Genomic DNA, 57,323 nt, shown 5'->3' with positions numbered 1-57,323 from the left:
TCTATACTCATGGAAAACCTCCCATTTCCCGATGTCCAAGAAATGGGAGGCAGTTCACTGTCCCCTTTGTGGTGGTTTTGACCGGAAAGCTAGTTGGCGGGGCGGAAGAAGGCTACGGCTACGGCGCCGGGACCTACGTGGGTGCCGATGGTGGCGCCAATGGTGTGGATGGGCAGCTCATTCTCGACATGGCCGGCCCACAGCGCGGCGCTGTCCTCGATGTACTTCTTGAGCACGGCGTCCGAAAGGCCTGTATAGCCCAGCGCCAGCGGCATGGAGAAGTCGACGCCGCCCGCCTTTTCGACCTTCTGGTTGAGCAGGTTGCGGCCGTTCTTGGAGCCACGAGCCTTGCCCAGCTGCACGATCAGGCCGTCCTCGACGGCAACTACGGGCTTCACGTTGAGCAGCGTGCCCACTGCGCCCGCAGCAGCAGACAGGCGACCGCCGCGCACCAAGTACTCCAGCGTCTCGAGCAGGCCGATGACGACCACGCGGTCACGGACGGCCTCGACGGCCGCCGCGATCTGAGCCGCACTGCGGCCCTCGTCCACCAGGCGCAGCGCATACTCGACCAGGACACGCTCGCCCAGGGTGACGTTATTGCTGTCTACCACGAACACGTCGCCGCCCGGCGCCTCGGCAAGTGCGGTACGGGCACTCTGATTGGTGCCCGAAAGCTTAGCGCCCACGGTAATAATCACAGCCTCATCGCCGGCCTCACGTGCCTCGGCAATAGCCTGCGAAAACGCGTACGGGTTGACCTGGCCGGTCTTGGGCAGCTCATCGCGCTCCACGAGCATTTCGTAAAAGCGCTGATGATCGATGTCGACGCCATCCATGTACACATCGGTGCCAAAGGTGACGGACAGCGGCAGAACACGCAGAGCGGGGTGCTCAGCCGGCGACATATCGCTCGCGGAATCGGTAATAATACGAATGGACATAGCGAATCCTTTCTTTCGCGGACCTCTCGCGGGGAATTTTGACAGCAATGCCCCGGCACGGCATACGCACTCAAACGGGACTATGCAGTTGTTAATTGGAAGCAAATGCCTTGGCGGCCTTAGATCTCGCGCAGGGTGTTGAGAATCGTGCGCAGCGACGCATACATCTGCTCGCGCTGCTCCACACCCATAGCCTTACCGGTGGTATCGAGCACCTCGCGAATGATGCGGTCCGCCTCGCTCATGCTCTCGCCGCCCAGAGCGGTCAGGCGCACCGGAGCACGATACTTAACGGCGGCATCGCCCGAATCATCGACCTCGACGTAGCCACCCTCCTCCAGATGCGCCAGCGTACGCGAGACGGCGGCGCGGGTCACGCCTGCCATGCGGGCGAGGTCGGCGCCGGTCAGGCCGTCCTTGCTGCGCTCAAGATAGTACAGGCACATGACGTCGGAGCCCTTAAGGCCGAGCCTTGCGCCTTCGGACGTCTTGATGCGCTGAATCTCCTTGTAGAGCCCGCTGATCAGTCCGACAAAATCCTCAAAACGTGTCTCGTCGTTCTGCTGCATGGGAGACGACCGCCTTTCGCTTGCATGATGCTAACGGGTTAACATCTTAACCGTACCCAGCGGACGCCAGCCCTGCGTGCCTCATTTGTTGACCCATCAACATAAAAACCACCACAAAGGACAGGCGCCTTTGTGGTGGTTTTGGGCATCAATAGGTTCTAGGCGCCGCTACAGCTCCACACAGGGATTGTCGCGGGTCACAAGCGTCTTAACGACAACCGTCGCTCCCAGATAGCGCTCAAGCAGCTCGGCCAAGCGATCGATGGCAGCCTGGCAGTCCCCCATTCGCTCGGGCTCTACGCACTCAATCGCCAGGAATGCGTCGGCCGAATCGTCGGATAGAGCCGTTCGAACGCCATCGCGCCAGTTCCAGCAGCGGCACACGGCGCCCGCATCGTCAATGTAGGCGAGCTCGCCGGGCAGCGTCGGGTCATCCGCTTCCTCGCCAAGTGGCAAGAACGCATCGCCACCGTCGGTCACCTTCAAGCGAAGATCTCCCTCAATCGCATGCAGGTCCTCGCCGCCAACGGGCAGCGCGTAGGACAGCGACACCGTGTTATAGATGTCCACCGCCGGCGTGATGTGGCCCACCGGCTTCCCTTTGAGCACGCGTTTGAGCAGGTTCTCAACTGAGCAACGCGCGCCCTTCTTGGTCTTGAACAGCCGGTACGCGTCACGCCAAGCCTTAACCGGCGCATTCTCGCTGATGGTATCACTCGTCAGGTGGCGTTCCGCATCGATGTTGGCGCGATCGAGCAGCGCCGCAATCGCGTCCACGTCCTCTTGAGGAATCTGAGCCGCGGGCTTCATGCCCTTCACAACCACAACGCCGACCGCTGCCCGCGGAAACAGCTCCCAGAATGAATCCTCGGCAATAAAGCTCTTCATACGCTCTCCCTTCATTGTGCGCGCCCGAGCGAGGGCACCTAAAAAGCGCCCTTACGACGGCCACCTTCAAAGTCCTACGGTGCCGCCACAAGAGCGCTTACGCTGCCCCCATCCGGAGAAGGGGGCGATATGTCAGGCGTATTGTAACCTGAGTCATCCGCGCGAGCAAAACCACCACAAAGGTGCCTGTCCCCTTTGTGGTGGTTTTGGGTCTGAGGCGACGCTAGTGGCGGAGCCCCAGCAAGCCGCGGCCGCGATGGCGGGCGTCGGCGGACACCTGGGCGTGCGGACCGGCAGCCTTGACGGACTCGGGCAGGTGCGAGTACTTCTTCTCGAAGTTCTCCTCGAACATCACCGCCAGATTGTGCGCCGCCTCGTCGTAGCGCGCGGTGCTCTGCCAGTACTGGCGCGGCACCAGGATGCCATCGGGCACACCGTGGCACGTAGTGGGAATGTCGACATTAAAGATATCGTCGTGCACAAACTCGCTGTCCTCGATGGTGCCGTCGAGGGCGCGAGCGACCAGTGAGCGCGTGTAGGCCAGCTCGATGCGATGACCCACGCCGTAGCCGCCGCCAATCCAGCCGGTGTTGACCAGATAGACGCGCGTGCGGCCGTCGGCGATACGCTCACCGAGCATCTTGGCGTAGACCATAGGATCGAGCGGCATAAACGGCTCACCAAACAGCGAGGAGAACGTGGGCGTGGGCTCGGTGACGCCGACCTCGGTGCCAGGGATCTTGGCGGTGAAGCCCGTCACAAAGTGATACATGGCGGCGTCGGCCGTCAGGCGCGAGATGGGCGGCAGCACGCCAAAGGCATCGCAGGTCAAAAACAGCACGACGCTCGGGGTGGTGCCCATGCCCTTGGTCCACGCGTTGGGAATGTGCTCCACAGGGTAGGCCACGCGCGTATTGTGCGTGATCGAGACGTCGTCGTAGTTGGGCTTGCGATTCTCGTCGAGCACCACGTTTTCGCAGATGGCGCCAAAGCGGACGGCGTTGAAGATCTCGGGCTCGTGGAACACGTCCAGGCCCTCGCACTTGGCGTAGCAGCCGCCCTCGACGTTAAAGATGCCCATGTCGGACCAACCGTGCTCGTCGTCGCCGATCAGCAGGCGCGTGGGGTTGGCCGAAAGCGTGGTCTTGCCGGTGCCCGACAGGCCAAAGAAAATCGCGGTCTCGTGCGTGACGGGATCCATGCTGGCCGAGCAATGCATGGGCAGTACGTCATCCTCGACGGGCAGCAGGTAATTCATGACGCTGAAGATGGACTTTTTGATCTCACCGGAGTAGCCGGTGCCCGCGACCAGAATCACGCGCTCCTGGAAGTTGATGACCACCGCGGCGCTGGAGTTGAGGCCCTTGATGGCGGGGTCACACTGGTAACCTGGCGCGGCAAGGACGCAGAAGTCCGGCTCGCCGGTGCGCGCGATTTCGCGGGCAAGCGGGCGGGCGAGCATCTGCTTAATAAAGAGCGCCTGGCTGGCACGCTCGCAGGCGACAAGCAGGCGACGCGTATGGTTACGATCGGCGCCGGCCATACCGCGCGTGACGAACACATCGCGCTCGTTGAGATAGTCGACGATGCCGGCTTTGATGACCTCGTAGCTTTCGACGGACAGCGGGCGGTTGACGGCACCCCAGGCAATCTTGTCGTGCACGTCGGGCGTATCAACGATAAAGCGGTCGTTGGGCGAACGTCCGGTACGCTCCCCCGTCTCGATCACGAGTGCACCGTTGGAGGCCATACGGCCCTCTTCGCGGCGAATCGCATGCTCGACGAGCTCGGCTGCCGGCAGGTCGACCAGCAGGCGGGGCTGGTTCTCGGCGGGATCTTCGACCAGCGTGATGCCAAAGTTGGACAGAACTTCTGCGGGGGTAACACCTGGCATGGGGCCTCCTTTAAAAGCGCGACACGTGGACGCGGCGCGCACTTTACTCACGTTAAGCCCGTTGTACCCGATATGCAAAAACGTTTTTGCGGCAACGGCGAAGCGCCCGCCCAACGGTCAAAAATCGCACGCAAGCGGCCTAGTCATTGGGGACGTTCTTAAACGACTAGTCGTTGGGGACACTCTTGAACAGGCAACAGCCAAGGAGTGTCCCCAGATGCCGGCACTTAGGGACGTTCCCAAAGTGCCTGCACATAAGGAACGTCCCTAAGTGCCGACTACCGAATGGCGCCGCCGAAATTATCGAACAACCTGTTCAAAAACACGAGCGGACACCGCGGTGTCTATACTAGAGCGCAGCAATAGAAAGGACCCCGCTTTGAGCATCACGCCCCTCGATAGCATTCGCCGCGCCATCGCCCGCCGCAACGGCGTCTCCAACCCCGCTGCATCGAGAGACGGCGCCGCGAAGGCCCAGGGCGGCCGCATCGAGAACGGCCTCTTCCCTGCCTCGCACACTGCCGAGGAACTCGCACGCATCCAAGAGCTGAGTCAGCGCAACGCCGGCGGGCCCGATAGCAGCCAAGCCACACGTCGCCGGCGCGAACGCGATCGGGAGCCCGGCCCCGTCCGCCGCATGGTCAACGCTTGGTGGAACCGTCTGCTCGGCGCCGTCTACGGCGGCGGGTTCTCCACGCAAGAGGCTGAATACGAAGAGCACGCCACCAGCCGCGACTATCTTTGGAACACCCTCGGCACCGCCGTGTGGGGTCTGGCGTTTCCGTTGCTCACCATCGTGTCTACGCAGCTCGTGGGCGCCGAAGAAGCCGGCAAGTTCTCCATCGCCTTTGTCACCGGCACGCTCATCATGATCGCGTGCAACTACGGCGTGCGCAATTTCCAGGTCTCGGACATCGACGAAAAGACGTCCTTTGCCTCCTACCAGCTCAACCGCTGGCTTTGCGGAGCGCTCGCCCTAGGCTGCGGCCTCATGTACAGCAGCGCCCGCGGCTACGACACGCAGATGGCGACGATCGGCCTGGGCGTCTACCTGTATAAGGTCATCGACGGCGTCGCCGACGTGTACGAAGGCCGCCTGCAGCAGGCCGACAAGCTCTACTTGGCTGGAATGAGTCAAACGCTACGCTCCGTCGGCGTCATCGCGGTCTTCAGCGTGGCGCTGTTCTTCACGCGTAGCATGCCCATCGCGGCCATTGCCATGGGCATCGCCGCGATCGCCTCGCTCGTGCTGGTCACCGCGCCGCTCGCCCTGCTCGAGACCGAAAAATCGCGCCGCGTAAGCCTGCGCGAGGTCGGCCACCTGTTTGTCCAGTGCGCCCCACTCTTTGGCGCGCTATTCCTGTTCAATCTTATCGAGAGCATGCCCAAGTTTGTGATGGAAGGAACACTGGCCTACAAATACCAGTTGTACTTTAATGCCCTGTTTTTTCCAGCTCAGGCTATTCTGTTGAGCATTGGATTTGTCTATAAACCGCAGCTCCTGCGCTTGTCGAGCATTTGGGCTAATCCTCGCAAGCGTCGTCGCTTTGACCTGATTATTGTTGCCGTTATGGCGCTGATCGTGGTCATCACCGGCGTGTGCGCCGCATTTATGGCAGGTCCCGGTATTCCCCTCATGAGCTTTATGTACGGTCTCAGCTTTGAACGCTACCGTACGCTGGCGCTGCTGATGGTCGTCGCCGGCGGCGTCACCGCGGCCATCGACTTTATCTACGCCATCATCACGGTGCTGCGCCACGCTGGAGACGTCACCAAGATCTACCTGATCTGCTTTGCCATGAGCGTGGTGCTCCCGGTGATTCTGATCAATCTGCTCGGCCTGATGGGCGCCATCGTGAGCTACCTAGCCATCATGGCCCTACTGCTGGTACTGTTGATTATCGAGTACGCCCGCATCCGCCAACGCATAGAGAGGGACCGGAATCCGTACGGCGCCTAATTGCGGCGATGGGAGAAGCTAATTTGCGGTGGAATCACCCCGGCTGGAGTCTCGTTGCGGACACGCAAAACTAAGTGAGTAGACTTTTACCGAATCCCGGACCACACCGACAAAGCACAAGTCCGTGACCAGCGGTTTTATTGAGGCAAATATGTTGGGTGCTCGGCATTTCCAAATAAGTCTACTCATTTAGCCAGCGGGCAGCCAAATGATTATTTAATCCCCGTCCCTGAAAAATCAATTTGCGGGCAGAAGGGCAAAAGTAGTCAAAAAAGGCCCCGTCCAAAATTAGCTACCCCTTGCACCGATTATTCGCCCGGGTTGATGTTCGCGTAGAACTCCGCCCCATCATCGAGCCGCAGGATGCCCACGCGACCGAACTCGGAGCCGGTGGCGGCGGCGCAATCGATATCGATGCGATCGGGCACGCCGGCAGTGTCCTCGCCGCCCAAGCGCACGATCTGCCCTCGTCCCGATTCCTCATCGAGCCCCGCCAGACCACCGACCTCGCAATAGCGCCCAAGCGATACCGTGGGCGTGTGGCCGCTCACCACGACCGGGCCCTTGCCCTCGGCAGAAAGCAGCCCGGTCGGCACATCCCAATAGCCGTGACGAATCCATAGCAGGTCATCGGACGACTGCACCGCGAGCATCTGCTGCAGCAGCTCGCGATCGGCATCCACCGCTCCGACGCCATCGGCACAATCGACGCCATGCTCAAGCAAAAACGCGCGCGCCGCCTTCATCTCGATTCCAGCATGTACCAGCAGATACGGGCGCTCCTCGGTCTCGACCACCGCGTAGAGCGGCAGCGCGGCCATCCATCGCACGAGCTCCTCGTATGCCTCAAATTCCATGTCGTTGAGCTGCTCGCGCGTCGTCCAGCCACCGTTGATATCCCAGGTCTCGGCATCGAGCGGATCCTGACCAATGATGGCATCGAGCATGATCTGCTCGTGATTACCCTTGAGCACGTGGGCGTTGGGCAGCGAGCGCACGAGCTTAATAACGCCGACCGGATCGGGCCCGCGATCGATCATGTCGCCCAGCACGTACAGCGTGTCGTCGGACGTCAACGAGATCTTAGACAGGGCCTCGTCAAGCGCACGCACGTGCCCGTGAGCATCAGATGTCACATAGATCGCCATGGTACGCCTCTCCTTGCATTGCGGCCGAAGCCCGGTGCCGCAACTAAAACTTCAAGTTGAACTTAAACGTTACCCATTGTACTCCGTTGCAATAAAGCTGGAAAGGGTTTCCGAGCAGAGGCAAAGACGGCAGCCGTCTATGACGATATCGCGCACGCCCGCAATCCAACCCCATAAACCCACCATCTTTGGGTACAAATAACCACAGACAACTGACCGTGCCACGCCAACCACCCAGGAGCGGACACTATCCATGAACCAGATCCTTCTCTTTATCGGCCTCGTCATCATTTTGTGCCTGACCATCAAACCCGTCGGCAAAAAACTCCCCTTCCCCACCCTGCTCATCTTTATCGCGCTGGGCATGCTGTTGGGCGTCAACGGCCCGACGCATATCGACTTTAGCGACTACGCACTCACCGAAACCGTCTGCAGCACGGCGCTGCTGTTCATCATGTTCTACGGCGGCTTTAACACCAATATCGACCGCGCCAAGCCCGTCGCTGCGCCGGCGGTGCTGCTGAGCACGCTCGGCGTCGTCATCACTGCCGGCATCACCGGCGTGTTCGCCCACTTCGCGCTGGGGATCGACTGGATCGGCAGCCTGCTGCTGGGATCGGTCGTGGCATCCACCGACGCGGCGAGCGTCTTTAGCGTACTGCGTGAGCACAGCCTGTCGCTGAGAGGTGGCACCGACTCGCTGCTCGAGGTCGAATCGGGCTCCAACGACCCCGTCGCCTACATGCTCACCGCTGTGCTCGCTACACTCGCGGCCGGCGGCGACATCAACATTCCCGCACTGCTGGCCAAGCAGATTATCCTGGGCGTGGGCCTGGGCCTTGCCATCGGCTGGGCGGCGGGCCGCCTGATTGAACGCGCGCACGCAACGGCCAAGGACGCGCAGACCATCTTTTTGTTCGCCGTGGCCATCGTCGCCTACGCGCTGCCGAGCTACCTGGGCGGCAACGGCTTTTTGGCTGTATACCTGGCCGGCATTGTGCTGGGTGCCAGCGACATCACCGGCAAAGTCGAGATGGCGCACTTCTTTGACACCCTCACCGAGATGGCAGAGATGACCATCTTCTTTTTGCTGGGCCTGCTCGTTACACCCGCACGCCTGCCGCAAATGCTGCTACCGGGCCTGGCACTCATGGCGTTTATGCTCTTTGCGAGCCGCCCCATCGCCGTAGGCATGCTGCTGGCGCCGTTTAGGACGAACCCTCGCCAGGTTGCACTCGTAAGCTGGGCGGGCCTGCGCGGAGCAGCTTCGGTCGTCTTTAGTCTCTTTGCCGTGGTGGCCGGCGTTCCCGGCGGACACGACCTATTTGACCTGGTGTTTGTGATTGCCGTGTCGAGCATTGTGGTGCAGGGCTCGCTGCTGCCGGCGGTGGCAAAGAAGCTCGATATGTTCGATGCGACCGGCGACGTGCGCCGCACCTTTAACGACTACCGCGACGAGGACGGCATGTCGTTTGTAAAGCTCAAGGTGGGCGCTGGACATCCGTTTGCCGAACGCTCACTCGCGGACATCGGCAGCGCCACGGACATGCTCGTGGTCCTGGTGCTTCGCGACGGCGCGCACCCAGTGCTGCCCAACGGCGATACCGTGATCCAGGAAGGCGATCTGCTGGTGATGGCCGCGCCGACGTTTGAAGAGCGTACCGAGGTTACGCTGCGCGAGGTCACCGTAACCCCCCACGGTCGCCTGGCCGGCCAGCGTCTTCGCGATGTGCCGCAAGGCAAGCATCCCTTTATCGTCGTGATGCTCAAACGCGACGGCCAGACGATCATCCCCGACGGCAACACCCTCATATACGCCGGCGACGAAGCCGTCATCGCCACACTAGCGTCGTAGCCATCCCCACTCATAAGTTGCGGTGAAATAGGGACTGAATAGGCCTTCTACCGGCCTAAACGGTCCCTATTTCACCGCAACTTATTGAGGGGATGGGGTTGAAGTCCAATCGCGGCTACCAGTCCTCGTCTGCGTCGTAGTCATCGTCCGCGTCGTCGTCGACGGCAAAATCGCGGAGGTCGAGGCCTTCGCGTTCGGCTCGGGCTAGGAGCTCTTGGGGCGACTCGTCCTCGATATCTACTACGTCGAGCATGGCGGCCGGAAAGCCCACGCCCGCTGCACTCCCCGCGCGATCGAGCAGACTCTCGCGCAGCTGGTCTACATCAACTTCGATCTTCATGGTGCAACCTCCTATCGAGCCAAGCCCCTACTCACTAGCACCGAGCGCGTCCACAGCAGCAACAAAAGCCGCAACCTGCTTGTCGTCCATCTGTGCAGCCAAACGCCCCACGGGCTCATCGTAGGCGAACTGCACCTTATCGATAAAGCAATCCCAAGCACGCTCGTCCACACGCACGGCGGCCTCGCAATACTGACTGAGCTTTTTGAGTCCATACCAAAACGCATTCACATGGCGCGCAGGGTCCTCATCCAGCACGCCATCGTAACGCCGTCCGTTAAACTCCTGCATGCGTGCCACGGCAACCTTGAGCGAATCGCCGCCCTCAGTCGAAGCCTCATCCACAAGCTCGGGAATCGCAGCCTCGCGCCGAACATCATGCCTGGTAGCGCCGTCGTACTCGCCCACCAGCACGTCTTCGTCAAGCCGTGAATCGTAGTCTAAATAGCTCGAGCCCCGGCAAATCCCATGCGGTGAGCCAGAGCCAAACGCACAGAACAACCCACCGTCGGCAACAACGCGACGGTAGGTATCAAACGACTTCTTAACCTGAGCGAGCAACTCGGAAAGCTCCCTGGCATCGCACGCAGTCTCGATCGCAACGCACGCAAGCTCGGGCAACGATACCGGCTCAACCGTGCTCCCCGCAACGCGGGCGGCACGCTCGGCCCGGTACGCCTGCGCCGCCAAGCGCGCTCGCTGCGCAGCGCCGCGCACGTTGGTAAGTTCACGCTCCAACGCCACATCACCAGCAACATCGCCCGCAGACCCGGCGGCGCCCTGCAACCCCGTCGCACTCAGCTCGGACTCAAACGTCGCTGTGATCATGCCCGCAAGGTCCGTTGCGTCGGCGGCACAACGAAGTTGCTCCAGCTGCGTGCACAGCAGGTCGGCATCCAGGGGCACGGCATCCACGACGCGCACGTCACGCAGGCGTGCCACGTCCTGCAGCACCATAGCCCCCGCGGCATCATACGCCGTACGGACCCTGGCCGCCGTATTCGCACGTAACTTTACCTCGATAAACGCAAGTGTCTGTTCCAAACGGGCCAGCAGCTCGGCCTTGTCCTCCATGCGCAAAAAGGCAGCATAGCGACGCTCCATCCGCAGCGGGCCAACAATGCCCGCCTGCTTGCGAGCGCATGCAGGCGCAGCGCCCTCAACGCGGCGAACATACCCGTCAACAGCCCGCACGGCAGACTCGCGCGCAGTGTGCTCGGCAGCCTCGACGCCCCTAAGCACGCCCAGCAGCTCACGGGAGCGCGCCTTGCGCACCAGTTCCCCGCGATCGTACTGCTCAAGCGCCGCCTGACGCTTGGCTACCGATTCAAAGCCAAACAGCTCGTCGAGCAACTCGCCAACGCAACGCTCGTCCGCCATGGCAAGGCCTCCCTACTCGAACACGCCAACACGCCCGCGGACCTACGCGCACGCAAGCCCGCACGCCCGCACTCCTACAGATCTAGCGCCTTCTTCGCGGCATCAACCGGATCGCCATCCATGTAGAACACCGGGCTCAAGCCCGAGATAATCTCGGACGAAACGCTCTGCAGGCCCGCGATGGCACTCAGCGGCAAAATCACGCGCTTGGCGCCGGCGTTTTTGGCCACGCGCATAATGTCCTCGAGCCCGCGGATCTCGTCCATAGAGCCCGACATGCGCAAGATTCCCGGAATCGCCAGCGCAGGCATCACCGGGCGGTTGCACGCCGCAGAGCAAAGTCCCACAAACTCGGCGAGCGAAACTTCCTCGGACAGGCCCTTGCTCTGCAGGTCGTTGTAAAACAGCAGGTAGTCCTTGGAGCCAATGTGCATGCCCAGCGCCACGCGGTTCGCCAGGTTCACAAAGTTGTCGAACGCGGCTTCCAGCGTATCGCGCACTGGCTTGTTAAAGGCCACGCCCTCGTACTTAAACTTGCACTCGCCGGCAACGGCCTTGTTCTCCAGCTTGTATACGGCAACCTCGCCGCCCTGCGACCTGCCCACGCCAAATACGTGGCCGGACAGCAGCGGCCCGTCGGGAATCAGCGTGTCCTCGGTCTGCTCGGGCACGCGCACCACGTGCGCGTCCTGCGGGTTGTCGGCATCCATATAGCCCAGGTTGACGTCGATAAACTCGACGCCCGCCATAATCTTGAGCTGCTCCTTTACGCGGCGACGGCCCTCAATGGCGTAGTCTAGCAGCCAGCGCACTTCGTCCTTGTCCATGGCCTCGTCGGGGAACAGCAGTTTGGCAAGGCCGCTAAAGGTCTTGCGCACGGCGATCTCGTCGCGCTTGTTAAAGTCGCTGTTGAAGCGGAAATACCGGTCGATATGGTGCGTAAAGTCCTTGCGGCGCATCTCCTTGCAAAACTCCGACAGACAGTCGGTAATCAGACCGTAATGCCCGGTCAGCAGGCTCGAGCGCATCTTGGGAATCTCCCAGCCCGGCAGGTAATAGTGGATGCGGTCGAAGAAGGCCGAATCGTTGTTAAACTCCGGCGGGAACGGATCAAACAGGTGCGTGGTCTTAAGGACGTTTTGCACGGTGTCGTTGATGTTGCCCTCAAAGACCATGGAGGCATCGGCGTTAATCTGGTCGCGGCCGCGCGCGTAGCTGCCGCTCGCCATGTAGTCCTTCATGATCTGCACGGCGTTGGTGTCCTTAAACCGCATGCCGGCGACCTCGTCAAACGTCACGCAGTCCCAGTGACCTACCAAGCCCACGCGGTCGGCGCGCATGGAGTTCATACGGCCGAACAGGTTGGCCGTGGTGGTCTGGCCGCCCGAAAGCAAAATGGCGTAGGGCGAGACCTCTTTGTAGATGTGGCTCTTACCTGTACCGCGGGGACACAGCTCGCACAGGTTGTAATTGCGCTCGATGAGCGGCACCATACGCTCGATAAAGTGCAGACGTTCTTTCTCGGAAATCTCGCTGGGCTCATAGCCAGCGGAGCGCAGCAGCATGTTGAGCCACTCGTCGCGCGAGAAATACTGGCGCTCTTCGACCATGGCATCCAGGTCCAGGTTGGGCATCTGGATGGGCGTGAGCGACGCCACACTAAACGGAGAGTCCTCGGGCCCGCGCTTTTTGCGCTTGGCCTTGGCGCGGCGCGGCGCATCGTCGCCAAAGACCTCCATGCCAAACTCGTCTTCCTCATCCACGGGGTGACGATACTCGATGCTCATGATGCACCAAATACCACCCTGCAGAATCTTGGAATAGTCGCGCACGTACTCGGCCGGCATCACAAACGGCTCGATGGTCAGATTGGCAAACGATGCCACGTAGATGTCTTTGTACTCGTCGAGCTTGGCCGTCACCTTGTCGATGATGGTAAAGCGGCCCAGTTCGCGAATCTTGGACTTAATGCGCTCGGACTCGTCGGGACGCACGTAGTTATCGGTGAGAATCCTGCGGATGCGATCCAGGCCCTCTGCCACGGCTTCCTCGTCATCGGTCGAGCAGTACATGCCCAGCAGGTACTCCAGCACAAAGGTGGGCACGTTGGCGCCGCGCTTCATAAAGGCCGTCAGGTCCTTGCGCACGATCTTGCCGCCAAAGTGCTCGAGCAGCTTGCCGTCCAACCCGTCCATGTCGTAGCCCTCATCCTCGGGAGCCTCGGCCGCAGCCTGATCATAGCCATCGGTCGAGGACTCGTCCTCGGCGGCCACCGCAGCCTCAGCGGGCGCGGCAGCAGTCGCCGGCTCCGGGGCAGACGCAGCGGTCTCGGCCTCCGGGGCCTTCGCGGGCGCGACCTCAGGCACCGCAGCCTCCGCAGGCACATCCACGTCAATCGAGGGGACTTCCCACAGATCGTCGTCATGGCTATCAAACATAGGGCACACTCCTAAAAACCAAAGTCAGCAACAGGGGCAAACGAAACAGCGATGGTATACGTCTCGCGCCAAACGATCTTGCCCGTTTCGCGCTCGCGGCAGACCAGATAGTACGGACCCTTGGCCGAGAATCCATCCGCTGCACGCAGCGCAAACTTGGCATGCACGACGCGCTCCTGCGAGTTAGCAGAAGTCTTGTTGGCATGCGCCTTGACTGTATCGCTCACCTCGTTGCCGCTTGCGTCGGTAAACACCAGCTCATACTCGCACGGCAAAACCTTGCCTTGGGCGGGTTCTTCCTGGATCAAGTTGACCGAGAAGAGCGAGTTGGTCACTCGGCGTCCCTCGCTTAGCACGCGCAGCGTCGCCACGCGCGTATCGACAAAGTCCTTGGAACCCGAGCGCGCACGCCAAAATCCGATAACGGGCACGCAGAGCTCCTGCAGGCTCATGCCGCCGTGGACGTAGTTGTTAGTGCCGCCGGGACGCTTGAAGTGCACGTTCTCGCGCGGGGCAAATCCCTCAAAACCGGCACCTAAACGTCCCATGCCAACATTAACAAACACCTCGCATGCCTCTTCCGAAAGCTTGGCCACGGCCTCGTTGGGCACCACCAGATGACGCTTGCCGTGCATGACAGGAGCGTCAAGGAAGGGAAGGTCTGGCTTGCCGAGCATCTGGCACTCGTTGAGCTCACGACGCGTGTAGATGAAGCCGTGATCCGCCGTCATAACAACACGCGCGCCCGGGGCGTCGGTGCACACGCGGCGCGCCAACGCGGCAAGTTCCTCCACGGTGTCCGCGCAGGCATCGAAAACGTCATCCTGCGTAGCTGCCTTCTCGCCCGTGGCATCGATCTTGTTGTGGTAGAGATAAACGAGCCTGGAGTCTTTGAGCAGCGCTTTGCGCTCGGTTCCCGCCATGTTGAGGTATGCGCTCGAGCGCAAAGCGCGGGCCGTGGGCTCAACGTGGGTAAGTACGGCCTCGCGCTGCGGAGTCGTCGCAGTGGGCATGCCGTCAGCCAACACAAACGCGCCATCCTCTGCAAGCTCAAGCACCTGGTGCGGCAGCAGCGCAGGCATGCCCACCTCGGTAATGGAGGGAAAGACCGCCTGCATGCTAGAAACCTTGACGTTGCCGCCGCGTTCGCGCTCGAGCAGCGCCGCAACGTCGCGGGCAACCTCATAGCGCAGCGCATCGCTCACGATAACGACCGTTGTTTTGGCAGAACCCACAAAGGCGGGCAGCACATGCCAGTAAAACTCATCCTGCCGTGCGGGACCATCGATGTAGCCGCAATCGGCCCACTCCCCTTGCGCAGCAGCCGCCCAGCAGACATTGGCATCCGCCAAGAACCAGTTGCTGTAGAGATTCTCCGCCCAGTCCGCCACGGCGCGGGCAGGTTCCTCGAGCGCATCGCACTCGACGGAGCGTGCCCGCAGATACGCAGTGCACATATGGCGATAGGCAGCATCCATGGCATACCAATCGGACGAATAGGCATCCCACACCTGCTGGGGCTGCGCCAGATGGAAGCCGCCCGCGTGCGACTGCCTAAACGCGCACATATCGGCCACAGCGGCAAGCAGGTCAAAGTAGCTCTCGACACGACGGTACCAGCTTAGGTCGCAGCGACGCGCCGCAAAGGCGCGTGCGTCCTCAACACGGTCTGCACCCTGGGCAAACGAGCTGAACAACTGCGAGAGCACAGCCTCATTGACGCACGGGAACACATCAAGCGAGGCCAGCACATCGATCGGCAGAGCCTCAAACCGCGCAAAGAGCCCGCGGACATCCTCCACCAAACGACAGATCTCAAATAGGTCCTCGCTCGATGCCTGGGTACCGGCGGCCTGGTCCCACGTGCGCACCGCCTCAAGGCAATAGGGACCGTAGGCGGGAGCCACATAGCTTTCGAGCCCCTTGAGCGCTCCCTCGGGAAGCGCGGTTGATGCCGCCGTAAGGAGCACATGGGATGCAAGCATAAGCAATGAGTCACGCTCGTAAAGCGGCCCATCAAACCCATAGCAACGCACAATGAAGGCAGAGAGGGCATCGCGCACGCAGTACTTGCCCGCCAACTCAGCCAGCGCCTCGGGACCCTCGTGCAGCAGCATGGTCATACAGCCACGCAGTACAAACGCGGGACGCGCGTCACCAGGCTCTTTACCGCCAAAAATCACCGTAAGGATGCCGAGTTCGATATCGGATGCGCCCGAGGCATGCGGAACACACGCGGCAAACTTAGCGCAACGGGTCTTGGCATCAAAGAACGCCTTGTGCGCTCGCAAGCTCTCGCGCACGGCATCGATATTCTCGATACCCAGCTGATCGGCCAAAAGCGAAAGATAATCAGCTTGAAACCGGTCAGCATACAGCTCAACATCGGCAAGCCAATCGCCCTCAAGCCTGCCGCGCGGGCAACGGCGATACAGCAAGATATCGCTCACAAGGTCATCGCGGTTGACGAGCTTCTTGACGGCAAACATGCGGCCCTCGCAGGCCTCAACAAACCGCACTGGGCGCTCAAAGTCACCGTAAGCGGGCATAACGCCGTCATCAGTCCCCGCACCGTCGAAGCCCTCGGCGGCCAAACGTTCAAACTCAGGAGCAAACTCGCCGTCTGCATCGTGCCAAACCACCACACGACGCGGCACGCATGCGGGCAACGGTTGCAAAAACCGCAGCTTGAGCTGTTCTTCTACATCGATCTTGGGCATGAATATCCTTACCGTATCTGCAGTTACTTAATCTTTGCTAGCACATCCTGAAACTTGGCGTAGTTGACCTTGACGCCGTCATCCAGGTCGATCTTAATCATCTGGTCTGCCAAGTGGTGCAGCTTCTCCTCGAAGGCAATAGTCTCTTTGAGCTGGTCGTTAAGCTTTTTGACGCGCTTGTCCAAGCGCACGCGCTCGCCGCGCTCGGCGGTGGCAAGGGAATCGTTGGCATAGCCGATCTGGGCACGGTAGCGCTCCTGCTGCCCATGCACATAGTCGGTGCGGATGCGAGCCAACAGGTCGGGCTGATAGCGATGCATGTAGACAAGGCACTTAAAGCCATTTTTCTTGCCGCTGTCGAACAGCCAGTAGATGGGGCGCTTCTTATAGGTCTGGCAGTGGTCCCTAAAGAAGTCCTTCAAAAAGTAGGCGCGGATGACCTCGCGCGAGGCGCCCTTGCCGCCGAGTGCCTCGGCAATAAAGGCCAGGTTCTGCTCAAGCGTCTCCTCACCATACACGGTGCGCACAAAGTCGATAAAGTAGCGCACGATGTCGTCGTCAAAGTACTCGTCATCGGTAATGGGCAGCACGTTGTCGCTATCGGGCATAAAGGTCACATGCGCGGGATCGGGCATCTTGGCCAGATAGTCATCGACTGTGGCGCCTTGGTCGGCCAGAACCAGCCCGTCCACATCCAGCGAATAGCGGCCAAACATGCAGCCCACGGCATAGCTTATAAGCGAGGCGATCTCGTCGCGCTTGGTGCGCACGTACTTGTTGCCCTTGTAGCTCTCCGGAATCTCTTCTGCCGTATCGAAGATGCGCGCCACCGAGACGTACTTGTCCTCGACCTCGATGGGCACCTCTCCCTCCATGTTGTAGATCTTGGCAAAAATCCGGTTGAGTTCCCCCTCGTTGGCGCGAAGCTGCTCAAAGCGAGCGTTGACCTCGGCCTTGCGAGCCTCGTATTTTTCTTGAAGTAAAGTGGCCATATTTGACCGCCCTCTCATTTAAAAACGCCGACTAATATTCATTTAAAAGGTCACTTTCGAGAGACAGCGAGTCTCTTTGCGATAAAAAACGTTGGAAGCTCATTCGACACGCCGTTCTTTGCAATCAAAGATGAAGCATCTCTTACTCACGGATTTGCGTCACCAGTAAGTTCCCATTTTCGATTAGAACGTGAATAAGCAATAAGCCCTTGGGCCTTCAGCTCGCCAAGCAATTTATCTAAATTACGCTTAGATAGCTCACAGTCCTTCCCGAGTTCATCTTTATTTGAGCAGGACCCACTCGAGATTCGAGACAAAACCAATTGACGTTTGTTTTCCCACTCCCGTTCTGAGGTCTCTTTCTTTCGGGCAATTTCTTCCGCCTCATATACAGCCTCTGACTTAACCACAGCAATCCAATCAATGAGAGTGCTGCATTTAAGAAATAAACGAGAACTCACCTCAAATGAATCCGCTCCAATGAGATCTTTTCCTGGCATACCGTTTTCAAAAGCAATGAAATCTACACCGTTCTTTTCGACCAATTGAAAGCGACAATGTGCCAACGAATTTCTAATAATCCGAAATAAATCAAGCACAAAATTGCTGTTGATGAGCGCCACAACGCGATTTGAGGTACAAGTTGAAGCAAAATTGCCAGGCATATCAGCATCAACAAACCTATTTTTCATCTCTTCTTTTCGTGTGGCCGTAAATAGCGTCGACCCATCGCAGAGATTGGCCACTTCCAATAATCTTCGGTGAAGGTACCCGGATTTAGGAGGAACACTATCGGCCCATCCATAATCGAGAAGCGATATCCCTCTGCTACTCACACCTTTACAAGGAGATTCAACCAGAAAAAACTGAATAATAGAACCCATGACGTCATTAGGGTCATTAACCTTAACAGCCTTTATCCAGCTTGGCTTAGGTTCGACATATTCAATTTTAGTCTTATCGACAGGCTTGTGCCTCTTCTTTTCAGCCATGACGATCACCTAGACAAGAGGATTACGTTTAAAATCCCAGGAGGTTTCAAACGAATCGTAGTCCGCCTTTGAAATTGAGCGAGAGTCTTCAACGAGTGAGCAGACAGTCGGTTCGGCATCCTCATCTTGGATAATCGGCAACTGACCGATTTGGCCTACCTCAAAGTTTAGAGTCGGCGACATAAACGCCAAATCAATTTCGGCAATGGAACAGTTGCAGAAAGCCTGGATGTATCGAAGCTCGTTCGGCTCCGCAAAAAGACATGCACCAGCTACCTCAAATAGCATCCCTCGAGGCGCAAACCTAAAGGAAGCAAGGCTGGAAGAAATTTTAGACCAGGAAACCGCAGGCTTGAAGTAGTCGCCCTGGTTCTTGATTACAAAATCAGGTGTAGAGAGATAAGTATACTTGGCCAGAATCGCTTCCTTCATCTCCCGACCGTCATCAAACCAATTAACCACCTCGTCGTAGTCACCCCACCACTTTCGATAGGAGCCGCCCCGAATAATCGGGAACCAGCGGGAACCACTCTGCTTTGCCTCGGACCTGCCGCCGCAATCTCGCGATGTGTTGGAAGGCGCCACTTCCCACCATTTCCTCAAAAAGCGGCCATTATCACTCGTCGCCAAGCCCTGACGCGGAGTAGCAATAGCATCGAGCCTTTTTCCTTTTGAGAATGATTCAACAAGGGCATCACTGGCCCAGTAGGCAATGGGGGTGCCGGGAATCTGTTTGAAGGTCTCGGCGTCGCGGCGGTAGAACCAGCCGCAGTCGGGGTTTCGGATCGCTTCGAGGGCCTTCGGAGCCTGAACGGCAGCACCAACGAAGTCCGAAAGGCGCACGTAGCCGCCCTTGTAGCCCTTGATGAACGAGTTGTGGAACGTATAGGTGCAGATGGGCACGGTCGCGCCGGCGAAGCCCGAGTACTCGAGCTGAATGAGCGAAGTCAGCGTTCTGTTGTCGATAATCTCGTTGCGGAGCTTCTCATAGCTTCCGATGAACATCCAGACGAAAGGCGACATGACGCCGCACTCGCCGTGGTCCTTGGCGAGATTGAACATGCGAACGACAAAGCTGGAGAACAGGTCGCTCTTCACGTCGGGGTAGTTCTTCTTGACCCACTTGGACATGAAGGGGTTAAAGCTGCTGCTGCCCATATACGGAGGATTCGCAACGGTGCAGATAAAACGACGGGACAGCTTCTCGCAGATGGCGGCAGCGCTTTCGAGCTTAGTTTTGGCCGTAGCGGCAAAAAGGTCATCGGAACAACTCGCGACGGCAGCCTTGAGCTCGTCGATCTCGTCCTCTGAGGGATTGAGCAGCGAACCGATCTCGCCCAAATGACTCAGCTCCTCGGCGAGCTTCTTGTTACCCGGCAGCTCGTCCTCCCCTAGCGGGATGCTCGAGAGCACGGTAACGTCGGCGCGAACGCCACGCCTAAAGAAGCGACGGTCGTGCTCGCGGGCGCACATGGCAAGCGCCAGCTCCGCGATCTGTGCCGCGCGGGAATCGATTTCCATACCTGCAAGGTTTTTAGTAAGAATGAGCTCGGGAATCTCGCGCTCACGATAGCCGCGCTCCTCGTACATATGGAAGAGCAGCTCAAACGCATAGACCAAGATATGGCCCGAGCCGCATGCGGGGTCGCAGAGGGTTATCTCCTCGGGACTCGAAATGCGGATGAAGTCCTCGTGCTCAGCATCGGGCTCGATGTAATACTCCATGCGCTCGCGTAGCGAACTCCCCGGATTGTTGAGCATCCACAGACGGCCGAGCGAGTTCTCGACCATATAGCGCACGATCCACTCGGGGGTGAAGAGCTGCGTGGCGGGCGCGATGTCCTCCGCCGCTGCCTTGCGCTTGGACTTGAAGAACTCGTCTTTAACGTCAGCGTTGTAGTACTGATACATCCAACCCAGAACGGTCACGCCCTCGCGCCAGTCCTCGTCAGCGAGGACGGCGTTGAGCTTGCCCACCACGCCATCGGACATCATGAGGCCCTGGGGCAGCAGCAGTTCCATGGCTCCGCCCACGCGTTCAAAGACGCCTGGCAGGCAATCGGCAAGCTCCTCGCACTGAGCCACAAACAGGTAACGCCACAGCGGTTCATCCAAGCCCGCCATCTTGAGTTCGGCTATGCGATCGGTATCGACCGTCGTTATTTCCACGTCCAGTGCGTTCTCCACGGCCTCGCTGCCATGGCTGCCGTCCGCACGACTTAGCATGCGCATACGGCTGGGAAGCCATCCGCGTGCATCCATGAAGCGAATGGCCACGATGCGGTTGAACCAGGTGTAGGCAGCACGGTCGCGCAGCGCCTCGTGACCCACCCCTGCCTGCATGCGCAGCAGTTCGTCGCGTTGCTCGACCTCAGCCGGACTTAGGGGCAGGCCGTTGACGGTCTCGGATCCAGTGGGCGCAGGTGCAGGTTCGGTGATGCCGTAGCGCACCATCTGCGCCTCCACGCCTTTGATGAGCTCCGTGCGGGCCCAAGTGCAGAAGCTCTTAAGAGCAGAATCGTTCATGGTTGATGAGCCTTTCTAAACGCCATAAGCCACCGGTGCGCGCTTTGGCGCCAGTGGCTCTGCGGGCTAGTTGATACGAATCTCGTCGTTTGCAGCGAGTGCTTGCATAAGGCGGGAGCGCAAGTCGTCCACATAGCGCTCCACGTCCTCTGTGGACAAGAGACGACTCGGCTTGACCAGATCGGCTCGGCGCACGGTCTTGATCTTGCGCTGGGGCACGGGCGCAGGCGTGGGCGCTGACGACGCAACGCCCTTGTTGGAGATTTTCTTGACCACCTCACCCGTACTCGTGACTTCGGTGGTGCGGCGCTCGTTGTCCATACGTATGCGGGCCGCATCCACAGCGTCGTACATCCCGTTGGTTGCTGCGCTGAGCCAATTGCCCCAGTTAGTCGCGGCAACGCTCAGCTCATTGAGGCTTTGAGCGCTGTGGGCACGGTTTTTGAACGACTCGTATTTGGTGCCGGCGTCTGCTATGGCATCCTTGGCTTGTTTGACAAAGCCCTTTTGGCTCTCTGCTTGTGCCTGCAAGTCTTGCAGATCGCTCTCGATGCGATGCAAAAGCTCATTGCGGCGGATGCCCAGCAGCTTTTTAATGTCGTCCTCGACGGGATCCATAAGCGGTTGAAGGTCTTTAATGCGGCCGTAGGGCTTGGGATCTTTGAGGATCTCGCGCACCTTTGCCACGTTCTCCACCGCGCTGGGAATGTCATCGGAGGCATACTCGATACCCTCGGTGCGGCTCAAGAAATCCTTGGCGTGGTCAAATGCCGTTCGTTGGTTGGACTCGAAGAACTCAACCACCTTGTCAAAATCGTCCTTGGCATCGAGCAAACGGTCCTCGTGCTTGGTAAACGTGGTCAAGAACGCCTCGGACTCGCTCTGGTCCTTAAGAACGTCGACGACCTCAGAGCGCATCTTCTCGCACTCACTCTCGCCAGGATACGGATAGAGCGGTTTGATGCCCGTATAGAAGCCGTGCGCCATATCGAGGCAGGCTTGACGAAGGCTCTCAAGGCGCTCTTTAAGCTCGGCCACGAGCTTATCCTCATCGGAGGGCACGGTATCAAGGTCAAACAGGTCACGCATAAGATCGCCCGTATCGCGCAGCAAACGGTCACTCATACGCACGCGTAGACGCACCTGCACCTTATCGGCATCCTTGCGCAAGAACGCCACCATTCGATTGTCGTTGGCTTGGATCGTCTGACCGCCAAACAGCACTTGCGCGCGTTGCTCAACCACAAGCTGCGCCACCACATTTGCGATATTGACCTCGCGCCAGCCATAGGGCTTTTGCTGGTACTTGCGCTGAATATCACCCATAGCGGTATCCAAATGACGCTGATGCTGCACTCTGAGGTAATCCTCGACATCCTTGAGGGCGCGCGCATTCCCAGCGTCCATGCCATCAAGCCCAGCTTGAATATTGCCCGCCAGCGTGGAGCGGATATCGGAATCGCCCTCGACCGGCGCGCCGATATAGCCAGCCTTACCAAAGATTACGTCGCACAACTGCGCGAGCACCTGGTCGAAGACCTGCGCAGGCTTGGTGGCACGGACCTCAACCATGCGCCCGTTGACGGCGCATCGTGCATGAAGCACCGCCTCGGTCAAAAGGGTGTCAGCCTCTTTCTCGTTAGAGTCCTTCTCACGCATTTTGGCCTCGACAATCTGGCGGGTGCTCGGCGGTAACTCCTGCAGGTTGCGCGTCTGGGCGTACATGCAAATCTTGGCGGCGTTGACGAGTGGGGTCCAATAATCCACCTCGTCGCTCAAGGCCACGATGGCTTTATCCACAGATTTCAATGCTAACTCGGCATCGTCGGCGCAGCCCAAGTCACTGGCCATGGTCACCACGGAAAGTTCCATACCGCCCATGCTGGATCCATGAATCGAGCCATCCACGTAGCGGTCAAAGGGGAAGTCGTTGGCCTCGCGGGTGAGCTTGCGCGCAGTGTAGATGCTCTCGAACAGGCGCTTCTTGATAGACTCGATCACCTTTGCGTTGTCGATCGGGGTCTGCGCGATCTCCTGTGCAATTTCCTGCTCCTCATCGGTAAGGAAGCTGTAGGTATCACCCTGGCGCGCAACGTAGTTCTCGCGCTCCAAGCGGGCGAGGGATTCCTTGACGCGGTCCTTAAGGGCGCGCTTGTCCACGTCAAGGCTATCAATCATGAAGATGGAGATGTTCTCGACCGAGGCCTTAACGTAGCCGATGTAGCGGATCAAGTACAGGAGCTTAAGCACCCGAACATCGTAGCTCTCAAGACCTTCTGCGTTTTCAGCTGCGCGCTCCGCGCAGACGACGACCTGAATGATGCCGTGCTCCAGGTCTTTAGAGATTGTGTCGAAGAAGCGCCAGAAGGGCACGAGAGCGCCGGTCTGCTCATGCTGGATAGCCTGAGCACTCTCCTGGAAAGCGCTCAGCATGGAGCGCTCGCCCGTGGACATGTGTTTGGCCTTGACGCCGTGCTTGCGCACCTCGGTCATGACGTCGGGCAGCAGCTTGAACTGATAGCCTACAAACGGGTAGCTGGCGACAAACTCCTTGGCGTTGGCATAGCCCGCAAGATCGGCGCGCGAGCCTTCAAATGTGAAGTTGTTTTTGAGGACCGCGGAGTCCTGCTTATAGAGTTGGGCAAGCGCATCGGCCGCCGGTGCGGTCTTCTCCAAAATACGGCGCTGAATGACCTCGTCAGCGCTGGAGCTGGAAAGCGAAAGGCGAGTATCAAATCGACCCAAGATCTTAGAGAACATGCTCGTATCCAGCCCGCCCGGTAAACCGAGATTGTAGATGTCTTCTTGACTCGAAACCATCACCCAAACACGGCCACCACAAACTGATCCAAGTTCCTCGACTACCGTCTGGAGACTCAACAGACGATCCGAATTGCCGCCGTTAGCAATAAACTGGCCAACCTCATCAACCATGAAGACCAAGCGAAAATCGCCACCATTGGCAGCCGCCTGAGCGTCAATGTACTCCTTAACCTTTTGAGCAAATTCATCAGGCTGAAGAAGCTCGTCATCAGGAGCAGAGACCCATGCACTAATTTCATCGTCGCTCATGCCCAGAACAGATTTAAGAAGCTTACGAAAAGCCTTGTTATACCTATAGGTCTTGCGATTTTCAAGCCATGTATTTCTTGTTAGACGCTCAAATTCGTCGCGAAACTCTTGAGTTTTACCTATCTCATCGATGTACTCCTCAAGCTGAGCAAGCTTGGGCTTAACGCCGTAAAACCCTCGCGCCTCATAAAACACGCGCTGGAATCCATAGAGAACAGCAACAGATGCCTTATCGCCCTTCCACGACCCCGCCTTGGTGTCGATATTGAACAGTAAGGTTTGCGTAGGAACGGAACAGGCGTGCTCCATAGAAGCAAACACCAACGGATCGGCAATCTTGCCATCAAAAAAAGAGATAGCGCGCTTCCCATCAACATTGAGATTCCCAAGCAAATAGCTCAAGATTTTAAGAAAGTGTGACTTACCGGACCCATAAAAACCGCTGACCCATACGCCCATTTTGTTGGTAGGGTTATACAGAGAATCGCCGTAGGCTTTAAATAAAGTTGCGAAGTGACCTTGCAGCTCGCGCGTCACCACATACTCGCTAAGCTCTTGCCTAATTGACTCGTCTTTCTCATCGTCAGCGACAACAACACCATTAATGGAACGGTTGATGTCCTTCGCGAAGAGATTGCGAACAGTTGTGTTATCCATTGTAAACTCCTTAAAGCTGGAGAACGGCAGTCAACAAAGCGGGCGGAAAGTCGCACTTAAGAGATATCGATTGCGCGATAGTAATTCTCTGCTGCAAGCCTGTTAAACAAGGTGACAGATGAACCGTTAAAGGTGCCGGGGTAAGCCGCAATAACGGGGACATCAGAAAAGTCAGACTGCATTGAATCGAACAGGTTATGGACTCTCAAAAAGGGGTAAACCTCGCCAACCCCAACGAGCAAAATCGCATCGCCCGGTACATGTGGTTGCGTCAGGTCCAAAACCACATCGGAGACAACATCAGGCTGGCAATAATCAACCACGTCATCGAGCACTGCCTTTGAGCCAAAATCAGTTTCTTGCTCTTGCATGGCTTCAAGAACATCGAGGTCATCAAGAATCGCCAGCACAACGTCATAGAGGTTTACGACCTTGAGCGCACAGGGGAGCTTGCCAGCCGCGGAGTCATGCGCCAGGGTGTCAAATAACGCGCGGGCCTCAAACTCGAGCGCCGGGTCGTAGCAGAAGGTATGAAATCCAATCTCGTTGCCGATGCCTTTGTTGGAGAGAAAATCCTCGTTGCTCAGACATGCGCGGAGGAGCTGAGAGCGCCGCTCGAACTCCTGGCGGGCGCGTTTGGCATGGGAATGGGCTGCCACGACGCGGTCGCGGGAGCGGATACCGATGTTGGCGGTGATGTCGGTCGCCGGAGTTATCGCGGGACCGTCGGCGGTGCTGATGTGCGCCATGCTAGATTACCGCCCTTCCTGTAAGGGCAACGACAAGCGACTGTTCGCCAAGCCGCAGAAGGGCATGCTCAATATCGGGGTCAAGGAAGAGCGCAGACAGGCGCTCGGACTCCGGGCCCTGGCCCTCGCTGATAAGGCCGGCATGGCGGAGCGTCTGGCGGAGCGAGCCCTTAATGCGCTTGACCGTGGCCTCAGTCCAGCGGGCCGCGTCCGGATACTCCGTGGTAAAGCGTGTCATAAAGGCGTTGAGGTCAACCGCCGTAAAGGCATAATCGAAGTTTTGTAGGCGCTCCCCTACCTCGATGAGCACGAGCTCGCGCACGATATCGTAGCGGCAGATCATGCTGTAGAAGATGGCCTGGTCCGCCTGCGTGGGAGTGCCGGATGCCATGAGCCTGGTTAGGGATGACGCAGCCTCGACGGCGGTTTTGGGGTCGATGCCGCGCGCGGCGCATACGGCGTCCGTGGGCACCATGGCGTCAAGGCGGCGAAGGCACACGGTTGCGCGGTTGGCGACCATGCGCTCCGTGGGATATTGAAAGAGGTTCTCGCTCTTTACGCGTACAATGACCTGCTCGTCGCTTGCGCCCTGCATACGAAGGGCAGCAACGATGCGCATCTCATGCGGGAGGAATTGCTCGCGGGTGAGCACCCCCCCCCGAACGCTTTTTGTGGTTACATCCACAGTACACGCTCCAAGGGTGTCAAAGGCTGTCACAAGTGCGCCGCAACCCGGCAGGCAGGCGCGGCGCACATGACAATAATCATACCTGTTGGTAAAAAAGTTACCACGCCCAGAGTGTCAAATGTTGAGCAACAAAATTTAATCCGGTTAACGGTCATTTTCGCAGCTTAGAAACTTTAACGAGGTCGCCCCAAATCACACTTGCCAGACAACCGCGCTTACGAATGCAGGCACGCATACGCACAACGCCACCCTCCGCTACACTCAACATAGAGTTCTACATATGATTCTATGTAAGGAGTTTCATATGCCTGTCGTAAAGCCTATTTCTGATCTGCAGCGCAACTCTGGCGCTATTGCAGAGAGCTACCACAAGACCAAAGAGCCCGTCTACCTAACCAAAAACGGGTCCGCATCGCTTGTCGTCATGGATGCCGAGGCCTATGACGAGCAGACGCGCGCACTAACCGCCATTCAGGAGCGCGAAGATCGCATTCAGCGCTCCATCGCTCATGGTTACGACGACCTCACCAACGGTCGTGTGCGCCCCTGGAAACAAGCGAAGGCCGAGGCGGATCGGATGCTAGCCCCGAGCCAAGCCCCTCCCCCATGTAACCATCCTGTAAATCATAGCGGCGCAGTCGAGTTTTACCGTGATACGGTCGCGCCTGGCGCTCCACTGTGCTAAAGTATCCCGAACGTTCAAACGACTACGAGGGGGAACTAGAAGATGGCACGTGTGCACAACTTCTCAGCTGGCCCGGCCGCGCTGCCCGCAAGCGTGCTCGCCGAGATTGCCGACGAGATGATGGACTACCGCGGTTGCGGCATGTCCGTGCTCGAGATGAGCCATCGATCTAGCATGTACCAGCAGATCATCGACGACGCCGAGGCAACCCTGCGCCGCCTGTTGAGCATTCCCGACAACTACCGTATCCTGTTTTTGCAGGGCGGCGCCACGCTGCAGTTTGCGGGTATCCCCATGAACCTCATGCACCGCGGCCGCGCCGGCTACGTCGTGACGGGCAACTTTGCCAACAAGGCGTACAAGGAGGCCGCCAAGTACGGCGAGGCCGTGCTGCTCGCGAGCTCCGAGGACACCAACTTCGACCGCATTCCCAGTATGGCCGATGTCAACGCGCGCATTGCCGCCGAGGCCGAGGGCGATGGGCTCGACTACGTCTACATCTGCCAGAACAACACCATCTTTGGCACCATGTACCACGAGCTGCCCGATTGCGGCGACGTACCGCTGGTAGCCGATGTCTCGAGCTGCTTTCTGTCGCAGCCGCTCGACGTTGAGCGCTACGGGCTCATTTACGCTGGCGCACAGAAAAACGCCGGCGCCGCGGGCGTGACCGTGGTCATCGTGCGCGACGACCTCATCACAGATGGCCCCGCCTTTGCGCAGACGCCGCAGTACCTGGACCTTAAGACCCAGGCCGCCAAGGGCTCCATGCTCAACACGCCCAACACCTTTGGCATCTACGTGTGCGGCAAGGTGTTCCGGTGGGTCGAGGAGACCGGCGGACTTGCCGCCATGGCCGAACGCAACTGGGCCAAGGCCAACCTGCTCTACGACCTGCTCGAGCACAGCGAGCTGTTCCATGGCACCGCGCAGGCCGACAGCCGCTCCATCGCCAACGTCACCTTCCGCACCGACGACGCCGAACTCGACGCGGCCTTTGTCGCAGGCGCGGCCGAGCACCAGATTCAAAACGTCAAGGGCCATCGCCTGGTGGGCGGCATGCGCGCGAGCGTCTACAACGCCGTGACCATGGAAGACACGCAGGCACTGGCCTCGTACATGAAGGACTTCGAAGCGCAGCATAGTTTGAGTCCGCGATCTAACTAGCCCGCAACGCGCGGGCCGACCAGCCACTTCAAACCACTTGTTTTAGACAAACCTGCTAAGGAGTTTTTCATGCGCAAAATTAAAACCATCGACGACATTACCAAAGACGGCAAGGTCGAGTTTGGCGAGGGCTACGAGTTTGTGGGCACCGCCGAGGAGGCCGACGCCATCCTGATGCGCTCCACCGACCTGCACGGCTACGAGCTGCCCGAGGGCATCCGCGCCATCGCCCGCTGCGGCGCAGGCGTCAACAACATCCCCGTTGAGGAGTACGCCAAGAAGGGCGTCGTCGTCTTTAACTCCCCCGGCGCCAACAGCAACGCCGTCAAGGAGCTCGTCCTGGGCATGCTAGTGCTCTCGAGCCGCGGCGTGGTGCAGTCGATGAACTGGGTGCGAGACAACGCCGACGACCCCGAGATCCAGGTCGATGCCGAGAAGGCCAAGAAGGCCTTTGTGGGCCGCGAGCTCAAGGGTAAGCGCATCGGCGTCATCGGTCTGGGCAACGTGGGCTCCAAGGTCGCTAACGCCTGCGTCGACCTGGGCATGGACGTCTACGGCTACGATCCGTTCATTTCCGTCGAGCACGCGTGGGTGCTGAGCCGCGAGGTGCAGCGCGTGGGCACGCTCGAGGATCTCTGCCGCGGCTGCGATTACCTCACGGTGCACGTGCCCAGCAAGGCCGACACCATCGGCATGATCAGCACCGAGCAGATTAACCTGCTGGCACCCGACGCCGTGCTCATCAACTACGCACGCGAAACCATCATTGACGAGGACGCCGTCGACGCCGCCCTGCGCGAGGGCAAGCTCAGCTGGTTTAGCTGCGACTTCGCCACGCCCAAGACGGTCAAGATGCCCAATACGTTTATCACCACGCACTCGGGCGCCGGCACCGGCGAAGCCGAGGCCAACTGCGCCGACATGGCCATCAGCGAGCTCAAGGATTACCTGGAGAACGGCAATATCGCGCACAGCGTCAACTATCCTGCCTGCAGCATGGGCAAGGCGCGCGCCGCAAGCCGCATCGCCTGCCTGCACGCCAACGTGCCCAACATGATCGGCCAGATCACGGCAATCCTGGCCAAAGACAACGCCAACGTGCAGCGTATGACCAACGAGTCCGCCGGCGAGAACGCCTACACCATGTTCGACACCGACGAGCACCTGGACAGCAGCACCATCGAGGCGCTCAAGCAGATTCCGTCGATGTATCGCGTGCGCGTGATCAAATAGCGCCGGCTGACCTGACGGGCAGCTCCCCATGTGGCCTGCCCGTCACTGACATTGAATGCCCGCGGGGGTGCCTTTCGCACGAGAGGCGCCCCCGTTTTTGTGAGCGCTCCATTAAATGCACCGAGCCGCTTCTTGGCATACAATCTGTATGTTGACCTAACTATCTGTGAGGTGCCTATGGTTGATACAGATTTTGCCTGGCGGCTTACGCAAGGGCTCGTGCGGATCGACAGTTCCGACCCAGGTGCGTATGAGGGCGAGATTGAACGCTATATCAAAGCGTTGGTTGAGGAACGGTTGGCGCAGCTGAGCCATCCGGTACTCGATGCCGTGCAGGTTGAGGAACTCGAGGTGCTGCCCGGGCGCCGCAACCTTATGGTCACCGTGCCGGGACTGAGCGACGAGCCACGGCTCGTCTATATCTGCCATATGGATACCGTTACACTGGGCGATGGCTGGGACGCGGACATTCCGCCGCTCGGAGCGATCGTGCGCAACGATAAACTCTATGGCCGCGGTGCCTGCGATATGAAGGGTGGCCTGGCCTGCGCCATTGCCGCACTGGTCCATACGCTCGAGCGCGTGGCGGCAGAAGGCAAGCTGCCCCGCCGTGGCTTCTCACTCATTTGCTCGGTCGACGAGGAGGACTTTATGCGCGGCTCAGAGGCCACGATCGATGCTGGCTGGGTCGGCTCGCGTGAATGGGTGCTGGACACCGAGCCCACCGACGGACAGATCCAGGTGGCGCACAAGGGGCGTACGTGGTTCGAGATTGAAATGACTGGCGTGACGGCGCATGCGAGCCAGCCCTGGAAGGGCGCGGATGCCGTCGCCGCCATGGCCGAGGTCGTGTGTTCGCTCCGTCGCGCGTTTATGGCGCTGCCCGCGCACGATGAGCTGGGGCCTTCGACCATCACGTTTGGCCAAATCGAGGGCGGATATCGCCCCTACGTCGTACCCGACCGCGCCAAAGTCTGGGTCGACATGCGTCTGACGCCTCCGACCGATACGGCCGCCGCGACGCGCATGGTAGAGCAGGCCATCGCCGTCGCCGAAGCCGCCGTTCCCGGTTGCCATGGCAGCTACACCGTGACGGGCGACCGCCCCGCCATCGAGCGCGACCCGAACTCTCCCCTTCTAGCAGCGCTCAAGCGTGCCGCCGATGACGTGACGGACGCGGACACGACCGTCGGCTTCTTTACCGGCTACACCGACACCGCCGTCATTGCCGGCAAGACAGGTAACCGCAATTGCATGAGCTACGGTCCCGGGTCGCTCGCGCTCGCGCACAAGCCCAACGAATATGTGCCCCACGCCGATATCGTTCGTTGTCAGCAGGTGCTAATCGCGCTCGCCGATAACGTGCTCTGGGACGCGAGCGGCCAAGTTGGGGCATAATAAGCCGCGAACAAACCGACTCGTGCGTTAGGACCGCCCATGAAAGCACTTCCGTTTCCCTGCATCCGCCCGGCTCAGGACCGCGTGCTCGAGGCGCTGCCTGCAATGGGCAGCATCCTGAGCGGCAACGATGCTCTGCGCGGAGCCATTGCCGATGGTCTGATGCTCAAGGACCCGGGTGCGGCGTATTACGTGTACGAATGCTCGGGCGAGCCGGGACGTGTGACGGGTGTCGTGGCGATCTGCCCGGTTGGTGCGCTGGCGGGCGGCGACGCGGTTGCCGCCGATACGACCGCCGCTGCGCGCGCAATCGCCGACCTCAAGGTACAGCCCCGTCCCGTAACGCTTGTCTACGAAGCCTCTCCCGTCATGGATATCATCCTCGGCGCCGCAAAAGAGGGCGCTTCACTCTATGCCGTCACCGACCCCGCCGGCATTACGCACCGCGTGTGGGAGGTCAAGCGCGAGGACGCCGTCGGGGCCATCCGCGCCATGCTCGACCAGGCGCCGGAGCCGGCACTGGCCGACGACCCTGCCTACGCTGTCGCACTAGTCGAGGCATCACAGCTCCTGACCGACGATGCACGTGCCGCCGGCACCTACACGGGCAAAGAGCCGTTCAACTTTGCCGTAGCTGCGCTCTTCCCCGCCGCGCAGGTCAGCGGCGGCGCGGCGCAGGTTCCGACGGGTCTGCTCACGCACCAGGTCGCGCGGTTCTAGCAAGACCAGACCGTCCAGCATAAAAATCGGCAGCCCAACAAACAGGGGGCGGAGATGCAGCAGGTACATGCATCTCCGCCCCTTTTGCGTCGAGAAGTTATGCCGACGACCCGTGCCGCCGCGCTCGCGTTATCCGCGCTGCGGACCCGCAGTAGCCACGAGCGGTTCAAGCCCCAGCTCGCGCGCGTAGTCTTCCTGCGTAAAGACTTCGACCAGTTCAAACGTATCGGCCGCATCGTCAAACGCAAAATGCAGCACTGAGCAGTTGCCCGGCACGCGTTCGCGCTCGTCGGCCGCCGCGCCCCGCACGTGGTCCAAAAACTCCTTGATAGCCGAACCGTGGCTCACCGCGAGCACGCACTCGTGGTCCGGACGTCGCATAAGATCGGTTATCGTCGCCGCCATGCGCTCGCGCACCTGCATCTGGCCCTCGCCGCCAAACTGACGATAGAAATCTCGCCACGGGCGCTCGGGCATAAGCATCACGCGCTCGGCCTCAAAGTCGCCAAAGAACCACTCACGCAGACCGTCCAGGCGCTCGTACGCCAAGCCCGGCCACAGGTTGGCGATAGTCTGCTCGGTGCGATGAAGTGTGGAGGTGTAGGCATGATCGGGTTCAATGCCGCGCGCACGCAAGAACATGCCGGCACGCGCCGCCTGGTCGCATCCCAGCTGCGTGAGCGGCGAGTCACTCCAACCCTGAATAATGCGCTTAAGGTTGAATATTGTCTGCCCATGACGAACCAGATACAGGTCTTTATTCATAGGGGTCCTTTCGTTCGTTACCAATCAAGGAGCGAAAACGCACCGTCGCAATAGCCAAAATGAAGCACGGCACCGTTGTCGGGTAGCTCTCCCCTGCCAGTCACATACTCAAGAAACTCCTGGCAGGAAGAGCCGTGGGAGACTGCCAGCACACAGTCGTGCTGCGGCCTGGCCATGATGTGGGACAGCGCCGCGACCATGCGCGACTGGAGCTCGCCTTCAGACTCGCCACCAAAGGCCACCGGATAATCACCCCAGGGCTGCGGCGGCATCTCGCGATTTGATGTACCCTCCAGCGAGCCCAAATGCCACTCGCGCAGGTCATCGACCAGCTCTATCGAGCGGCCCTCACCAGCAATTAGCTCAGCCGTACGCCGCGCCCGGCCCAACGGGGAGGAATACACACGGTCAAAGGTCACGCCACGCGCCTCAAACGCCGCGCGCGTCGCCAGCGCCTGCTCGCGCCCGCGCGCCGTAAGCGGCGAATCGTGCCCACCCTGCAAAATGTTCTGCACATTGAGCTCAGTCTGCCCATGCCGCACCAAATACAAATCTGCCACACGTCCTCCCCTCGCACCACCGCAAAGGGGACAGGTACCTTTGTGGTGGTTTACCGCCGGATCACACCGCGGTGACGCTCAACTACACCAGTACGTCGACAAGCGAGCGCTTGGGTACGTGGTGCACCTGCGCCTCGTCGCGCCAATAATTGATGGAGCCGTCGGGGTTGGAATCGATCGCATCGATCACCTGTGTCTCGGCCGGAACGCCAAACGCCATGATCAGCTTGAGCTCATACTTGTCGTTATCGAGCCCCATGGCATCGATCGCGTGGGGCGTAAAGGCCTTGAACATGCAGGCTGCCACCTCGGGCGTGGCGCTGCGGGCGGCGAGCATCATCGTCTGCGCGGCAATGCCCGTGTCGACCTCGGTAATGGGAGCGGCTGGCTTGCCCGGAACGGCGCGCTCAGCAAGAATCGCGATGTAGCCGGTCGGGCGCTCGCCCTCATCGGGACCCGGCCAATCCTTGAGCGCACCGGCCCATGCAAGCTCGTCAAATACACGCGCGCAGTCCTCTGCACCGCTTACCACATGAAAACGCAGACGCTGAGCATTGGCACCACAGGGAGTCAGGTGCGCCAGCTCCGCCAGCTCAAGCAAAAGCTCACGCGGCACGCGCATGGACTCGTCAAAGCGACGGCACGTGCGGGCGCAGCGAACCAACGCATCAAACGCGTCCAAGCCGAGCTTTTCGCAACCCTGCTTTGCCATCGACTCAGCGCTTACCGGCGCTGCGGGAACTGCTTCGTTCATAGGGACCCCCAATTTCGGGCAATTGTTCTTAGGAAAATCTAACCTAAAACGTAGGCAATAACGAACAGGGCTGCAATGTTCTACACCTGTTGAATAGAAAATCGCGACGTGGGGAACAACGGAAACAATTCGGGGCCTTTGGGTTACGTTTCGCCCTCCCCGACCCATACGCCAGCGCCTTTAGGCGATACTGGTTGTAATGATCAAGGCTTACGCCGCACGGAAAGGAGACATTATGGGCATCTTTAAGAACGATGACCAAAAATCGAGCCAGTTTGGATTTGACGAGAAAAGCATGGCGGGCAAAGCCGTCAAGGCCGTACGCTGGATTTACGCCATCACGGGCGTCTTGGCGCTCGTCGCCGGCATCGCACTGCTGTTTGCGCCCGCCAAGTCCCTCGTCTTCCTAACGACCGTCTTGGGCTTCTACTTTGTGATCACGGCCGCGATCAGGCTGTTTACCGCTGTTTTCGAGCCACTGCTGCCCACCGGCTGGCGCGTGACGAGCATCATCTCCAACCTACTCATTATCTTGGGCGGCGTCATAATCCTGCGCAACCAGGCCTTCTCGACCGCGACGCTCACCACGATGGTGGTTATCGTGGCCGGCTTTGGCTGGATCGTCGAAGGTGTCATGTCCATTCTGGAGTCCGAGCTTTCGTCCAACCGTGCCCTCGCCATCCTGAGCGGCGCGCTCTCCATCATCGCCGGCATGTTCGTGTTTATCTATCCGCTGTGGTCGGCCAAGATGCTCGTCATCTTTAGCGGCGCCGCACTGCTGGTGTTTGGCGTAACGCTGATTGTTCGCGCTATTCAATTTGGCAAACTGGTGCACTAGATGCCGCGAACGCTCTTTATTGATGCAGACGCCTGCCCGGTCACGCGCGAGTCGATTGACTGCGCGCGGCGGGCGGGCGTCGCCGTCGTTATCGCCGGCAACAGCACACAGAACCTGGAACGCCACATTCGCCGCGACGATCCGCGCGACGTCGAGCATGCGCGACGCGGATTTTGGGTCACGACGCTCGATGTGAGCGTGGGCGCCGACAGCGCCGACTTTGCCATTGTCGAACGCCTGCAGGCGGGCGACGTAGTCGTGACGCAGGACATTGGCTTGGCGAGCATGGTGCTCGGGCGCGATGCCGCCGCCATCGGCGTGCGCGGGCGCGTCTACGATAAGGCGACCATCGACATGCAACTGTTTATTCGCCACGAGGAAAAGAAGGTGCGCCGCGCCGGCGGTCGCACTCGCGGTCCGGCGGCATTTACCAGCGAAGACCGGGCCCGCTTTAAGCGCAACCTCACCGAGCTGCTGCGCTAACCAAGGTAGATTTTCGGGACATGCCCGGAAATCTACCTTTTTGTTTTGAGCGGTGTGAGCGCTCGGAATCCATGGCTCAACAAAAAACGGGCTTCAAAATGCCATGCGTCGCCGCATTGCGCAGGCGCCGAGCATGGCTATTTGAAGCCCATTTTTTAGGCCTACTTAGAGGCCGAAGGCGGATAGGATAAGGCCCCAGCCGGCGCCGATGACGTACATCATGACCAGGAACACGGCGTTTTCACGAGCGCTGCGGTTGGTGCGGAACAGGACAAGATAGCCCACGCCGGCGGAAATGAGCGTGCCGGCGAGCATCGGCGCCAGCTGTAGCGCGCCCTCCAGGTACAGCTGCGTAATGACCACGCTGGCCGAGCAGTTGGGGATCAGGCCGACGAGTGCCGAGCCCAAGACGGCGAGCGTCTCGTTGCCACGCAGGAACTGCTCGATCGCGGACTCTCCGAAGGTCTCGAGCACGGCAACTAGAATCAGCGTCACCAGGAAAATAAAAACCGAAACCTGCACGGTGTGCGAGATCGCGCTGCGGATAATCGACAGGACGGGCGCACCTTCGTGGGAGTGACCGTGGTCGTGCCCATGGCCGTGGTGGTGCTCATGCTCGCCTGCGTGACCGTGGTCATGGCTGTGTCCGTGGTCGCGCTCGTGTTCATCTTCATCATCATCGCAACCGCAATGGTCGCGCTCGCACAACTCGTGGATGTGGTCGGCGCTCACGCCCGCCTCGGCCACTTCATCAATGATGTCGCCCCCGGTATGGTCGTCGTGCGCGCAGTTCACATGAGCCGGATTGGCAGCGGTCCCCAGCACGGTACGGCGAATCGCCGCATGCGCGCGGGCATTACGACGAAGGCCGCGGATAGCCGCATCCACGATAAAGCCCGTGACCAGCGCGATCAGCGCCTTCGAGGCGAGCAACATCGCCATGGTCTGCACGGGAACTTGCTCGGCGAGCAACAGCGGCAGCATCTCATCGGAGGTCGAAAGGAACACCGCCACCAACGTGCCCAAGGTCACGACACGACCGGCGTACAGCGTTGCCGCCATTGCCGAAAAGCCGCACTGCGGCACCATGCCCAGCACCGAGCCAACCACGGGACCCGCGGCGCCGGCGCGCTTGATGGCCCCGTTAACGCGGTCGCCCGCGACGTGCTCCAAGGTCTCGAGGGCCAGATACGTCACCAACAAAAACGGCACCAGCGACAGCGTGTCCTTGCCGGCGTCGAACATAATATCAATCAGCAAATCCATGAAGGATGGAACCTTTCGTGTCTTTCGGCAGCATTGTAAAAGTCCTAGCGGTCAACTAGGGTATTGTAGTTGACCTAGGCGTGGTGCCAATAGTTGCCCATGGTAAACTATCATCTCGCCATAACTCAATGCCACCGAGCCGCGCGACGCGGCCCGTCCAAGGAGCAGTTATATGAACGTTTCACAAGCACTCGAATACGAGCGCCAGCCGTTTATTCCCATGTTTATCTATGGCGATCACGGCGCCATGGAGTCCGAGCGCCAGAAGGGCGAGGAGGCCCTTAAGGTGCTCGAGACCGAGTACTTTACCGCCGAGGGCGACCCCGGCTTCGACTTTGCAACCGTGCGTGACCTGGCCGACCGCAACCGCGACCTGTGCGACCAGATCGGCGAGGCGCGTCTACGCAACGTAACGCCCGCGACGCTTTCGCGCGGCCTGTCCGACGCCGACACCTGTGCCGCCATCGGCAAGATGCAAAAGCGCACCGCCGCGTCCGTTATGCGCGAAATCCGCGGCGACCGCGACGCGCTCGGCGTGGCCTACGCCCGCAAGCCCATCCAGGGCACCGTGCTCGGTATCGACATCGAGACCACCGGCCGTGCACCCGAGCGCGGTTATATCATCAATGTGGGTTGGGAAATCATGGAGCTCACCAGCGACGCCGTCCCGCACGACGCCGAGGCACACTACTGCGGCCTGCCCGATATCTACCGCGGCGAGGATGTGCCGTTGTCGAATATCCACCACATCACCTGGGACGACATCGACGGCAAAAAGCCGTTCCGCGAGAACAAGGAACTGCAGAAGCAGCTGCTCAAGCTTATGAAGAAGTACCCGTACATGGCGCACAACGCCGCCTTTGAGGACAGTTGGTTCAAGATCCACCTGGACGGTTACGCCGAGGCACGCCGCGCCGGCAAGATCATCGTCATCGACTCGCGCCAGATCTGCCGCAGCCTGGATGCCGACGTCCGCTCGCTCCCCCGCGAATCCGCGCCCGCCGCGCTCGAGAACTGGGCGCGCCGCCGTGGAACCCTCGCCGCCGACGCCAACGAGCAGCATCTGGGCCTCGACGACACCGACCTCATGCTCCGCACGGTTCAGGCCGAGTTCAACCTCAAGAACCTATTCGCGAAATAACCGATCCATCTGCGGGAGCGCCTGCCAGGCACAGCGCAATCCGTCTGGGCACACCGACACGCAGTAAACTAGGGCGCAGCCTTATGGCTGCACCCTAGTTTTCATCAAAACGAGCAAATACGCGTGCTTCACATAGTCGGCAGGTTGGCCCACCTACATTTTTCGAGTTGTTCGGCCAGCTGAACCACTAGTCAAGGCCCCTTGAACCGCAATCGAAGCTAAAATCGCCTTAATTTCGCAACCAAGCCCCATAAATCTACCTGAATCAATTCGAATAGGACGTTGCGATCGCACCATTTGTATAGGATAAGGCCGAATAACTCAAATTATGTTGGTGAGGCATCTGAGCGGTCGGCAAAAACGCTTAGAAGCTACGAATCCGCAACTAAAGTTCATCAAAAAGGGGCAGCCGGCAGAAACCTCCCCAGCCAAAGCTGCTCCCTCAATACGACAGCTCAAAAACCCACCGTTCGCAGAAGATAAGCCGCGCCCCAATACCGTTGCCCGAAGTTTCGGGCGTATGCGGCGTCCGCTATGCCATCATGCGCGTATGGGAATCATTCTGTCACATACCACGGCACGCGCTGTATACCAAACAGCCAACTCGCTCGCAAGCTACGCGACCGGTCCCATACCTATGGAAAAGATCAGGGTGTCTGCGCCGACCACGTCCGACCTGGAAGCGGCACGAGCATGGCTCAACAGAAAGAATGTCGATTCTGAACGTATCCATGTGCTGACGTTTTCCAATAATGCCAAAAGGCACCGCAAGGGCTGCATCTGCCACTGCACGCGCTATACGTTTGATGCAGAAAGCTACCTAGAACTCGAGCCGAACGTCTACATCGTCGACATCAAGCTGTGCGCGTTAGAAGCAACAGCCGACCTCAACCTTTCGGAGCTCGTTGAGTATTACTTTGAAATCTGCGGCTCCTACGCGCTTGGAACGTCCGACGAAACTCAATATCGCGAGCGCCCAGCCCTAACCAGCGTTGAAGAGCTCAGAGCCTTCTTTTCAGAGGCACCGGGGTATCGTGGATCTAATAAAGCACTTAAGGCACTTTCTTATGTACACGAAGGCTGTCGCTCCCCACTCGAAACGGCGTTTGTCATGATGCTGACAATGCCCAAGTCAATGGGTGGCTTAGCCATACGCGCTATCAAAACGGATTATCCGATCCCAGTCCCCAAAAGATACGCCGCCCTAACGCGACGGACGGTTTTCTACCTCGACGCGCTGCTCGAAAATTCGATGACCGATATCGAATACAACGGCTTTTACCACGACGAACCCGAGCAGCAATCAATTGACGAGGAGCGCCGAAACACGCTGCGAAACATGGGATATGCCGTTATCACAGTTAATCGTCATTCGTTTTTCAAGCAGTCCGCTTTTAAACGGGTCATGGAAGCGATTCGCATTCGCGAGAAGATATGGCCCGGTCGACTCCCGGATAACTTCGCCATCCTGCAAGAAACTCTTCGTCAATTTGTCTTGCGGCGCTACTTCGAATACGGTCGCCGCGTCCTGGAGTCACTCAAAGAAGAAGAGGCCGCCAAGCGCGAAATTGCAAGCCAATATCCGCAAGCTGATGACCCGAGCATCAACGATGTGCCCGAACCCGACGACATGCAACACGTCGGGGCCCTTGCTGAGGAAATCAATGGGGCTTGGGAATGCGACATGTTCGCAAAAATCGATGAAAACCGCACGGAAGACGACACGATTATTGATCTAATTGAGAATTCGCTCTTCTAAAGGCGATCTCTGCGGATGTCCACCTACATTTTTCGACTTATTCGGCCACCGATGTGCCAGATTGGCTGCAGCAATGCTCAATATAACTTTAGATAAAACTGATTCTGCAGGAACTCCCGTAGAGGAAGAACTGATTCTCGCGGTATTTGACACGATAAAGTACAAATATGAACAGTTCTAATGCTTCTCAAGGTGGCTTTCTTAGCATGCTAGCCGAACATCTCGAAATATGTTGGCGAGCATTGCGTCGATGTCTCCCAACCCACAGAAAATCGCAGAGGCGGCAAGCAGTCATCGAAATTAACGCAAATTGTATTGACATATGAACATACACTCATATAATCGAAAGCAAGTTATATGAGCGCATGTTCATATGAAAGGATATTGCAATGAGCATCCGCGTTGATGAAACGAAACCCGACATCGAGGCCACCGAACCCGCGATCCCCACCACCTGCTCGCCCGAGGACCTTCCCGACGAGGAGCTTCTCTACGACCTCGCCGACCTGTTCAAGGTCTTCAGCGACACCACGCGCATCAAGATCCTTTACGCCCTCATGGGCCGCGAGCTCTGCGTGGCAGACATCGCCGAAGCGACCGAAACCTCGCAGTCCGCGGTGTCGCACCAGCTGCGCACACTCAAGCAGTCGCACCTGGTTAAATTCCGGCGCGACGGGCGCAATATCCTATACTCGCTCGCCGACGACCACGTCTACACCATGCTCAACCAGGGCATGAGCCACATCTGCGAATAGCGACCAACCACGGTACCAGCGCGGCCTGCACCCAAGCCGCAAATACGGGGAAAGGAATCCACCATGAAAAAGCAGTTCAAGCTCGACGAGATCGACTGCGCCAACTGCGCGCGTAAGCTTCAGGACGAGCTGGCCAAGCTCGAGGGCGTCAAGTCCGTTTCGGTCAACTTTATGACCCAGAAGCTAACGCTCGAGGCCGATGAAGCCGAGTTCGACGAGGTCCTCGACCGCGTTGTGGAGTTCACCGCCGACGCCGAGCCGGACTGCGAGATCATTCTCTAGCTCAGGTTTACGCCAACCCGCAAGGCCGCGCTTGCCGCGGCCTTTGCTCGCGAAATTGTATGAGCGAGTGTTCATACATTCAAATGGGAGGATACGAGTCATGGCCACCGCCGACCCCAAGAAGAAAAAGAAGAAGCGTAGGAAAAAAGAGTCGCTCGAGCATAAGCGCAACCGCATCCTGGTAGCGCTGGGCATTTTTGCCGTGGTGTACGCCCTCGATGAGCTCGGCACCCTCACCGCCGCATTCGGTACCCCGGGCGACATCTACGCCAGCTTTATGCTGTTCCTCATACCGTTTTTGATTGCCGGCTACGACGTGCTGCAAAAGGCATTCAATAACATCCGCCGCGGCAAGGCCTTCGATGAGAGCTTCCTTATGGCAGTCGCGACCATCGGCGCGTTTGCCATGGTGCTCTTCCCCGACACAGACCCGCACATGGCCGAAGGCGCCGCCGTCATGCTGTTCTACCAGGTCGGCGAGCTGTTCCAGGCATACGCCGTGGGCAAGAGCCGCAAGTCGATCAGCGCCATGATGGACATCGCGCCCGACTACGCTAACGTCGAGCAAGCCGACGGCTCACTCGAACAGGTCTTCCCCGATGACATCGCGGTCGGCACCGTGATCGTGGTCAAGCCCGGCGAGCGCGTGCCTATCGACGGCGTCATCGTCGAGGGCGAAACCCAGCTCGACACCGCCGCACTCACGGGCGAGTCAGCTCCCCGCCCCGCCAAGTCCGGCGACGATATCATCAGCGGCTGCATCAACATGACGGGGCTCATCCACGTGCGCACCACCAAGCCATTTGGCGAATCCACCGTCGCGCGCGTCCTGGAGCTCGTAGAAAACGCCAGCGAAAAGAAGGCGCGCACCGAGAACTTCATCACGCGCTTTGCCCGCATCTACACGCCCGCCGTCACCGGCGCTGCCGCGGTGCTCGCGCTCGGCGGCGGCTTGGTCACCGGCGCCTGGTCCGACTGGATCCTGCGCGGCCTGACCTTCCTGGTCGTCAGCTGCCCGTGCGCGCTCGTGATCAGCGTGCCGCTGAGCTTCTTTGGCGGCATCGGCGGCGCGTCCAAGCTGGGCGTTCTCATCAAGGGTTCTAACTACCTCGAGACGCTCGCCGACGTGGACACCGTCGTCTTTGACAAGACGGGCACCCTCACCAACGGCACGTTCTCGGTGGTCGCGGTACACCCCGAGGCCGGCTATACCGAGCAGTCGTTGCTCGAAGTCGCAGCCCTTGCTGAGTCGTTCTCCGATCACCCCATCGCGCAGTCCGTACGTGTCGCCTACCAGGGCGAGGTCGACCCCAAGCGCGTTAGCAACTCCGCCAACGACGCGGGCCACGGCGTGACGGCAACCATCGACGGCAAGCACGTCGTCGTTGGCAACGCAAAGATGCTCGCCGCGGCCGGAGTCGAAGCGCCCGATTGCGAGGTCGTCGGCACCATCCTCCACGTGCTAGTCGATGGCATCTATGCCGGCCACATTGTAATTGCCGACACCATAAAGGCCGATGCAGAGCAGACGATCCGCGACCTGCACGCCGCCGGCGTCAAGCGCACCGTCATGCTCACGGGCGACCGCGAGGAAGTGGCTGCTGCGGTGGCCAAGCGGCTGGGGCTCGACGAGTTCCACGCGCAGCTGCTGCCGGGCGACAAGGTCGAGCGTGTTGAAGCGCTGCTGGCAGCCGAATCGGGCAAGGGCAAGCTCGCCTTTGTCGGCGACGGCATCAACGATGCGCCCGTGCTCACCCGCGCAGACGTTGGCATTGCCATGGGCGCTATGGGTTCCGACGCCGCGATTGAGGCCGCCGACGTGGTGCTCATGGACGACAAACCGTCCAACATCTCCCGCGCGATCCGCGTGGCGCGCAAGACCATGTCGATTGTTTGGCAGAACATCATCTTTGCGCTGGGCATTAAGTTGCTGATTCTGGCGCTTGCGGCACTGGGCATCGCCAACATGTGGCTTGCCGTGTTCGGCGACGTAGGCGTGGCGATCATCGCCATCCTGAACGCCATGCGCGCGATGGGTGTCAAGAACCTGTAGCGTTTGTGGTCTGTCCGGTCGGGGCCGGGCTTGGTTTTGAAAACGTCCTCGCGCATGAGGCCCGTCTTTCCTGCTCCTGCGGAGCAACGGAAAGACGGGCCTCGCACTGCGGAGTGTTTTCAAAACCAAGCCCGGCCCCGACCTGCGTTGACACAGCTGGCGGTTCTTGGGCATCGCTTGCTGGTGGGGTTCCTTGTCTGAGTTGGACTTGGTTGGCGGGACTACTGGTCCCGGTCGCTGGTTCGCGCTTTGCGCGAACTCCGCGCCACTGTAAGTCAGTTAGGCTTCCGTTGTTGGGCCCGCCACATCTTCCCGTCCCAGCATCGCCCTCAGCTTCTCAAAGCTCTCCTCGCTCAGGCAGTGCTCCATGTGGCAGCCCTCTTGCGACGCGACCTCAGCCGAAACACCCGCATCCTCCAGCAGCCCCACGAAAAAGCAGTGACGCTCCCACATTTGGCGAGCGACCTCCAGACCACACTCCGTCAGATGAACGTCGCGCTTGCCCATTTCGACATAGCCGTTGCTTTCCAGCGTCGCCATGGCCTTGGAAACGCTCGCCTTGGTTACGCCGAGGTACTCCGCGACGTCGATCGAGCGCACGATGCCCTGACGTTCCGACAGAACGTAGATCGATTCGAGATAGTCTTCTCCGGATTCACGTAGGGCCATGGGCCACCTTTCGCGATGATTGCTAGTTAGCCTTTGGATACTTTCCACGGCTAACTTTACCGCAAAAGTTGCCCATGTCTTACTACTTTGTCTAAAAGTTAGCCGTGTTTCACAAAACGTGCGGGACGAAAACAAAATGGGGACGCCCCGCAAGGAGTGTCCCCCAGCTGCCGGCAGAAAAGGAGCATCCCTAAGTGCCGAGCCGCAGTTATAACAGTCCAAAGTGCTTCGCGGCGTTGCAGATGCCGTCGTCGTCCACGGCGGTCGTCACATAGGTCGCTGCAGCTTTCACCGTGTCCTGCGCGTTGCCCATGGCCACACTTGTGCCCACGGCCGAGAACATCGACAGGTCGTTCTCGCCGTCGCCAAAGGCAATCGCCTCGCTCGCGTCGATACCAAGCCGCTCGAGCGTCGCCGCCACGCCCAGGTCCTTGCCGCCGTTAGCGGGAATAATGTCGCAGAACAGGTCGCACCAGCGCGTGGTGAGCGAATGCGACACGGCGTCGGTCACGATATGTTCGTCGGCCGGGTCCACAAAGGCGCAGAACTGGTAGACCGGTGCGTCAAAGGCGTGCTCAAACGGCTCCTCGTGGTAGACGATTCCCGCGTTGCTGCCAGCCGTCACCACGCGCTCGGACAGGCGGTTCACAAACGAGTTCTCGCCCTGCATGCACAGCGAGTCGTAGCGCCCCTGCGCCACCTGGTCCACAATCACCGCAACGTCGTCCGGATCGATCGGGCAGCTGCGGTAGACGCCCTTGGCATCAAAACAGTGCTGGCCCGAAAGCGTAATGTACGCATCCCAACCCAAGTCGAACAGCCAATCCGGCATCTGGTAGGTCGGGCGACCCGTGGCGATTACGCACGCAATCCCCTGTTCGTGAAAGCTATCGAGCACCCGCTGCGCCGACGCCGGAATCCGATGGGTCTTAAAGCTCAGCAACGTGCCGTCGATATCGAAAAACGCAGCCTTAATCATCCTCGCCTACTCCTCGCCCTCGAGCTTCTCGCTCGCCTCGAGCCACGCCATCTCCAACTCGTCCATGGCAGCGTGGGCCTCGTCGATCTTTGCCTGCTGCTCGCCCAGCGCCGTGTAATTGGTGGGGTCGACCTGGGTCATCGCGGCCTCGGCCTCCTCCACGCGTGCGCGCTGCGTCTCCATTTTGCGCTCGAGCGAGCTCACCTCGCGGCGGAGCTTCTGGCGTTCGGCGTTGGAAAGGCCATTGGGCTGGCCGCTCGACTTGGGCTTTTCGGCCGCAGCCGCCGCGGCACCGGTGTCAAACGTGCCGGTCTTGGCACTCGGCGCACCCACGGGCTCGTCTTCGGCGGTGGCGTTGCACAGGCGCAGGTACTGGTCGACGCCGCCGGGCATATGCGTCAGGTGACCGTCGATCAGCGCCCACTGCTGGTCGGTCACGCGCTCCATCAAGAAGCGGTCGTGTGTCACCAGGATCAACGTGCCGGGCCAGCCGTCGAGCAGGTCCTCGACAATCGCGAGCATGTCGGTATCCAGGTCGTTGCCGGGCTCGTCCAGGATGAGCACGTTGGGCTCGTCCAGGATCGTCAGCAGCAGCGACAGGCGACGGCGCTGGCCGCCCGAAAGATCGCCGATGCGGCTCCAGAGCTGCTGCGTCGTAAATCCCAGGCGCTCGCAGAGCTTCTCGGGCGAAGTCTCCTTGCCGTCGATGACGTAGTACTTCTTATAGTTGCTGAGCACCTCGCGGATCGTGTCGCCCATGTAGGGCTCGAGCTCCTCGAGCTGCTGCGACAGCACGCCAAAGCGTACCGTCTGGCCAATCTTCACGCGGCCGCGCGTGGGCGCAATTTTACCCTGGATCACATCAAGCAGCGTCGACTTGCCAGCGCCATTCTCACCCAAAAGGCCATAGCGGTCGCCCGCACCAATGAGCCAGGTCACATCGGTGAGCACCTGCTTGGGCGCGCCGTCGGTATCGGCATAGCCGGCATCCACGTCGACCACATCGATAACCTGCTTGCCCAAGCGGCTCACGGCCAAGCGCTTGAGCTCCAGCTCGTCACGCACGGGCGGCACGTCGGCGATCAGCTCACGAGCGGCATCCACGCGAAACTTGGGCTTGGTGGAACGAGCCTGGGCACCGCGGCTCAGCCACGCGAGCTCCTTGCGCGCCATGTTGCGACGGCGCTCCTCGGTAACCGCGGCCATGCGGTCGCGCTCTACGCGCTGCAGGATGTAGGCCGAATAGCCGCCCTCGAAGGGATCGACCTGGCCATCGTGGACCTCCCACATGCTGGTGCAGACCTCGTCCAAGAACCAGCGGTCGTGCGTGACCACGAGCATGGCGCCCTGACCGCGCTGCCAGCGGGCCTTAAGGTGACGCGCGAGCCAGTTGATGGTGCGCATGTCCAGGTGGTTGGTGGGCTCGTCGAGCATGAGCACGTCGTAGTCACCAATCAGCAGGCGCGCGAGGTCCACGCGACGGCGCTGGCCGCCCGAAAGCTCGCCAACCGTGCCCTCCCAGGGCACATCGCTAATAAGACCGGCGAGAATCTGGCGCGTGCGGGGGCTCGACGCCCACTCGTACTCAGGCGCGTCGCCCACAACGGCATGATGCACGGTATCGGTGTCGACAAGCTGGTCCTTTTGGCCGAGCAGACCAATCGTGGTGCCGCGACGGTGCGTCACGCGGCCGTCGTCGGGCTCCAGCGTGCCGGCGAGCACGCTCAGCAGCGTCGACTTGCCGTCGCCGTTTTTGCCGACAATACCAATGCGGTCGCCCTCGCCCACGCCGAGCGTCACGCTATCGAAAATATGCTTGGTGGGAAACTCTAGGCTGACGGAATCGCATCCCAAAAGAATCGCCATATGCCCTGCTCCTTCTTAGAAATTCAACGTTGTCCATGATAGCAGCGAGCCCCACCCCAAACCACCACGAAGGCGCCTGTCCCCTTTGTGGTGGTCGTTTCGGTCGCAGAGCAAAAGGCGGGCCATCTCCCACAAGAGATGACCCGCCTCTCCAATCAGTCCCGCGGCAACCGTGGCCGCCGCGGGCCTCAAGCATGTCCCGGACTAGGAGAACATGCCGATGAGGTAATCATTCAGCCGCTTATCCTTGGGCCGTTGGAAAATCTCGTCGGTCTCGTCGTACTCGACCATATCGCCCATGTAGAAGAACGCCGTGCGGTTGGACACGCGCGACGCCTGCTCCATGTTGTGCGTCACGATAACGATGGCGCGGTCAGCCACGATCGATGACATGAGGTCCTCGATCGCCAGCGTCGAGATGGGGTCGAGCGCCGAGCAGGGCTCGTCGAACAGAATCACGTCGGGGTTGAGCGCCAGCGTGCGCGCGATGCACAGACGCTGCTGCTGACCGCCCGAAAGCGCATAGGCGCTCTTATCGAGCTTGTCTTTGACCTCGTCCCACAGCGCCGCGCCGCGTAAGCTTTCCTCGACCATGCGGTCGAGCTCGTCACGGTCGGTGATGCCGTGGCGCTTGGGCGCAAACGTGATGTTGTCGCGAATGGACTTGCGGAACGGGTTGGGCTGCTGGAACACCATGCCAATGGAACGGCGCAGCTCGTAGGTGTTTTCGGTCTTGGTGTTCACGTTGCGCCCGCGATAGTTGATCTCGCCCTCCACGCGGCAGCCGCGAATCTCGCGATTCATGAGGTTGAGGCTACGCAAGAAGGTCGACTTACCGCAGCCCGAAGGCCCAATGAGCGCCGTGATCTCGCCCTTGTGGAAGTCGAGCGACGTATTGTGCAGTGCATGGTGGTCGCCATAGTACACGTTGACGTCCTTGGTGGAGAGCACAACCTCGTCGCTCACGGCCTTGCCGCTCACGCGCACGCGCTTCTCGCTCTCCCCCACGCTCGACAGGAAGTCCCGGGTGTCGGACGATGCCGCTTCGGTTGCGGGCGTTACATTCATCTCGCTCATTCGGCCGTCATCTTCCTTGCCAGTTGCTTGCCCACAATGCGGGCGATTACGTTAAACAGCAGCACGCAAATCATCAGCAGTGCCGCGGTACCCCAAACGATCTGCTGGGCCTCGGGGCTGCCTTCGCCATAGATCTTGTAGATATGCACGGCGAGCGACTCACCGGGGCGGAACACGTTCCAGGCGCAAGTAGGGCTCGACAGGTTAAGGCTCAAGAAGTTGAGGCGAACCGGCGAGCTCATGCCCGAGGTAAAGAGCAGCGCCGCGGCCTCGCCAAAGACGCGGCCGGCCGAAAGCACGATGCCGGTCACGATAGCGGGCATGGCCTCGGGAATCAGGATGTGCAGCGTGGCCTCCCAGCGGGTGAGGCCCATGGCCAGGCACGCATCGCGCTGGGCCTGCGGCACGTCCTCGAGCGCCTGCTGGATCACGCGCACCAGAATGGGGATATTGAACATGGTGAGCGCGACGGCGCCGGAGATGATGGAGTACTTCCAGCCCAGCTGCACCGAGAACACCAGAAAACCGAACATGCCGACAACGATGGAAGGCAGCGAGGACAGCGTCTCGATGGCGGTGGAGGCAATGTCGCGGACGGGTCCGTCGGGTGCGTACTCAACCAAAAAGACTGCGCCACCCAGGCTGATGGGCACCGAGATGATCAGGGTGATCAGCAGCAGGTAGAACGAGTCGAACAGCTGGTAGAGCACGCCGCCCTGCGTTCCGTTGGCGCGCGACGGCTCCGTGAGAAAGCCCGGCTGGAACAGCGTCGAGATGCCCTCGAACAGGATATAGGCCACCATGGAGACGACGATGAGCATGACGATGGCGACGATCGCCGTCAACACGCCCGTGGCGAAGCGGTCCTGCTTTTGGACACGCCCGAGCCTCGCCTCGTCGATGTGGATACGCGTGCTAGCCACGAGCCTTCGCCCCCTTGCGGCCGATAAGGTGGATGATCAGGATGAAGATGAGACTCATGCCCATCAGCAGCAGACCTAGCGCCCACAGAACATCGTCCTGGGCCGAGCCCTCGGCATAGACCGCCATGGACGTGGTGAGCGTGGTGGTGATGGTGGACGCCGGCGACAGCAGCGACGTCGGCATGGCCTCGATACCGCCGATAACCATGCGCACGGCGAGCGTCTCGCCAAAGGCGCGGGTCATGCCAAGGATGACCGCGGTCATGAGCGACGGCATGGCAGACTTGAGCACCACGTGCCAGATGGTCTGCCAGCGGGTGTAGCCCAGCGCGAGCGAGCCCTGACGGTAGCTGTCGGGCACGGCACGCAGGCCATCGACCGAAAGCGTGGTCATAGTCGGCAGGATCATGACGGCCAGCACGATGGCGCCGGGCAAGATGCCCAGACCCGTACTCACGTGGAAAACGCTCTTCATAAGGCCGACGACCACGTGAAAGCCAATCAGGCCAAAGACGACCGAGGGAATGCCGGTCAAAAGCTCAATAAGCGGTTGAAAGACCTTGGAGCCAAATTTGGGTTGGATCTCGACCGCAAAGATGGCAGAGCCGATGGCGATGGGCAGCGCGATAAGTGTGGAGAGCACCATGACCGCAAACGAGGTGACGATCAGGGGCAGGGCGCCGGTATAAGGTAGGCCGTTTTCGGCCGTGTTGGCCAGGTCCCACTTGGTGCCGGTAAAGAACTCGACGACCGAGACGCCGTCCTTGAGAAAAGCCGAGAGGCCCTTTTGGGCGACCATAAAGATGAGCGCGGCAACGACAAGCGTCACGAGCGCAACGCACGCACCCGTGACGCCCAGGCCCACGTTCTCAAGGTCGCGTTTTGGCAGCTGTTTTGCCATTGCAAACCTTTCCGGGGGGCGATTATTTATTTAGCGGAGACCTTGCCGCTGGCGTCCTTGACGACCTTCATGGCAGAGACGGGGATAAAGCCCTGCTCCTCGACGAGCTTGCCCTGGACGTCGTCGGAGAGCATGAACTCCAGGAAGGCCTTGGTGGCCTCGTCGGCGTCCTTGGAGCAGTACATGTGCTCGGTAGCCCAGATCTTAAAGGAGTCGTCGGTGACGTTTGCACTCTTGGGCTCGACGCCCTCGACCTTGATGGCGTTGAACTTGGAGTCATCGAAGTGCGAGAAGTCGAGGTAGGAGATGGCGTTATCGGTGCTGCCCATCTGAGTCTGGACGTCGCCGGACTTGTCGAGCTCGGCGTCGCCCTTAAAGTCGACGGCCTCGTCGCCAAAGACGGCGGCCTCGAAGGTGGCGCGGGTGCCGGAGCCGGCCTTGCGGTTGAGGACGACGATGGTGGCGTCGTCGCCGCCGACCTCCTTCCAGTTGGTGATCTGGCCAGAGAAGATGCCCTTGAGCTGCTCGAGGGACAGGTCGTCGACCGTCACGTTCTTGGAGACGACGGGACCCATGCCCACGACGGCAACCTCGTGGTCGACGAGGTTCTTGACCTGGTCGGCCTCGAGCTTGGTCTCGGCGAAGACGTCGGAGTTACCGATGGTGACGGTGCCTGCGGCGACAGCGGTCAGACCCTTGCCCGAACCGTTGCCCGAGCCGGAAACGGAGACGTCCGGGTTGGCATCCATGAACTTCTCGGCAGCAGCCTCGACGAGAGCCTGGAACGAGGAGGCACCGTCGTAGGTCACCTCGCCGGAGACGGACTCGGCAGTAGCAGCGGCGCTACCCTTGTCGGCGGCGTCGGATGCGCCGGAGCCGCCGCAACCAACGAGACCGAGACCGACGATGCTGGCAAAACCACCAGCGAGGCCGAGGAACTGACGACGAGAATAAGCCTGATCGAGCATGATCTTCCTTTCGTACATGCGACTCGCGGGTACCCTGCCCGCTTTGCTGTTTGGAAAGATACGACCCCGACCGGGCAGCACCCGCGCCAACTGCGGTTTTTTACGGGCATCTGATAGACCCTTACCGCAAGCGCAGCACGGCCTTTACAAACGAATAACAAACCCGGCATTTAGCGTGGCGCGCCTTTTACACCAGAGGAAGGTAGTCATTGGAGACAGTCTTGTTTGACTAGTCATTTAAGAACGTCCCCAACGACTACCCCAGCAACGCCGATGTTTTGGCAACGACAGCGAAAGCCCGCCAGAGAGAGCAAGGTGCCATGAAACAAGGTGGCATTGATCTTTTGATCATGCCACCGAAGTTGAAAGGCAGATTGCCGCTCTGGCGGGCTTGCAGCGTCGACTGGTTACGCGGTTTGGTAAAACCGCGTAACTATAGTTCAAGTTCGTTGAGGCGCAGGATCGCCACGATATAAATCTTGAGCGCCTGCTTGAGCTGTTCCTCGTTGGCGCACTCGTTGGGACCGTGCATCTGGCCGCCCCACTCGGGCAGCTCCAGGCCGGTCTCTTCGGGGCCAAACGAGACGGCGCGGGCAAAGTTGCGCGCATAGGTGCCACCGCCCATGGCAAAGGGCTCAGCATGCTTGCCCGTAAACTCGTTATAGGTACAAATAAGCGCCTTCACGGCCGGATCGTCGGCAGACACCGAGAACGGCACCTTAGCGCGACCCAGCTGGCACGTCACGCCAAAACGGCCCACGAGCGGGTCGAGCTGCTCGCGGATGGTATCGGCACTGGTGCTATCGGGGAAGCGGACGTCGATGACCTGCTCAATATGGCCATCCGCCACGCGGATGACGCCAGCGTTGCAGGTAAGCGGGCCAAACGCCGGACTCGTCGCATCGATACCCAGGCCGCGGCCATAGGCATCCGCATGCACAAAGGCCAGGAACTTGACGAACTCGTGCTCGGCAGGCGTCAGCAGGCGCTCGTCGCGTGCACCAAACGCGTCCTCGGCCTCGCGCAGATACGCCACGATCAGGCCGACGGCGTTAATCGTTCCCTCGGGCATCGAGGCATGACCGCCAATGCCATGGGCAAAAATCTGCGCGTGCCCGTTATCGAGCGCCGTGATCTCCAGGCGGTCGGCGTTCTCAACGGGCGCCGGCAGCTCATCGGCGGCAATCGCGAGCTCGCAGATGGACTGCGACGGAATGGCGTTGCTCGCCTCGGCACCGCTCCAGGACACAATGCGCCCGCCGTCGATCTTGGGGCTCACAAACGTCGCCCCAAACTGGCCCTTCTCAGCATTGCAGACCGGGAACTCGGCATCGGGCGTAAACAAAAAGTCGGGGTCTGCGTGGTCCTCCAGATAATGGTGAACGTCGGACATGCCCACTTCCTCATCGCAGCCCAGCAGCGCGCGAAAGGTATAGCGCGGCACAATGCCGTGCTTGAGCAGGTAGGCACCGGCGTAGAGCGACAACACCGCCGGACCCTTGTCATCAATCACGCCACGGCCGAGCAGCCATCCCTCGCGACGCTCCATCGCAAACGGGTCGGTGTTCCAGCCGGGGCCGGCGGGCACCACGTCCACGTGGCAGATGGTCGCGAGCTGCTTGTCGCCGCGACCCGGGATATCGGCAATGCCCACATAGCCCTCGTCGTCGCTCGTCTGGTAGCCGAGCTTTTGCGCAATGCCGAGCGCGCAATCGAGCGCATCACGAACCGGGCGGCCAAACGGCGCGCTAGGCTCCGCATCGGCAGCAACGGCTACGGACGGATAACTCACCAGCTGCTCGATATCGGCGACGACATCCTCCCAGACCTCGTCGACATACTCAGCGACGCTCTGCTCCACCTGATTCATGGACTGCCTCCTTACCAATGAGCGACGGGTACGCCCGCCCCTCACATCAAGTACTTATATAGCGAAAAGTTTAGCAAGCTCGGCCACCGAGTGCACCACTGCATCGGCACCCGCCGCCTCGTGCTCGCCCGGCGCCGCCGCGCCCGAATAGATACCGATGCACGGTACGCCCATTGCGTGCGCGCCCTCCACATCGTTGAAGCGATCGCCGATCATCACGGCATCGCACGCCGTCATACCGAGCTCTGCCAGGGCATCGCGGACCGAATCGGCCTTGGTCTCGCGCCCCTGCAGCGGATTCATGCCAGCCACCGCCTCAAACTGAGAAAGACCCAGCTCATGCACCATGTCGATACACTTCGCCTCCATGCGCGACGTCGCCACGGCCAAGCGCTTGCCCTGGGCGACCAACCCATCCAGCAGCTCGGGGATCCCGTCGAACACGGGATACTCCTCCGGTCCCAGCTCGTCAAAAAAGGCGCGGTACTCGTCGGCCACCACAAGCGAATCCTCGCGGGAGAAGCCATAAAAGTCGTGAAAACTCTTCCACAGGGGCGGCCCGATCATGCGACGCAGGTCACCCATCTGCGCCTCCGAAAACCCGCGTGCAGCCAGCGTCTTGCGCGTCGAGGTCATCACCGCCCGACCCGTATCGGCCACCGTGCCATCAAAATCAAACAGCACGACCGGCCGCTTGCATATCTCCAGCGCCTCCATCGGCATCCCTCTTCCCCAGTTGACGATTTCCACACCGACACTTCAAACTGTTGACTATTCAACAATTTAACCTAGCAATGTAGAGCAACTCCACTATACTTGTCGCACTTTGCTCTCAGAAGGCCGCGCCGTCGCGCCCCAACGAAAGGTGCAATTATGTCTTTTGCCATCATAACCGACTCCACGTCGGACATCTCCCCCGCCCGCGCCCAAGAGCTCGGCATTTACGTGATTCCGCTGCATGTGATTATCGAGGGCGAGGACCTGCTCGACCAGGTGCAGATTACCGCCCAAGAGTACGTCGCCCGCATGGCCGGCTCCGAGCAGCTGCCGCACACCTCGCAGCCGAGTGCCGGCGAGTTCAAGGAACTCTTTGACCGCGTGCGCGCCGACGGTCACGATAGCGCCATCTTTATCTCGCTGTGCAGCGAGTGGTCCGCCTGCTATGCCAACGCCAGCCTGACGGCCGAAACGCACGAGCTCGACGTGCGCTGCATCGACTCGCGCACCGGCTCGGGCGCCGAGGGCCTGCTGGTGGAGTACGCGCTGGCCATGCGCGAGGACGGCCGCAGCCTGGACGAGACCGAGGCGCAGATCCGCGCGACGCTGCCCGACGCCCACCTGCTGCTGATTCCCCGCACGCTCGAGAACCTCGTTAAGAACGGCCGCGCGCCCAAGCTCGCCGGCCAGCTCACGCAGATGCTCAACATTCGCCTGGCCGTTTCGCCGGAGTGGCAGTCGGGCGAGATCAAGGCCATCAAGAAGGGCCGCGGAGCCAAGCGCATCGTTGCGAACACCATGGCTAACTGCCTCGAGTTTTTGACCGAGCACCCGGGCTCAAGCGTTCGCGTGCTCACGACCGGTGCTGCCGAGGAGCAGGAACTTGTCAACGAGGCGCTCGCGGGCCAGGACTACGTAGACGCCGGCACCGGCCCCATCGGCTGCACCATCGCCACCCATGTAGGCGTCGACGCCATCGCCATCAGCTACTGCCCCCGCTACCAGCCCATCCACTAGGGGCACCTTTACCACTTGCGGTGGAATAGGGACTGTTTTTGGCTCATCAGCCGCAAATCAATCCCTATTCCACCGCAACTTAGAAGCAGTTCATTTGGGACGGGGCTAAAAAGACTGGTATCAAACGTTTCAGACCAGTCTTTTTAGCCCCGTCCCATTTTAGCTACTCTACATCAGCCCGCTCAGGGCGATGTCGACAGCCTCGTTGAGGTCATCGGTAATGTGTACCAGATCCGGATCGAGCGGGCTGATCATACCGGCGCTCATCACCGGGCCGTTGAGCCAGTCGAACAGGCCCTGCCAGTACTCGGTACCCACCAAAACGAGCGGCATACGCTTGACCTTGTGCGTCTGCACCAGCGTGAGCACCTCGAACATCTCGTCGAGCGTGCCAAAACCACCGGGAAACACGATGGCGCCCGAGCTGTATTTGACGAACATGGTCTTGCGTACAAAGAAGTAGCGGAAGTCCATACCGAGGTTCACGTATTTGTTGAGCCCATGCTCGTGCGGAAGCTCGATACCCAGGCCGACTGACTTGCCGTTGACGCTCGCCGCTCCCTTGTTGGCCGCTTCCATGATGCCGGGGCCGCCACCGGTGATAACCGCCACGCCGCGCTGGGCAATCTTACGGCCGACCGTGCGCGCCGCCTTGTAGAGCGGATCGGTCTTGGGCGTACGGGCACTACCGAAGATGGTCACCGCAGGCCCTAACTCGGCAAGTGCGCCAAAGCCATCGACAAACTCGGCCTGGATGCGCAGTACGCGCCACGGATCGGCATGCAGCCAGTCGGTCGACTCCTCGGGCGCCAGTAGGTTGGCGTAGGTGTTGTCCTTAGGAATCATGGGGCCGCGCATGACCACGGGACCGCGGCGGTACGTCTCGTCGTAGGCAGGCTCGCCCTCGACATTCTCGTTCTTAATCATGGGTGCTCCTATCGAGAAAAAGAAAAACGGGCGGGGTCGACGCCATGCGCCAAACACCCGCCCGAACATCAACTATTCGGTATGGTACCCACGAAGCATCAAGCGCTTGCAAGCTATCGGTCAGCGGTCGTGCAGCCAGCGTCAGAGAATGTGACGAGCGGCTGCCGCTCAGCCTTTGCCGTTGCCCACGCTCTGCAAGCGTGTCTGTCGCCCTTAGTAATCCACCGCAGCAGGACTGTTCATCCAGTCGCCCACGAACGCACCGTAGCGGCCCTCGATAATGGCCTGACGGGCACGCTGCATAAGGTTGAGCAGGTAGTAGATGTTGTGCATCGACAGCAGAATGCCGCCGAGCATCTCCTTCTGCGTGACCATGTGACGGATGAGCGCACGGCTGTAACCGCCCGTGCACACCGGGCAGGTGCAGGTGGGATCGATGGGGCCGTCGTCATGCGCAAAGCGGGCGTTGCGGAAGTTAAGGCGACCTTCACTGGAGAATGCCGTGCCCATGCGGCCGGTGCGCGTCGGCAGCACGCAGTCGAACATATCGATGCCCACGCCCACACCGCGCACGAGGGTGGTGGGGTTGCCGACGCCCATCAGGTAGCGCGGCTTGTGCTTGGGCATGTACTCGCTCACAAGCGGCGTCAGGGTCTCGAACATGGTCTCGTGGTCCTCGCCCACCGAGTAGCCGCCGATGCCGTAACCGGGGAAGTCGCCGCACTCCTCCAGATGGCGCAGCGAGCGCAGGCGCAGATCTAGGTGCATGCCGCCCTGGACGATACCAAAGAGTGCCTGGTCGTCGCGGGTATGCGCCTTATAGCAGCGCTCGGCCCACATGCTCGACAGCTCAACGGCGCGCTCAACGTAGGCGCGCGTGGCGGGATAGCCCGGGCACTGGTCCAGCTGCATGCAGATGTCGGAGCCGAGTTTCATGGCGATTTCCATGTTGTCCTCGGGCGTCCAGAACACGTGGCGGCCGTCGTAATCGTTGACGATAAAGCGCACGCCCTCATCGGTGAGCTTGACCGCGTCGTTGTGGCTGAACACCTGGAAACCGCCCGAGTCGGTGAGGATAGGGCCGTGCCAGTTCATAAACTTGTGCAGGCCGCCCAGCTCGGCGATGGTATCCTCGCCGGGACGCATGGACAGGTGATAGGTATTGGCAAGCACGATCTGGGCGCCGAGCTGTTTGACGGTCTCGGTAGGAATGCCCTTGACGTTTGCCTTGGTGCCCACGGGCATGAAGATCGGTGTCTCGATGTCGCCGTGCGGGGTGTGCAGCACGCCGGCACGCGCATGCGTCGTCGGGTCCTCGGCGATCAGGTCGAATTTAAAAAGGCTCTGGTCCATAAACTGGAACTCCTTGGTTGCGGTTCATACGCAAACCATTATACGGGCAACCCGCAAGAAGCACCGACTCGACAGAAACTGATGCATTAAACGACTAGTCGTCGGGGACAATCTTCAGCGCCATCTTGCAAAGAAGTGTCCCAATCTGCCGGCACTTAGGGACCGTCCCCAGGTGCCGGCAAGAGCGTCCCTTTCGACTAGTCATTTAAGAACGTCCCCAACGACTACATCTGGGATTATTTCCAACGGCCAAGGCAACGCCGATGCTCTGACAACGTCAGCGAGCGGTCGCCAGAGCGAACAAATTGGCATGAAAAGAGGACGGCATAGACCTTCTGGTCATGCCGTCCTCTTTGAATGACAAGTTGTCGCTCTGGTGACCGCGCAGCGTCGGCTGGTCCGCCGTTCGTTAGAACGGCGGAACCTGAGACGTAACCCCTAAGGACGCTGGCCCATGCCACCCTCGAGGGTGACGGTCTCGCCGTTCATGTACTTAAAGTCGGGGCCGCAGAGCTGAACGACCACGCGGCCGATTTCCTTCTCGACGTCGCCGTAGTGACCAGCCGGCGGCATGTGGACGTTGGCCTTGAACGCCTCGGGATAGGCATCCTGGAAGTTCTCGAGCGCAGCGGTCCAAGCAAGCGGGCAAACGATATTGACGTTGATGCCGTCCTTGCCCCACTCGTTGGCGGCAACGCGGGTCAGGCCGCGGATGCCCTCCTTGGCGGCAGCATAGCTGCACTGGCCATAGTTGCCAAACAGGCCGGCGCCCGAGGCGAAGTTGACCACGGAGCCCTTGGTCTCCTTCAGGTGCGGATAGGCCTTCTGCATGTACAGATAGGTAGCATACAGACCGGAGTAAATGGCCAGGTTAAACTGATCCATGGTGTGATCGGCGATGGTCACGCCCGAGGCGCTGGCCTGAGCATTGTTGACGACGGCGTCGATGCGGCCGAACTCCTCAATGGCCTTGTCGATGACGTTCTGGACGACGGCCTCGTTGTCCTGACCGGCTGAAACATCGGCCTGAACAGGCAGAACCTTGACGCCGTACTCGGCCTCGAGGGATTCCTTGGCAGCCTCGAGCTTGGCGACGTTGCGGCCGGTGATGACGAGGTTTGCGCCCTCCTTGGCAAAAGCGATATCGATGCCGTAGCCGATGGAGCCAGCGGAGCCGTCCTTAAGCGTGGCCTTGCCGCCGCCGGTGACGATCACGGTCTTACCAGTGAAAAGTCCCATACAAAGTCCTTTCAAATCGCGACGGGCACGCCCGCCGACTGCGCGTATCCAACTTCACGCGCCAAAAGCTGAAATGCAACTTTAGCGGGTTCAAGTGAAAAATAAAGACCGCAGCAGGCGAACGGCACCACGTCGTTCGGCGAAGGGATTGTCAAGTACAAACCGGATAAAGCGGCCGAGTTATTGTTATCAGATCGAGCCATCGAACACGTTTTGAAACTTTGCTGCGGCGCGCGGGATGTCGGCGCGAGACTTTATCATAGGGTGACAAACAACGATGAGGAGCACATGCCTATGACAGACGAGCTGGACCCCCAGACTCAACAGCATATTGATGATCCCGCAGACGTCACCGCAGATACTGACGCTGTGACCTGCGATGGTACCGACGTCGACGGCCCCATCTTGGACGAAAGCGCTGCGGCGGAAACCCCCGAAACAGAAAACGCCGATGAGCAAAACGACGATGCGCCCGCTCAGGACGACGCCCCTGTACAGGACGACGCCCCGCAAGCAGCGGGCCCCATCGAGGTGTCTTCGGAAGAAGAGCTCGATGCCGTCATGGACTCCATGATGGATGCTGTCAAAGCGATGAAAGACGCCGTCGCCGATGCCGATATTGATGCCGAGGAAGAGGAGGCCGCCGAGGCGGCCTCGACCTTTGTGCCCGGCGAGACTCCGGTTGCCGACCAGGGCAGCACCATGCCCTCGTTTCTGCAGCTCGAGCACCCCACGATTGGCGCCGATGCGGTCGATCCGCACGCAGCAGGCTTTTCTGTGGTCGAGGGCGGTACCGGCAATATCGCCGTGCCGCAGACTGCCGATGCGGACGCTGCCGACACCACTCGCCCGACCGCCCCGCACTCCCCCGCCGCGAGCCGCGATCTGGGGACCGCTGTCTCGAACACTGCGAACGCCGTGGGCACCTTTATCGCCCAGGGCGCCTCGGCCATGCGTGAGATGAATGCCGCGAAAAAGGCACTTGCCGATGCCCGCACCCACCTGGCCGAACTTGAGCAGCGCATTGCCAATCAGGCCGAGGAACTCGAGACGCGCCAGGATATCGCAGGCCGCTACGAGCAGATCGTCGCCGACCAGCGTCAGGCGATCGCCACAGCGCAAAAGACCGCTGCGGCAGCCGAGATT

At 60.0% G+C, this 57,323-nt stretch carries 47 protein-coding genes (1 of these 47 only partly in view); 16 read left to right on the top strand and 31 right to left on the bottom strand.

Going from position 1 to position 57,323, the window contains the following annotated elements; translation table 11 throughout:
* Positions 1–89: 89 nt before the first annotated feature.
* From GPK42_RS08880 to pckA, 4 genes are all read right to left on the bottom strand, one after another.
* Positions 90–944: a DegV family protein gene (locus GPK42_RS08880; protein WP_215694823.1), complete on the bottom strand. Its 855-nt coding sequence runs from the start codon at positions 942–944 to the stop codon at positions 90–92.
* 119 nt (positions 945–1,063) lie between these two features.
* A complete protein-coding gene (locus GPK42_RS08875) occupies positions 1,064–1,513 on the bottom strand; it encodes a MarR family winged helix-turn-helix transcriptional regulator (protein WP_022093866.1) in 450 nt (149 codons plus the stop codon).
* A 168-nt stretch (positions 1,514–1,681) separates the two neighbouring features.
* On the bottom strand, positions 1,682–2,401 hold the full coding sequence (locus GPK42_RS08870; RefSeq protein WP_195544744.1) for a B3/B4 domain-containing protein: 720 nt from the start codon (positions 2,399–2,401) through the stop codon (positions 1,682–1,684).
* A 223-nt stretch (positions 2,402–2,624) separates the two neighbouring features.
* Positions 2,625–4,295 (bottom strand): phosphoenolpyruvate carboxykinase (ATP), encoded by a 1,671-nt coding sequence (gene pckA / locus GPK42_RS08865; RefSeq protein ID WP_195544743.1) that lies wholly within the window; start codon positions 4,293–4,295, stop codon positions 2,625–2,627.
* A gap of 379 nt (positions 4,296–4,674) precedes the next feature.
* Between pckA and GPK42_RS08860 the strand changes: the two genes are divergently transcribed.
* Entirely contained in the window at positions 4,675–6,255 is a 1,581-nt protein-coding gene (locus GPK42_RS08860) for a lipopolysaccharide biosynthesis protein (RefSeq protein WP_338404353.1), read from the top strand.
* A 308-nt stretch (positions 6,256–6,563) separates the two neighbouring features.
* Here GPK42_RS08860 and GPK42_RS08855 read toward each other — a convergent pair whose 3' ends face one another.
* Positions 6,564–7,403, bottom strand: a complete 840-nt coding sequence (locus GPK42_RS08855; protein WP_215694822.1) for a metallophosphoesterase family protein — start codon at positions 7,401–7,403, stop codon at positions 6,564–6,566.
* Positions 7,404–7,656: 253 nt separating this feature from the next.
* On the opposite strand from GPK42_RS08855, the gene GPK42_RS08850 reads away from it, so the two are divergent.
* Positions 7,657–9,258, top strand: coding sequence for a potassium/proton antiporter (locus GPK42_RS08850; RefSeq protein WP_215694821.1), 1,602 nt, complete (start codon positions 7,657–7,659; stop codon positions 9,256–9,258).
* Between the two features lie 115 nt (positions 9,259–9,373).
* Here GPK42_RS08850 and GPK42_RS08845 read toward each other — a convergent pair whose 3' ends face one another.
* The 10 genes from GPK42_RS08845 to GPK42_RS08800 form a co-directional block, all read right to left on the bottom strand.
* On the bottom strand, positions 9,374–9,598 hold the full coding sequence (locus GPK42_RS08845) for a hypothetical protein (RefSeq protein ID WP_215694820.1): 225 nt from the start codon (positions 9,596–9,598) through the stop codon (positions 9,374–9,376).
* Positions 9,599–9,625: 27 nt separating this feature from the next.
* Entirely contained in the window at positions 9,626–10,978 is a 1,353-nt protein-coding gene (locus tag GPK42_RS08840; protein ID WP_215694819.1) for a hypothetical protein, read from the bottom strand.
* A 74-nt stretch (positions 10,979–11,052) separates the two neighbouring features.
* Positions 11,053–13,416: a protease Lon-related BREX system protein BrxL gene (gene brxL, locus GPK42_RS08835; RefSeq protein ID WP_215694818.1), complete on the bottom strand. Its 2,364-nt coding sequence runs from the start codon at positions 13,414–13,416 to the stop codon at positions 11,053–11,055.
* Between the two features lie 11 nt (positions 13,417–13,427).
* Complete coding sequence (gene pglZ, locus GPK42_RS08830; RefSeq protein ID WP_215694817.1) at positions 13,428–16,136, bottom strand: BREX-1 system phosphatase PglZ type A; 2,709 nt, start codon at positions 16,134–16,136, stop codon at positions 13,428–13,430.
* Between the two features lie 23 nt (positions 16,137–16,159).
* Positions 16,160–17,128: a BREX-1 system adenine-specific DNA-methyltransferase PglX gene (locus tag GPK42_RS08825; protein ID WP_215694816.1), complete on the bottom strand. Its 969-nt coding sequence runs from the start codon at positions 17,126–17,128 to the stop codon at positions 16,160–16,162.
* A 146-nt stretch (positions 17,129–17,274) separates the two neighbouring features.
* Positions 17,275–18,120, bottom strand: coding sequence for a hypothetical protein (locus tag GPK42_RS08820; RefSeq protein WP_215694815.1), 846 nt, complete (start codon positions 18,118–18,120; stop codon positions 17,275–17,277).
* 9 nt (positions 18,121–18,129) lie between these two features.
* Complete coding sequence (pglX, locus tag GPK42_RS08815; protein WP_215694814.1) at positions 18,130–20,646, bottom strand: BREX-1 system adenine-specific DNA-methyltransferase PglX; 2,517 nt, start codon at positions 20,644–20,646, stop codon at positions 18,130–18,132.
* A 66-nt stretch (positions 20,647–20,712) separates the two neighbouring features.
* Positions 20,713–24,375 (bottom strand): BREX system P-loop protein BrxC, encoded by a 3,663-nt coding sequence (brxC, locus tag GPK42_RS08810; protein WP_215694813.1) that lies wholly within the window; start codon positions 24,373–24,375, stop codon positions 20,713–20,715.
* Positions 24,376–24,431: 56 nt separating this feature from the next.
* Complete coding sequence (locus tag GPK42_RS08805; protein WP_215694812.1) at positions 24,432–25,124, bottom strand: DUF1788 domain-containing protein; 693 nt, start codon at positions 25,122–25,124, stop codon at positions 24,432–24,434.
* Between the two features lies 1 nt (position 25,125).
* Complete coding sequence (locus GPK42_RS08800; protein ID WP_215694811.1) at positions 25,126–25,776, bottom strand: DUF1819 family protein; 651 nt, start codon at positions 25,774–25,776, stop codon at positions 25,126–25,128.
* A gap of 340 nt (positions 25,777–26,116) precedes the next feature.
* Between GPK42_RS08800 and GPK42_RS08795 the strand changes: the two genes are divergently transcribed.
* From GPK42_RS08795 to GPK42_RS08775, 5 genes are all read left to right on the top strand, one after another.
* On the top strand, positions 26,117–26,497 hold the full coding sequence (locus tag GPK42_RS08795; protein WP_215694810.1) for a type II toxin-antitoxin system Phd/YefM family antitoxin: 381 nt from the start codon (positions 26,117–26,119) through the stop codon (positions 26,495–26,497).
* A 42-nt stretch (positions 26,498–26,539) separates the two neighbouring features.
* On the top strand, positions 26,540–27,664 hold the full coding sequence (gene serC / locus GPK42_RS08790; RefSeq protein WP_215694809.1) for a 3-phosphoserine/phosphohydroxythreonine transaminase: 1,125 nt from the start codon (positions 26,540–26,542) through the stop codon (positions 27,662–27,664).
* A 69-nt stretch (positions 27,665–27,733) separates the two neighbouring features.
* A complete protein-coding gene (locus GPK42_RS08785) occupies positions 27,734–28,897 on the top strand; it encodes a phosphoglycerate dehydrogenase (protein WP_215694808.1) in 1,164 nt (387 codons plus the stop codon).
* Positions 28,898–29,074: 177 nt separating this feature from the next.
* Positions 29,075–30,295, top strand: coding sequence for a M20 family metallopeptidase (locus tag GPK42_RS08780; RefSeq protein WP_215694807.1), 1,221 nt, complete (start codon positions 29,075–29,077; stop codon positions 30,293–30,295).
* Positions 30,296–30,334: 39 nt separating this feature from the next.
* A complete protein-coding gene (locus GPK42_RS08775) occupies positions 30,335–31,015 on the top strand; it encodes a DUF1015 family protein (protein ID WP_195445930.1) in 681 nt (226 codons plus the stop codon).
* Between the two features lie 129 nt (positions 31,016–31,144).
* Here GPK42_RS08775 and GPK42_RS08770 read toward each other — a convergent pair whose 3' ends face one another.
* The 3 genes from GPK42_RS08770 to GPK42_RS08760 all read right to left on the bottom strand — a co-directional run bounded on the left by GPK42_RS08770 (position 31,145) and on the right by GPK42_RS08760 (position 33,094).
* On the bottom strand, positions 31,145–31,780 hold the full coding sequence (locus GPK42_RS08770; RefSeq protein WP_138374914.1) for a histidine phosphatase family protein: 636 nt from the start codon (positions 31,778–31,780) through the stop codon (positions 31,145–31,147).
* 17 nt (positions 31,781–31,797) lie between these two features.
* Positions 31,798–32,340, bottom strand: a complete 543-nt coding sequence (locus GPK42_RS08765; RefSeq protein ID WP_035137274.1) for a histidine phosphatase family protein — start codon at positions 32,338–32,340, stop codon at positions 31,798–31,800.
* Between the two features lie 82 nt (positions 32,341–32,422).
* On the bottom strand, positions 32,423–33,094 hold the full coding sequence (locus GPK42_RS08760; protein ID WP_195445928.1) for a nitroreductase family protein: 672 nt from the start codon (positions 33,092–33,094) through the stop codon (positions 32,423–32,425).
* A gap of 235 nt (positions 33,095–33,329) precedes the next feature.
* Between GPK42_RS08760 and GPK42_RS08755 the strand changes: the two genes are divergently transcribed.
* Both GPK42_RS08755 and GPK42_RS08750 read left to right on the top strand, forming a co-directional pair.
* Positions 33,330–33,932 (top strand): HdeD family acid-resistance protein, encoded by a 603-nt coding sequence (locus GPK42_RS08755; RefSeq protein WP_035137275.1) that lies wholly within the window; start codon positions 33,330–33,332, stop codon positions 33,930–33,932.
* Entirely contained in the window at positions 33,933–34,415 is a 483-nt protein-coding gene (locus GPK42_RS08750; protein WP_055310731.1) for a YaiI/YqxD family protein, read from the top strand. It abuts the gene before it with no gap.
* A 165-nt stretch (positions 34,416–34,580) separates the two neighbouring features.
* Here the strand turns inward: GPK42_RS08750 and GPK42_RS08745 are convergent, their stop codons facing one another.
* Positions 34,581–35,681: a putative manganese transporter gene (locus GPK42_RS08745; protein ID WP_215694806.1), complete on the bottom strand. Its 1,101-nt coding sequence runs from the start codon at positions 35,679–35,681 to the stop codon at positions 34,581–34,583.
* Positions 35,682–35,853: 172 nt separating this feature from the next.
* Between GPK42_RS08745 and GPK42_RS08740 the strand changes: the two genes are divergently transcribed.
* The 5 genes from GPK42_RS08740 to GPK42_RS08720 all read left to right on the top strand — a co-directional run bounded on the left by GPK42_RS08740 (position 35,854) and on the right by GPK42_RS08720 (position 41,671).
* The gene (locus GPK42_RS08740) at positions 35,854–36,822 is read left to right on the top strand and encodes a 3'-5' exonuclease (RefSeq protein ID WP_089572078.1); all 969 of its coding nucleotides are present in this window, start codon (positions 35,854–35,856) and stop codon (positions 36,820–36,822) included.
* A 637-nt stretch (positions 36,823–37,459) separates the two neighbouring features.
* Positions 37,460–38,581, top strand: a complete 1,122-nt coding sequence (locus tag GPK42_RS08735; protein WP_196026229.1) for a hypothetical protein — start codon at positions 37,460–37,462, stop codon at positions 38,579–38,581.
* 389 nt (positions 38,582–38,970) lie between these two features.
* Positions 38,971–39,336: an ArsR/SmtB family transcription factor gene (locus tag GPK42_RS08730; RefSeq protein ID WP_055285819.1), complete on the top strand. Its 366-nt coding sequence runs from the start codon at positions 38,971–38,973 to the stop codon at positions 39,334–39,336.
* A gap of 63 nt (positions 39,337–39,399) precedes the next feature.
* Positions 39,400–39,618 (top strand): cation transporter, encoded by a 219-nt coding sequence (locus tag GPK42_RS08725; protein WP_117735568.1) that lies wholly within the window; start codon positions 39,400–39,402, stop codon positions 39,616–39,618.
* Between the two features lie 100 nt (positions 39,619–39,718).
* Complete coding sequence (locus GPK42_RS08720) at positions 39,719–41,671, top strand: heavy metal translocating P-type ATPase (protein WP_252200221.1); 1,953 nt, start codon at positions 39,719–39,721, stop codon at positions 41,669–41,671.
* Positions 41,672–41,950: 279 nt separating this feature from the next.
* Here the strand turns inward: GPK42_RS08720 and GPK42_RS08715 are convergent, their stop codons facing one another.
* The 9 genes from GPK42_RS08715 to GPK42_RS08675 all read right to left on the bottom strand — a co-directional run bounded on the left by GPK42_RS08715 (position 41,951) and on the right by GPK42_RS08675 (position 51,641).
* Positions 41,951–42,340, bottom strand: a complete 390-nt coding sequence (locus GPK42_RS08715; protein ID WP_117798716.1) for a metal-dependent transcriptional regulator — start codon at positions 42,338–42,340, stop codon at positions 41,951–41,953.
* Positions 42,341–42,548: 208 nt separating this feature from the next.
* Positions 42,549–43,319: a Cof-type HAD-IIB family hydrolase gene (locus tag GPK42_RS08710; protein ID WP_215694805.1), complete on the bottom strand. Its 771-nt coding sequence runs from the start codon at positions 43,317–43,319 to the stop codon at positions 42,549–42,551.
* A gap of 6 nt (positions 43,320–43,325) precedes the next feature.
* The gene (locus GPK42_RS08705) at positions 43,326–45,185 is read right to left on the bottom strand and encodes an ABC-F family ATP-binding cassette domain-containing protein (RefSeq protein ID WP_215694804.1); all 1,860 of its coding nucleotides are present in this window, start codon (positions 45,183–45,185) and stop codon (positions 43,326–43,328) included.
* A 204-nt stretch (positions 45,186–45,389) separates the two neighbouring features.
* Positions 45,390–46,262 carry a phosphate ABC transporter ATP-binding protein PstB gene (pstB, locus tag GPK42_RS08700; RefSeq protein ID WP_161160965.1) on the bottom strand — a complete coding sequence of 291 codons (873 nt, stop codon included), beginning with the start codon at positions 46,260–46,262 and terminating at the stop codon, positions 45,390–45,392.
* A complete protein-coding gene (pstA, locus tag GPK42_RS08695) occupies positions 46,259–47,185 on the bottom strand; it encodes a phosphate ABC transporter permease PstA (RefSeq protein WP_215673892.1) in 927 nt (308 codons plus the stop codon). The genes pstB and pstA overlap by 4 nt, the downstream gene beginning before the upstream one ends.
* Positions 47,178–48,086, bottom strand: a complete 909-nt coding sequence (pstC, locus tag GPK42_RS08690; RefSeq protein WP_117735919.1) for a phosphate ABC transporter permease subunit PstC — start codon at positions 48,084–48,086, stop codon at positions 47,178–47,180. Before pstC ends, pstA begins: the two co-directional genes overlap by 8 nt.
* Positions 48,087–48,112: 26 nt before the next feature.
* Complete coding sequence (locus GPK42_RS08685; protein ID WP_215694803.1) at positions 48,113–49,054, bottom strand: phosphate ABC transporter substrate-binding protein; 942 nt, start codon at positions 49,052–49,054, stop codon at positions 48,113–48,115.
* Positions 49,055–49,487: 433 nt separating this feature from the next.
* The gene (locus GPK42_RS08680; protein WP_215694802.1) at positions 49,488–50,924 is read right to left on the bottom strand and encodes a M20 family metallopeptidase; all 1,437 of its coding nucleotides are present in this window, start codon (positions 50,922–50,924) and stop codon (positions 49,488–49,490) included.
* A 54-nt stretch (positions 50,925–50,978) separates the two neighbouring features.
* A complete protein-coding gene (locus GPK42_RS08675; protein ID WP_252200220.1) occupies positions 50,979–51,641 on the bottom strand; it encodes an HAD hydrolase-like protein in 663 nt (220 codons plus the stop codon).
* Between the two features lie 156 nt (positions 51,642–51,797).
* Between GPK42_RS08675 and GPK42_RS08670 the strand changes: the two genes are divergently transcribed.
* Positions 51,798–52,658 carry a DegV family protein gene (locus GPK42_RS08670; RefSeq protein WP_215694801.1) on the top strand — a complete coding sequence of 287 codons (861 nt, stop codon included), beginning with the start codon at positions 51,798–51,800 and terminating at the stop codon, positions 52,656–52,658.
* Positions 52,659–52,826: 168 nt separating this feature from the next.
* Here the strand turns inward: GPK42_RS08670 and GPK42_RS08665 are convergent, their stop codons facing one another.
* The 3 genes from GPK42_RS08665 to GPK42_RS08655 form a co-directional block, all read right to left on the bottom strand.
* Positions 52,827–53,585, bottom strand: coding sequence for an LOG family protein (locus GPK42_RS08665; protein ID WP_215694800.1), 759 nt, complete (start codon positions 53,583–53,585; stop codon positions 52,827–52,829).
* Positions 53,586–53,798: 213 nt separating this feature from the next.
* Positions 53,799–54,938, bottom strand: coding sequence for a tRNA guanosine(34) transglycosylase Tgt (gene tgt / locus GPK42_RS08660; RefSeq protein WP_215694799.1), 1,140 nt, complete (start codon positions 54,936–54,938; stop codon positions 53,799–53,801).
* Between the two features lie 438 nt (positions 54,939–55,376).
* Positions 55,377–56,177, bottom strand: a complete 801-nt coding sequence (locus tag GPK42_RS08655; RefSeq protein ID WP_006235414.1) for an SDR family NAD(P)-dependent oxidoreductase — start codon at positions 56,175–56,177, stop codon at positions 55,377–55,379.
* A 294-nt stretch (positions 56,178–56,471) separates the two neighbouring features.
* On the opposite strand from GPK42_RS08655, the gene GPK42_RS08650 reads away from it, so the two are divergent.
* A protein-coding gene (locus GPK42_RS08650) for a coiled-coil domain-containing protein (protein ID WP_215694798.1) crosses the window boundary here: on the top strand, positions 56,472–57,323 show its start. Its footprint extends 912 nt past the window's final position; only the first 852 of its 1,764 coding nucleotides appear in the window; it begins with the start codon at positions 56,472–56,474; its stop codon lies beyond the right edge, outside the window.

Origin of the sequence: Collinsella aerofaciens (genome assembly GCF_018785265.1) — a bacterium.
In the GTDB taxonomy this organism is placed as follows: domain Bacteria; phylum Actinomycetota; class Coriobacteriia; order Coriobacteriales; family Coriobacteriaceae; genus Collinsella; species Collinsella aerofaciens_AI.
This window is presented reverse-complemented; position numbering and strand designations above follow the sequence as displayed.

Bases quoted from the DNA above. Each gene is read 5' to 3' on its own strand.
- GPK42_RS08820 (WP_215694815.1), bottom strand. From the start codon at position 18,120: ATGGCTGAAAAGAAGAGGCACAAGCCTGTCGATAAGACTAAAATTGAA.
- brxL (WP_215694818.1), bottom strand. From the start codon at position 13,416: ATGTTTGATAGCCATGACGACGATCTGTGGGAAGTCCCCTCGATTGAC.
- GPK42_RS08785 (WP_215694808.1), top strand. From the start codon at position 27,734: ATGCGCAAAATTAAAACCATCGACGACATTACCAAAGACGGCAAGGTC.
- GPK42_RS08845 (WP_215694820.1), bottom strand. From the start codon at position 9,598: ATGAAGATCGAAGTTGATGTAGACCAGCTGCGCGAGAGTCTGCTCGAT.
- GPK42_RS08795 (WP_215694810.1), top strand. From the start codon at position 26,117: ATGCCTGTCGTAAAGCCTATTTCTGATCTGCAGCGCAACTCTGGCGCT.
- GPK42_RS08755 (WP_035137275.1), top strand. From the start codon at position 33,330: ATGGGCATCTTTAAGAACGATGACCAAAAATCGAGCCAGTTTGGATTT.
- pglZ (WP_215694817.1), bottom strand. From the start codon at position 16,136: ATGCCCAAGATCGATGTAGAAGAACAGCTCAAGCTGCGGTTTTTGCAA.
- pstC (WP_117735919.1), bottom strand. From the start codon at position 48,086: ATGGCAAAACAGCTGCCAAAACGCGACCTTGAGAACGTGGGCCTGGGC.
- GPK42_RS08775 (WP_195445930.1), top strand. From the start codon at position 30,335: ATGAAAGCACTTCCGTTTCCCTGCATCCGCCCGGCTCAGGACCGCGTG.
- GPK42_RS08875 (WP_022093866.1), bottom strand. From the start codon at position 1,513: ATGCAGCAGAACGACGAGACACGTTTTGAGGATTTTGTCGGACTGATC.
- GPK42_RS08745 (WP_215694806.1), bottom strand. From the start codon at position 35,681: ATGGATTTGCTGATTGATATTATGTTCGACGCCGGCAAGGACACGCTG.
- GPK42_RS08825 (WP_215694816.1), bottom strand. From the start codon at position 17,128: ATGGCCACTTTACTTCAAGAAAAATACGAGGCTCGCAAGGCCGAGGTC.
- GPK42_RS08840 (WP_215694819.1), bottom strand. From the start codon at position 10,978: ATGGCGGACGAGCGTTGCGTTGGCGAGTTGCTCGACGAGCTGTTTGGC.
- GPK42_RS08770 (WP_138374914.1), bottom strand. From the start codon at position 31,780: ATGAATAAAGACCTGTATCTGGTTCGTCATGGGCAGACAATATTCAAC.
- brxC (WP_215694813.1), bottom strand. From the start codon at position 24,375: ATGGATAACACAACTGTTCGCAATCTCTTCGCGAAGGACATCAACCGT.
- GPK42_RS08855 (WP_215694822.1), bottom strand. From the start codon at position 7,403: ATGGCGATCTATGTGACATCTGATGCTCACGGGCACGTGCGTGCGCTT.
- GPK42_RS08880 (WP_215694823.1), bottom strand. From the start codon at position 944: ATGTCCATTCGTATTATTACCGATTCCGCGAGCGATATGTCGCCGGCT.
- GPK42_RS08740 (WP_089572078.1), top strand. From the start codon at position 35,854: ATGAACGTTTCACAAGCACTCGAATACGAGCGCCAGCCGTTTATTCCC.
- pstB (WP_161160965.1), bottom strand. From the start codon at position 46,262: ATGAGCGAGATGAATGTAACGCCCGCAACCGAAGCGGCATCGTCCGAC.
- GPK42_RS08655 (WP_006235414.1), bottom strand. From the start codon at position 56,177: ATGGGACTTTTCACTGGTAAGACCGTGATCGTCACCGGCGGCGGCAAG.
- pckA (WP_195544743.1), bottom strand. From the start codon at position 4,295: ATGCCAGGTGTTACCCCCGCAGAAGTTCTGTCCAACTTTGGCATCACG.
- tgt (WP_215694799.1), bottom strand. From the start codon at position 54,938: ATGGACCAGAGCCTTTTTAAATTCGACCTGATCGCCGAGGACCCGACG.
- GPK42_RS08750 (WP_055310731.1), top strand. From the start codon at position 33,933: ATGCCGCGAACGCTCTTTATTGATGCAGACGCCTGCCCGGTCACGCGC.
- GPK42_RS08710 (WP_215694805.1), bottom strand. From the start codon at position 43,319: ATGATTAAGGCTGCGTTTTTCGATATCGACGGCACGTTGCTGAGCTTT.
- GPK42_RS08680 (WP_215694802.1), bottom strand. From the start codon at position 50,924: ATGAATCAGGTGGAGCAGAGCGTCGCTGAGTATGTCGACGAGGTCTGG.
- serC (WP_215694809.1), top strand. From the start codon at position 26,540: ATGGCACGTGTGCACAACTTCTCAGCTGGCCCGGCCGCGCTGCCCGCA.
- GPK42_RS08720 (WP_252200221.1), top strand. From the start codon at position 39,719: ATGGCCACCGCCGACCCCAAGAAGAAAAAGAAGAAGCGTAGGAAAAAA.
- GPK42_RS08705 (WP_215694804.1), bottom strand. From the start codon at position 45,185: ATGGCGATTCTTTTGGGATGCGATTCCGTCAGCCTAGAGTTTCCCACC.
- GPK42_RS08730 (WP_055285819.1), top strand. From the start codon at position 38,971: ATGAGCATCCGCGTTGATGAAACGAAACCCGACATCGAGGCCACCGAA.
- GPK42_RS08685 (WP_215694803.1), bottom strand. From the start codon at position 49,054: ATGCTCGATCAGGCTTATTCTCGTCGTCAGTTCCTCGGCCTCGCTGGT.
- GPK42_RS08735 (WP_196026229.1), top strand. From the start codon at position 37,460: ATGGAAAAGATCAGGGTGTCTGCGCCGACCACGTCCGACCTGGAAGCG.
- GPK42_RS08715 (WP_117798716.1), bottom strand. From the start codon at position 42,340: ATGGCCCTACGTGAATCCGGAGAAGACTATCTCGAATCGATCTACGTT.
- GPK42_RS08665 (WP_215694800.1), bottom strand. From the start codon at position 53,585: ATGATTAAGAACGAGAATGTCGAGGGCGAGCCTGCCTACGACGAGACG.
- GPK42_RS08670 (WP_215694801.1), top strand. From the start codon at position 51,798: ATGTCTTTTGCCATCATAACCGACTCCACGTCGGACATCTCCCCCGCC.
- GPK42_RS08675 (WP_252200220.1), bottom strand. From the start codon at position 51,641: ATGGAGGCGCTGGAGATATGCAAGCGGCCGGTCGTGCTGTTTGATTTT.
- GPK42_RS08870 (WP_195544744.1), bottom strand. From the start codon at position 2,401: ATGAAGAGCTTTATTGCCGAGGATTCATTCTGGGAGCTGTTTCCGCGG.
- pglX (WP_215694814.1), bottom strand. From the start codon at position 20,646: ATGAACGATTCTGCTCTTAAGAGCTTCTGCACTTGGGCCCGCACGGAG.
- GPK42_RS08805 (WP_215694812.1), bottom strand. From the start codon at position 25,124: ATGGCGCACATCAGCACCGCCGACGGTCCCGCGATAACTCCGGCGACC.
- GPK42_RS08850 (WP_215694821.1), top strand. From the start codon at position 7,657: ATGAACCAGATCCTTCTCTTTATCGGCCTCGTCATCATTTTGTGCCTG.
- GPK42_RS08760 (WP_195445928.1), bottom strand. From the start codon at position 33,094: ATGAACGAAGCAGTTCCCGCAGCGCCGGTAAGCGCTGAGTCGATGGCA.
- GPK42_RS08725 (WP_117735568.1), top strand. From the start codon at position 39,400: ATGAAAAAGCAGTTCAAGCTCGACGAGATCGACTGCGCCAACTGCGCG.
- GPK42_RS08780 (WP_215694807.1), top strand. From the start codon at position 29,075: ATGGTTGATACAGATTTTGCCTGGCGGCTTACGCAAGGGCTCGTGCGG.